We start from the raw sequence: 56,777 nt of genomic DNA, 5'->3' as shown, positions 1-56,777 counted from the left end.
GCGCGAGCATTTCTGGTTTACGACGCAGCCGATTGACGAGCCCGACGAGGCGCGGCATCTGCGTTCGCTGATCGAATGGGTCGGCATCGATCGTCTGCTGTTCTCGTCGGACTATCCGCACTGGGATTTCGACGATCCGCGCTTCGCCTTCAAGACGCCGCTGACGGAGGCCGAGCGGAAGAAGATCTTCAGCACCAATGCCCGTGCGGTCTACAAGTTCTGAGCTAGGAGGTTCTGAACGGATATGGCCCGTCACATCGTCGCGCGCACCTCGGAGATCCCGCCCGGCGGCAACAAGGTCGTCGATATCGCGGGCCGCGACATCGTCGTGTTCCACGTCAATGGCGAGTTCTTCGCGCTCTTGAACCGCTGCCCGCATGAGGGCGCGCCGCTGGAGAAGGCCGCTTGCGTGGCGCGGCTGACCTCGCCCGAGCCCGGAATCTATCAGCGCTCGCGCGTCGGCGAGATGCTGCGCTGTCCCTGGCACGGCTGGGAATTCGACATGCGCAACGGCCAGTCCTGGTTTGATCCGAAACGGGTCAAGATCCGGTCCTATCCGGTCGCGGTGGAACGTGGCGAAGAGTTGCAGAAGGGCCCGTACGTCGCCGAGACGTTTCCGGTGCATGTCGAAGACAGCTATGTGATTGTCGAGGTCTGAGCCGGCATTGCCGATTGAGATTCCAACGCAGGTGCGTTATGGCTCTCGCGCTTTCCAGAGGCGGAGATGAGCTTTGTCGAAACAATCCCTGCGTGAGGAGGCCGAGCGCCTGATCCGCGAATCGATGGAAAAGAAGACCATCGTCGTCAAGCAGGGCTCGACCCGCATCGAGGCCGTCTGCGGCAAGTGCGGCGCGCCGAACCGGGTGCAGGCTGAAAAGGGCCAGAGCCGGGTCAAGTTCGCGTGCAAGAATTGCGGGCATCAGCAGGAAACGCTGTAGCTTTCTTACCCCTCTCCCCTTGTGGGAGAGGGTGGCTTCGCGCCACCTTCTTCCACAAGGGCAGAAGGAAAGGCCGTCACTCCCCCTTCACGAACTTCGCGAACGCGTCGGCATAGTCCGGGTGCCAACGTGACAGCGGCGGGCGGTTCTCGACGATGTCTCCGGCGGCCCACAGCATCCGCTTCTCGTCGAGCGCGCGCGGCACGTCGTTGTCCGGGCAGAGGATGTAGAAGTCGCCGGCCTCCAGCCGCGCCAGCATGAAATCCACGGTCTGCTCAGCCGTCCAGGCCCCGGCCGGCTTCTCGGTGCGGCCCTTTGCGGTCAGGCCGGTGAAGACGAAGCCGGGAATCAGCAGATGTGCGGTGATGCGGCAGTCCTTCGTGTTGCGCAGCTCGTGCTGGAGGGCTTCCGTAAACGCCTTCACGCCGGCCTTGGAGACGTTGTAGGCGGGATCGCCGGGCGGCGTGGTGATGCCCTGCTTCGAGCCGGTGTTGATGATCAGGCCGGGCCTGCCGCGCGCGATCATGCCGGGCGCGAAGATGCGCGAGCCGTTGATGATGCCCCACATGTTGACGCCGATGATGCGCTGCCAGTTGTCGGGCTCGGCGAACAGCGTGCTGCCCGGCTGGATGCCGGCATTGTTCATGAGGATGTCGACGCCGCCGAAGCGCTCGCGCACGCCGCGTTCCAGTTCCGCCACGCTCTCGGCCTTGCTGACATTGACCACGAATGTCATCACATGTGTGGCAGGCATGACGGATGACAGTTTTGTTGCAGCTTCCGCCAGCCGCGCCTGATCCACATCTGCGATGCACACCTTCAAGCCGGCGCGCGCGAAGGCCAGCGCGGCAGCCAATCCGATACCGGATGCGCCGCCCGTGATCACGGCGACATTGTCTTTGACGATGGCGGAATGTGGCATGGTTGGTCTCCGGGGAAGGGGTCGGTCGAGCTATAACATGGCACTCGCGCGACCCTGCACAAGTCGGCATGGGAGGTCTTCGTTCCACGCCGCCTTTACGCGTTTCCGGTGGCGCTGTATTCTATTTGACCTAACGATCCCGCCCAGATCGAACCAATCAATCATTTGACAGGGAGTGCAGCCATGGCTGTGTCGCAGGCTATTCCGATCACGCGCCATCCGTTCGCCAACGGGTCCTACAAGCAGATGCTGATCGACGGGAAGTGGGTCGATGCTGCCTCAGGCAAGCGCTTCGAGACCCACAACCCCGCCACCGGCGAATTGCTGGCGACGGTCGCCGAAGGCGACAAGGAAGACATCGACCATGCCGTCGCCGCCGCTCGCCGTGCCTTCGAAGGCCCCTGGAGCAAAGTAAAGCCGTTCGAGCGGCAGAACCTGCTGCTCAAGCTCGCCGACCTCGTCGAGAAGAATTTCGACGAATTGTCGCAGCTCGACACCCTCGACATGGGCGCGCCGCTCAGCCGCACCCGCGCCTATCGCCTGCGCGCCGTCGGCATGCTGCGCTACTACGCCGGCCAGACCACCGCGATCCACGGCGAGACCATCGAGAACTCGCTGCCCGGCGAAATCTTCTCCTACACGCTGAAGGAGCCGATCGGCGTCGTCGGCGCCATCATTCCCTGGAACGGCCCGCTCACCGCGACGATCTGGAAGATCGGTCCGGCCATCGCGACCGGCTGCACCGTGGTGCTGAAGCCCGCCGAAGAGGCGCCGCTCACCTCGCTGCGCATCGCCGAGCTGGCGATGGAAGCCGGCATTCCGCCCGGCGTCGTCAACGTCGTGCCCGGCTATGGCGAGACCGCGGGCGCCGCGCTTGCTTCGCACCACGACGTCGACAAGGTCGCCTTCACCGGCTCGCACGTCACGGGTCAGTCGATCATCCGCGCCTCCGCCGGCAACCTCAAGCGAGTCTCGCTCGAGCTCGGCGGCAAGTCGCCGGACATCGTGTTCGCGGATGCCGATCTCGATGCCGCAGTCCCGGGTGCTGCGATGGCGGTGTTCGCCAATTCGGGGCAGATCTGCAGCGCCGGCACGCGTCTGTTCGTCGAGCAGTCGGTCTATGAAGAGTTCGTCGGCCGCGTCGCCGAGTTCGGCAAGAAGCTGCAGGTCGGCAACGGCCTCGATCCCAACGTTCAGATCGGTCCGCTCGTGTCCGAGGAACAACTCAAGCGCGTCACCGGCTATCTCGATATCGGCCAGAAGGAGGGCGCGCGGGCACTCGCCGGCGGCGGCCGCGTCACCGAAGGCGCGCTGTCGAAGGGCTTCTTCGTCTCGCCGACGGTGTTCGCGGGCGTGCAGGACAACATGCGCATCGCGCAGGAGGAGATTTTCGGTCCCGTCATCTCCGCGATCGCATTCAAGGACATGGACGAACTAGTCAAGCGCGCCAACAACACGACGTTCGGCCTCGGCTCCGGCCTGTGGACGCGCGACGTCAGCAAGGCCCATGCGGTGGCGAAGAGCCTGCGCGCCGGCTCGGTGTGGGTGAACTGCTACCAGGCGATGGACCCGGCCGTGCCCTTCGGCGGCTACAAGATGAGCGGCTATGGCCGCGAATCCGGCAAGCAGCATGTCGAGGAATATCTCAATGTGAAGGCCGTCTGGATCAAGACGGCGTAGGCCTGCTCTCTCCGGCGTTCCGCGAGAGGGAATATCTGGTTTTAATGGGGCGGCGCCTTTTCCAGGGGCCGCCCTTCGTTATATGGTCCGCATCCTTTCATAGCCGTCTGAGGCCCACATGAAATTCGAGGCGTTGTTCAAACCGTTGCAGGTCGGTCCGTACAAGCTGGCGCATCGCGTCGCGTTGGCGCCGCTGACGCGCATGCGCGCCGAGCGCGAGAGCTTCTCGCCGCGGCCGCTCAACGCCGAATATTACAGCCAGCGCGCCACGCAAGGCGGCTTGATCATCGCTGAAGCCTCGCCCGTGCTCTCGCATGGCCGCGGTAACCCCGCGACGCCCGGCATCTATTCGGAGGCGCAGATCGCCGGCTGGCGCGAGGTGACGGATGCCGTGCACGCCAAGGGCGGCATCATCTTCCTTCAGCTCTGGCATGTCGGCCGCGTCTCGCATTCGTCCTTCCACGGCGGCGAGCCGCCGGTCTCGTCTTCGGCGATTGCGATCAAGGCCGAAGGCATGAAGGCGATGACCGCCGACGGCAAGATTTCTGATTACGAGACCCCGCGCGCGCTGGAGACCGACGAGGTCAAGGGCATCGTCGAGGGCTTCCGGCAGGGCGCCAAGAACGCGCTCGCCGCCGGCTTCGACGGCGTCGAGATCCACGGCGCCAACGGCTATCTGCTCGAGCAGTTTTTGCAGTCGCGCAGCAACCAGCGCACCGATCAGTATGGCGGTTCGATCGAGAACCGCGCGAGGTTGCTACTGGAGGTCACGCAGGCGGCGATCGACGTCTGGGGTGCGAACCGTGTCGGCGTGCGGCTGTCGCCCCACGGCATCGCCAATGATTCCGGTGAGCCCGATCCGATGCCGCTTTACACGCACGTCGTGAAGGCGATCGACAAGCTCGGCCTTGCCTATCTTCACTTCATCGAGCCACGATCCAGCGGCGCCGGCCGTGCCGACGTCCACTGGGAGAACGTGCCCTCCGCAATGGTGCTGTTCCGTCCGCTCTACAGCGGCGTGCTGATGACAGCCGGCGGTTTCACCGGCGAGACCGCGAATGCGGCGATCGCCGACGGCCACGCCGACATCATCGCCTTCGGCCGCATCTTCATCTCCAACCCCGATTTGCCGCGCCGCCTTCGGCACGACTATCCGATCACGCCGTATAACCGCGCGACGTTCTACGGCGGCGAGGAGAAGGGGTATACGGATTACCCGGTGTATGACGAGCTCGCGACGGCGTAGAGACCTTCGTAGCCCGGATGGAGCGCAGCGAAATCCGGGTTTCTCACTTCGCCGATAGACTTCCCCGGATTGCGCTTCGCTCCATCCGGGCTACAGGTCTATATTCGTAGCTCCGACGGGCCCACAAACTCCATCATTGCGAGCGCAGCGAAGCAATCCAGCGTCTTTCCGCAGAGGCAGTCTGGATTGTTTCGCTGCGCTCGCAATGACGACGGAAGGACCTACCATGGCCAAAGCCGCAGTCGCCGCAGGAACCGCCACCGGCCAATGCCTCTGCGGCAAGGTCACCTTCGAGATCGACGTCCCCGCGCGTTGGGCCTGGCATGATCATTCTGCCAGTAGCCGCCGCGCCCACGGCGCAGCCTATGCGACCTATGTCGGAAGCTGGAAGAAGCGCTTTCGCATCACTTCGGGGAAAACCGCGCTCGCCCGCTACGAGGACAAGGCGACCAGGACCGCGCGCAGCTTCTGCGCCCATTGTGGCACGCCGATTGCGTACGAGCGGCCGCGCGGACCGCACATGATCAACATCCCCCGCGCGCTGTTCAACGAGCGCACCGGCCGCCAGCCGCTCTATCACATCGCGATCGAGGAGCTTCAGGAATGGGCCTATACCGGCGAGCCGCTGGTGCCGCTGAAGGGCTTTCCTGGTGTGGTCTGGCAGCGCTCGAAAAAGAAGAAGCGCGCTAGCGGCGAAGACCCTTTCGAGCTCGGCCGCGAGGAGATGCTTTAGCCTTGGCGGCGACCCTGGTCGTCGCCGCCGCAGCCTTCCGCGGCGCCGCTTTGCGTCCCGCGGTATTCGCCGCCACGAAGTCGAGCCCGCGCTTGACCCATTCCTTCAGCTCGGCATCGCTCTGATAGCCGTCCGGCGCGACGCGCACAAAACCGGTCATGATGCGCCCGCGCATTTCCATCGGGCTGGTATGCGGCTTCTGCAGCATGCGGGCATGCGCGTCCGGGCCGACACGGATCAGCATGCCGCCGCGCCCGCTTACGGTGCAGCACATGGTGTTGTTCACCATGAAGCAGAGGCCGCCCATCATCTTCTTTTCCGCGACGTCTCGCTGACCCGCCAGCAATTTGCGCACCCGCGCCGCGGTGTTCTCGTCATAGGCCATCGCGTCTCCCCGTGCAGGTTTACGCCCGAGCATGTTCCCAGCTTGCCCACGCCGACGCAAGTCTGCCATGACGGCGCTTCCTTGCTTGCCTCGGCCAAGTTCGGCCATCATGCCTCACCTTGCGGCAGCGCCCGCGGGTCTGGAGGACACATGAAGAACAAGATCACCGGCCGCTCCGCTTTTCTCGCGCTGCTCAAGGACGAGGGCATCACCCATCTGTTCGGGAATCCCGGCACCACCGAGCTGCCGATCATGCATGCGCTGAAAGACCATCCTGATCTCACCTATGTGATGGCAATGCAGGAGAGCCTGGTGGTCGCGATCGCGGATGGCTACAGCCGCGCCTCCGGCAAGCTCGTCGCCTGCAACGTCCATGTCGCGCCGGGGCTCGGCAACGCGATGGGCTCGCTCTACAACGCCCAGTTCACGGGCACGCCGATGATCCTGACCGCCGGACAGCAGGAGCAGGGCCACGGCCTGATGGAGCCGGTACTCTATGGCCCGCTGGTGCGGATGGCCGAGCCGCTGGTGAAATGGGCGGTCGAGGTGACGCGGCTGGAAGATCTGCCGCGCATCGTCCGCCGCGCCGCCAAGGTCGCGATGACGCCGCCGACCGGGCCGGTGTTCATCTCGCTGCCGGGCGACATCCTCAACAGCGAGGCCGGCATCGATCTCGGCCGCTCCACCCGCATCGATGCTCGCGTAAAGCCGTCGGACGAGGCGCTGAAGGCGTTTGCCGCGCGGCTGCTCAAGGCCGAACGTCCCGTCATCGTCACCATGGACGAGGTGGTCAAGAGCGATGCACTGAAGGAGGCCGCCGAACTCGCCGAGCTTTTGGGCGCGGCAGCCTATCAGTCCTCGACGCCCTATGGCTCGCATTTCCTCTCGGAAAGCCCGAGCTTCGTCGGCACGCTGGCGCGCGTACAGAAGGCCGCGCGCGACACGCTTGCGCCCTACGATCTGCTGATCGCGCTCGGCGGCGATCCCTTGCGGATGTCGGTCTATAGCGAGGTCGACGCGCTGCCTGACGGTCTCGGCATCGTGCAGATCGGCCTGGTCGATTGGGAGATCGCCAAGAACTACGGGGCTGAAATCGCGCTCAAGGCGGATCTGAAGGAAACGCTGCGGGCGCTGATCCCGGTGCTGAAGGAGATGGGCGGCGCTGCGCTGGCAAGCCGTGCCAAGCAGCGCCTCGCCGAGCTCGCGCCGAAGAACTGGACCGCGCGGCGCGCCGCGCTGGTCGAGCAGGTCGGCAGGAGCGCCGGCCGCAGCCCGATCGATCCGGATTTCCTGGTGCTGCAAATGGTCGAGGCCATGCCCGATCATGCGATCCTCGTCGACGAAGGGCTGACCTCGAGCCGCCAGGTCACGGCGCTGCGTCCGCACCGCGACCGCTTCGGCTATCATGGGCTTGCCTCCGGCGGCATCGGCTGGGGCCTGCCGGCCTCCGTCGGCGCCAGCATCGCCAATCCGGATCGGCCCGTGGTGTGCTTCTCCGGTGACGGCAGCGCGATGTATTCGATCCAGTCGCTGTGGACGGCGGCGCATCACAAGCTGCCGCTCAACGTCGTGATCGCCAACAATGGCGGCTACCGCATCATCAAGCAGCGCCTGCTCGCCTTCCATGGCGACGACAATTACGTCGGCATGGATTTTGTCGATCCGCCGGTGGATTTCGCAGGGATTGCGAAGGCGCTCGGCTGCGAGGCGATCAAGGTGAGTGATCCCCATGAGCTGAAGGCGACGTTGTCGTCGGCGTTCAACCGCCCCGGAACGAAGCTGATCGAAGTGATGGTGGACGGGAAGGTGTAGGGGGGCGCTATCGCGTCGGTGCTCGCCACGTTCTCAGCTGTCATCGCCCGACTTGATCGGGCGATCCAGTATTCCAGAGACGGCTGTGATTCCTCGAGAGGCTGCGGCGTACTGGATGCCCCGGTCCCGGCTCCGCCAAGGCTACGCCGGGGCCACAAGGGTGCTCGGCCGCCGAAGCCTTTTGGCGAAGGCGGCAAGTCGGGGCATGACAGCGTACCTGGCGGCTTTTACTCCTTCTTCCCCACCCGATACCCCGCAGCCGGATGCGGCGCACCGAGCCTTGCACGGCCGTCGCCGAACAGCTTCTCCCGCAATGTGCCCTTTGCATATTCCGGCTTGTAGCGGCCGCGCTTGGTCAGCTCCGGCACCAGCATGTCGGCGATATCCTCGAAATCGCCGGGTGAGATCGCAAAGGCAACGTTGAGGCCGTCGACGTCAGTCTTCTCGAACCAATCCTCGATCTTGTCAGCGACGCTCTCGGGCGTGCCGACTACGACCGGGCCGGCGCCGCCGATGCCGACATGCTCGATGACGTCACGCACGGTCCAGACGCGGTCGGGGTCGCCGCGGGTGACGTTGTCGAGCGCGCTGCGGCCGGCATCGTTCTGGACGTGACGCACCTGCTGGTCGAGCTCGTAGCCGGAGAAGTCGATGCCGGTCCACCCCGACATCAGGGCCAGCGCGCCTTCCGGACTGATATGCGACCGGTAGTCGGCATATTTCGCAGCCGCTTCGGCTTCCGTGTTGCCGAGGATGATCGTCATCATGTTGAACATCAGGATTTCCGCCGGGTTGCGGCCGAGCGCGGCGGCTTCCTGGCGGATCGCGGAGACGCGCGGCCCGATGATCTTGGCCGACGGTCCCGACATGAACACGCATTCGGCGTGCTTCGCCGCGAATTGCCGGCCGCGCGGCGAGGTGCCGGCCTGGTACAGCACGGGCGTCCGCTGCGGCGACGGCTCGCTGAGGTGGATGGTGTTGTTGATGCGATAATTCGCGCCCTCGTGGTTGACGCGATGAACTTTTGTGGGATCGGTGAAGATGCCGCGCGCCCGGTCCCGCAGCACGGCATCGTCCTCCCAGCTGCCTTCCCAGAGCTTGTAGACGACCTCCATATATTCGTCGGCGATGTCGTAGCGGTCGTCGTGCCCGGTCTGCTTGTCCTTGCCGGCGCCGCGTGCGGCGCTGTCGAGATAGCCGGTGACGACGTTCCAGCCGATCCGTCCCTCGGTGAGATGGTCGAGCGTCGACATCCGCCGCGCGAACGGGTAGGGCGGCTCGAAGGACAGATTGCTGGTGACGCCGAAGCCGAGATTCTGCGTCACCGCCGCCATCGCCGACAGCAGCAGCAGCGGCTCGTTCGACGGCGTCTGCGCTGCATTGCGCAAGGCAGCGTCAGGGCTGTTGCCATAGACGTCATAGACCCCGAGCACGTCGGCCAGGAACAACCCGTCGAAACGGCCGCGTTCCAGCGTCCTGGCGAGATCGATCCAGTAGGGCAGGCGATTATATTCGGCGGTGCGATCGCGCGGATGGGTCCACAGCCCGGGTGATTGATGCGCGACGCAATTCATCGCAAAGGCGTTGAGCCTGATCTGCTTGGCCATGATGATCCCCCGGCGCCCTGTACCGAGCGCTCTTCGAATGATAGACGTGCGCCTCAACTTGGCGAAGTTCTTGCATATAATTGGCCCTTGGCAAGGGCCAAGAATAGAAAGGCTTGCGCTTGGCAAGGCCAAAATCAGCGGCGCTCCCGCTCTTGGCAAGCCAATCTCAAGAGAGCAAGAACGAAATCCCAAGAGAACTACAAGACCTGTCCAACTCCCCGCCACTTTCGAAGGGCTACCTGTCTCGGGTAAGGTCCTTCGTCCCAACGCCTCGAAAAACCAGCCATGACCAGAGCCGACGCCATCGCCCGCGCCCGGGACGACTTCAAATCCGGTGCGTTCCTCACCGAGCTCGACCGCCGTGTGGCCTTCAAGACCGAGAGCCAGAACCCGTCGCGCGGCGCCGAGCTGCGCGGCTACCTGGAACAGGAGATGATGCCCTCCTTTGCTGCGCTCGACTTTACCAGCCGCATCGTCGAATCCCCGAGCGGCAAGGCGCCGTTCCTGTTCGCCGAGCATCACGAGAGCGCATCAGCGCCGACGGTGCTGATCTACGGCCATGGCGACGTCGTCGACGGTATGGAAGGGGAGTGGCGCGACGGCCGCGATCCCTGGCGCACGACGGTTGCGGGCGCGCGGCTCTATGGCCGTGGCACCGCCGACAACAAGGGCCAGCACAGCATCAACATGGCGGCACTCCGTGCGGTGCGCGAGGCTCGCGGCGGCAAGTTCGGCTTCAACGCAAAATTCATCGTTGAAATGGGCGAGGAGATCGGCTCGCCCGATCTCGGCAAGGTCTGCGACCTCAACCGCGATGCGCTCAAGGCCGATCTGTTCATGGCCTCAGACGGACCGCGCCTGTCGGCCGACCGGCCGACCTTGTTCCTGGGTTGCCGTGGCGGCATCCGCATTCATCTCGACGTCAATCTGCGCGATGGCGGCCATCATTCCGGCAATTGGGGCGGCGTGCTCGCCAACCCCGCGACCATTCTCGTCAACGCGATCTCGACGCTGGTCGACGGCCATGGCCGGCTTCAGCTCGACGCGCTGAAGCCGCCGCGGCTCACCAACCAGATCCGCAGCTATCTTGCCGACGTGCAGGTGGTGCCGACCGAGGACGAGCCGGCGCTCGCGGAGAACTGGGGCGAGGAAGGGCTGTCGGCCGCCGAGCGGCTCTATGCCTGGAACACGCTCGAAGTGCTGGCGATGTCGTCCGGCAATATCGAGAAGCCCGCGAATGCCATCCCCGGCCACGCCAATGCCGTGCTGCAACTGCGTTTCGTGGTCGGCACCAGGGTCGACGGCCTGATCGATGCTGTCCGCGCGCATCTGGTGCAAAAGGGCTTTCCAATGGTCGAGGTGCGGGCCGCCCAGAGCTTTGCGGCGTCGCGCACCGATTTCGACAGCCCGTGGATCACATGGGCGGCGGATTCGGTGAAGGAGACGACCGGCAAGGCGCCGGCCGTTTTGCCGAATTTCGGCGGCTCGCTGCCCAACGACGTGTTTTCCGAGATCCTGGGCCTGCCGACGATCTGGGTCCCGCACTCCTATCCCGGCTGCTCCCAGCATGCGCCCAATGAGCACATCCTGCTGCCATTGACCGAAGAGGCCTTGACGGTGATGGCCGGGCTGTTCTGGGATCTCGGGGAATTGCCCAAGCCATTAAGCTGAGCCATTAAAAGCTGAGCCATTAACCTGAGCCGCAATCCAGCCGAAAGTCACATTCTAATCCGGCCTGATTTGTGCTTGCATCCGGCCGCATCATCCTGAAAGGGGAACAAAAAAGTGAGACATTTCCGTAGCATCGGCCTCGCGCTCGCCGCGACCTTCGCCGTCAGCCAGGCCGGGGCCCAGGAGCTGACCGGCACGCTGAAGAACATCAAGGACACCGGCGCCATTACGCTCGGCTTCCGCGATTCCTCGATCCCGTTCTCCTATCTCGACGACAACCAGAAGCCCGTCGGGTTCGCGATGGACATCTGCTACAAGATCGTCGACGCCGTGAAAAAGGAGCTCAAGCTCGACAAGCTCGAGGTCAAGCTCAATCCGGTGACTTCGGCGACCCGTATTCCGCTGATGGCCAACGGCACAATCGACCTCGAATGCGGCTCGACCACCAACAATGTCGAGCGCCAGAAGCAGGTCGCCTTCACCAACACCCACTTCCTGACGGCCAGCCGCTACGTCTTCAAGAAGTCGAGCGGCCTGAAGTCGATCGACGACCTCAAGGGCAAGGCGGTGGTCTCGACCGCCGGCACCACCAACATTAAGCAGCTCACCGAGGCCAACGTCGAGAAGAAGCTCGGCGCCAACATCATCCCGGCCAAGGACCACGCCGAAGCCTTCCTGATGGTCGAGACCGATCGCGCGGTCGCCTTCGTCATGGACGACATCCTGCTCGCGAGCCTGGTTGCCGGCTCGAAGGCGCCGGACGACTACGTCATCTCCAAGGATGCGTTCTCGAAGCCCGAGCCCTACGGCATCATGCTGCGCAAGGATGACGCCGCCTTCAAGAAGGTGGTCGATTCCGCGACCGCCGCGCTCTACACCTCCGGCGAGGGCCAGAAGATCTACGAGAAGTGGTTCACGCAGAAGATCCCGCCGAAGGGTCTGAACCTCAACACCCCGATTTCGGCCGAGCTGAAGAACGAGTTCGCAAAACCTTCGGACTCGCCGAACCCGGACGACTATAAGTAAGATGCTGTTTCCCTCTCCCCGCAAGCGGGGAGAGGGAAGATAATCCGGCCATTCTGGAGGGAGAGTGGCCGGACATTTGCATAGGCGCCTGCAACTTCCATGATTGGCGCGTTCGCGCGGGGGACACGTGAACTACCACTGGAACTGGGGAATTTTCTTCGAGCCGAACCCGATGGGGACCGGCACCTATCTCGACATGCTGTTGTCGGGCCTGGCGCTGACCCTGAAGACGGGCGTGCTCGCCTGGATCATCGCGCTGATCGCCGGATCGATCGTCGGCGTGATGCGCACGCTGCCGTCGAAGGGAGCGTACTGGTTCGGCTTCTGCTGGGTCGAGTTCTTCCGCAACATGCCGCTGCTGGTGCAGCTCTTCCTGTGGTTCTTCGTGCTGCCGGAATTGCTGCCGAAGGCCGCCGGCCTGTGGCTGAAGCAACTGCCGAATGCGCCGTTCTGGACGGCTGCGATCGGCATCGGCTTCTTCATGTCGGCGCGCGTCGCAGTGCAATTGCAGGCCGGTATCGGCTCGCTGCCGCGCGGGCAGAAGATGGCGGCGACGGCGCTCGGGCTGACCACCGTGCAGGGCTATCGCTACGTGCTGCTGCCGATGGCGTTCCGCATCATCCTGCCGCCGCTGACCTCCGAGTTCCTCAACACCATCAAGAACACGGCCGTGGCCATCACCATCGGTTTGCTCGAACTCACCGGACAGGCGCGCTCGATGCAGGAATTCTCGTTCCAGGTGTTCGAGGCCTTCACCGCCGCGACCCTGCTCTATCTCCTCGTCAACGCCGTCGTGGTGACTGCGATGCGCTTCCTCGAGCGCTGGGTCGCGATCCCCGGCTACATCACGGGGAAATAGCGCCATGTTCAGCAATTTCGATTTCGGCGTCATTATCCGCGCGTTGCCCTATCTGTTCTACGAGGGCATGACGTTCACAGTGACGCTGACGGCACTCGCCGCGCTTGGCGGCCTGATCTTCGGCACGGCACTCGCGCTGATGCGGCTCTCGGGCTTCAAGATCCTGGGCCGCATCGCCGGCATCTATGTCGACTTCATGCGCTCGCTGCCGCTGGTGCTGGTCATCTTCTGGTTCTACTTCCTGGTACCCTATATCGGGCAGTGGCTGACCGGCGCGGCGCGCCCGATCAGCGTCGGCGCGTTCGCATCCTCGCTCATCACGTTCATCATGTTCGAGGCCGCGTACTTCTCCGAGATCATGCGTGCCGGCATCCAGTCGATCTCGCGCGGACAGCCGGCCGCGGCCAGCGCGCTTGGGCTCAACTATGCGCAGACGATGCGCTACGTCGTGCTGCCGCAGGCGTTCCGCAACATGCTGCCGGTCCTGATCACGCAGACCATCGTGCTGTTCCAGGACACCTCGCTGGTCTATGTGCTGTCGATCACGGACTTCCTCGGCGCGGCCAGCAAGGTCGCGCAGCGCGACGGGCGGCTGGTCGAGATGTATCTGTTTGCGGCCGTCGTCTACTTCACCATTTCCTGCATCGCATCCTTCGGCGTTCGTCGCCTCCAGGCGCGCATCGCCATCCTTCGATAGAGCGTATCGGTCATGATCGAAATCAGCCACGTCAACAAATGGTACACCCCGACCTTCCAGGTGCTGACCGACTGCACCACCAGCGTGACCAAGGGCGAGGTCGTCGTGGTCTGCGGCCCCTCGGGCTCGGGCAAGTCGACGCTGATCAAATGCGTCAATGCGCTGGAGCCGTTCCAGGAGGGCGACATCAGCGTCGACGGCACCAAGGTCAATGACCCCAAGACCAATCTGCCGAAACTGCGTTCGCGCGTCGGCATGGTGTTCCAGCATTTCGAGCTGTTTCCGCATCTGAAGATCATCGACAATCTCTGCCTCGCGCAGGAGAAGGTGCTGGGCCGGTCGCACGACAAGTCGGTCACGAAGGGCATGCAGCTGCTGGAGCGTGTCGGCCTGAAGGAGCAGGCGCAGAAGTTTCCGGCGCAGCTCTCCGGCGGCCAGCAGCAGCGCGTCGCGATCGCCCGCGCGCTCGCCATGGACCCGATCGTCATGCTGTTCGACGAGCCGACCTCGGCGCTCGACCCCGAGATGGTGAGCGAGGTGCTCGACGTCATGGTCGATCTCGCCCGCGAAGGCATGACCATGATGGTCGTCACCCACGAGATGGGTTTTGCCCGCAAGGTCGCCAACCGCGTCATCTTCATGGACCGCGGCGAGATCGTCGAGGACGCGGCGAAGGAGGACTTCTTCGGCAAGCCGCGCAGCGACCGCGCGCAGAAGTTCCTGTCGAAGATTCTTTCGCACTGACCCCCCTGTCATTCCGGGATGCGCCTCTTGGCGCGGGCCCGGAATCCATAACCCCGGCTGGTGGTTATGGATTCTCTGATGCGCAATTGCGCATCAAAGCACGTCGCTTCGCGCCGCCCCGGAATGACGAATAGAGGGGTGATCGCCGCCCCCATTTCGCGTATAAGCGCGCCAAATCCCCCATCCCGCCAGGAGACCCGCCTTGGACTCGATCGCCTACGTCAACGGCTCATTCGTCCCGCTCTCGGACGCCAGAATCTCGGTGCTTGATCGCGGCTTCCTGTTCGCCGACGGCATCTACGAGGTTTCGGCCGTGCTCGACGGCAAGCTGGTCGACAACGCTTCGCACCTGACGCGCCTGGAGCGCTCGGTCGGCGAGATCAAGCTGAAGCTGCCGGAGACGGTGGAGCGCATCACCGAGCTCCAGAAGGAGCTGATCGCGCGCAACAAGGTCGAGAACGGCCTCGTCTATCTCCAGGTCACGCGCGGCGCCGACAAGGGCCGCGACTTCGCCTTTCCCAAGGGCGACGTCAAGTCGAGCCTGGTGATGTTCACCTCCGAGAAAGACATCATCAACGCCGCCTCGGCCAAGACCGGCATCAACGTGATCACCGTGCCCGACATCCGCTGGGAACGGCGCGACATCAAGAGCGTGGCACTGCTCGCGCAGGTTCTGGCGAAGCAGGCCGCGGCCGAAGCCGGCGCCGGCGAGGCCTGGATGCTGGAAGACGGCTACGTCACCGAGGGCGGTTCGTCCTCGGCGTTCATCCTGACCAAGGACGACGTCATCGTGACCCGCAAGAACTCCAACGCGATCCTGCCGGGCTGCACCCGCAAGGCCGTGGTGGCGCTCGCCGAAGAGCGTCAGCTTCGCGTCGAGGAACGGTCTTTCACCGTGGAAGAGGCGCTGGCCGCGAAGGAAGCGTTCGCCACTTCAGCCTCGCTGTTCGTGCAGCCGGTGATCGCCATCGACGGCAAGAAGGTCGGTGACGGCAAGCCAGGTCCGATGGCAACGCGCCTGCGCGAGATCTACGTGGAGTTCGCGAAGGCGACGGCGGTTTAGGCCGACCACGCTGCGAGGGGCGCGGCACTGCATCACCAAGCCTAGGTGTCATCGCCCGGCTTGACCGGGCGATCCAGTACTCCGAGGCGGTCGTGGTTCAATCGATAGGCCCCGGCGTACTGGATGCCCCGCGTTCGCCGGGGCATGACAGTTGGATGTGTGGAGGCGGCATTGCGTCCATCACGCCGCCACCAACACCACCTCTACGCCACCGACGCCTTCACCTTCACCGGATGCACCGCGCGGAACGCGATCGCGATCCGGTTCCAGGCATTGATGGCTCCGATCAGCATCGTCAGGTTCACCGTCTCCGCGTCGGAGAATTGCGCGCGGACCTGCTCGTAGACGTCGTCCGGCGCGTGGGTCTCGGAGATCAGCGTCACCGATTCCGTCCAGGCCAGCGCGGCGCGCTCGCGATCGGTATAGAGCGGGGATTCGCGCCAGGCGTTGAGCAGATAGATGCGCTGTTCGGTCTCGCCGCGCTTGCGGGCGTCCTCGGTGTGCATGTTGATGCAGAAGGCGCAGCCGTTGATCTGCGACGCCCGGATCTTGACGAGCTCGATCAGCGATTTCTCGAGGCCCGTGGACTGGATCTGCTCTTCCAGTGCCATCAGCGCCTTCATCGTGTCGGGGGCGGCCTGGTAGAAGTTCATGCGGGGTTTCATGGTCGTTCTCCTTTGCTTGAGTTAGTTTCTTGGGTTGATCTCAGTGAGCTCCACCGGCCGAAGTCTGGCCGGGTTTCTTCAGGAAGAATACGGCGATCAGGGCCACGATCAGTGCCATGCCGAGCAGATAGAAGGTGTCGCTGAAGGCGAAGATGTAAGCCTGCTTCTGCACGATATGGCCGATCGCGACATAGGCACGATGCGCGGCGTCGGCACGGTCGAGAATGCCGTGATTGACGAAATATTGGGTGAGCTGCTCCAGCCGGGTCCGCGTCGCCTGCTCGAACATCGAGACCGACTGCATCAGCACGTTGGAGTGATACTGCTCGCGCTTGGTCAGCACGGTCTGGAGCAGCGCGATGCCGACGGCGCCGCCGAGATTGCGCATCATGTTGAACAGTCCGGAGGCCGAGCCCGCATTCTCCGCTTCGATGCCTGATGTCGCGACCGCCGACAGCGGTGCCATGACCAGCGCCTGGCCGATCGCGCGAACCACGTTGGGCCAGAGCAGCTGATCAGCGGCATAGTTGCTGGTCATGTAGATGTTCATGAAGTTCGAGGCCGCGAACAGGACGAAGCCGACGCCGATGATGATCCGCGCGTCGAACTTCTGCATCAGGCGTGGCACCAGCGGGATCAGCATGAGTTGCGGCAGTCCGGTCCAGGCCAGCACCATGCCGATCTGCTCGGCATTGTAGCCCTGAATGCGCGCCAGATATTGCGGCAGGATGAACACCGAGCCGTAGAGCGCGACACCGAGCAGGAAGTTCGCGAGCATGCCGAAGCCGAAATTGCGGCGCACCAGCAGGCGCAAATTGAGCAGCGGCTTCTTCGCTGTGAGCTCGATGATCAGGAAAGCGGTCAGCGCAGTGGCCGCGATGACCGACAGCTTGACGATGAAAGGCGAGCCGAACCAGTCGTCCTTGTTGCCCTCTTCCAGCACGGTCTGAAGCGCCGACAGGCCGATCGCCATGGTGATGATGCCGGCCCAGTCGCCCTCGCGCAGCAGCGCAAGCTTCATGGGCTTGGCGTCGAGCGCGTACCAAAGCATGCCGACCATGATCGCGCCGGGCGCGAGGTTGACGTAGAAGATGTACTGCCAGCCGAAATTCTCGGTGAGATAGCCCCCTATGGTCGGGCCGATCGCCGGTGCGAACGTCGCCGACAATGCGAACAGTGCAAGGCCGACGGGCTGCTTGGCGCGAGGCAACAGCGTGATGATGAGCGTGAAGGCCATCGGGATCAGCACGCCACCGGTGAAACCCTGCACCGCGCGCAGCACGATCATTTGCGGCAGGTCCTGCGCCAGCGCGCAGGCCGCCGACAGCAGCAGGAACAGGACTGCGTTGGTGAGCAGATAGATGCGGATCGAGAACACCTGCGCAAGCCAGCCGGAGAGCGGGATCACCACGATCTCGGCGATCAGATAGGAGGTCGAGATCCAGCCGCCATCGTCGATGCCGGCGCCGATTGCGCCCTGGATGTCGGCGAGCGAAGCGTTGACGATCTGGATGTTCAGCACCGCCATGAAGGCGCCGAGGGTGGCGCCGATCACCGCGATCCAGGTTTTTGCGGAGACTGCCGGCGTGGCGGGCGCAGCAGGGGCGGGAATGCTGGCAGCGGAGGCGGCGTCGGCGGTCGGTTGGAGCGTGCTCATGGAAGCCTCGTCTCGGTCACGGAGACAGGATGCATTAGGCGGTTGGTTTCGATAATCGAGGAAGCGTGGGAAGGATCGTCCGGCAGGACCTGATAATCCTGCCGGCCTTCCCGGCTTCAGCCGCCGTTCGGGCGGGGGGCGTTGTTGGCGAGGCGCCCAGCCGTCTCGCGCTCGGCCAGCACAGTCGCCTTGGTGTCGATGGTCGGCACCGCCGACATGCCGGGCCTGAGCAGGCCGGTCAGGCTGTGGTCGTCGAGCACGATCTTCACCGGCACGCGTTGCACGATCTTGGTGAAATTTCCGGTGGCGTTGTCGGGCGGCAGCAGCGCGAATTCAAGTCCGCTGGCTGGCGAAAGGCTGTCGACGTGACCGCGAAGCGTGCGATTGCGAAAACTGTCGACCTGCAGCTCGACCGGCTGGCCCGCACGCACATGCGTGAGCTGCGTCTCCTTGAAGTTGGCGACGACATAAACCGCATCGAGCGGCACCACCGCCATCAATTGCGTGCCGGCCTGCACATACTGGCCGACGCGTAACGAGCGTGCGCCGACCGTGCCGTCCACCGGCGCGGTGATCTCGGTATAGGACAGGTTCAGCTCTGCCTGCTGTGCGACCGCGCGGGTGCGGTCGAGCTGTGCAGTTGCTTGGGCGCGCTGGGTGGTGAGCACGTCGACCTTCCGCTGCGCGGCCACCAGGCCTGACTTGGCGTGCTGCAATTGCGCGTTGCTGGCGCGCAGCGCGGCATCGGTCTGCTGCGCACGCTGGATCGTGCCGGAGCCCGACTTCATCAGGTCGTCGTAGCGGGCGCGTTCCTCCTGCGCGAATTTCAGATTGGCGTCGGCCGCGGCCACGTCGGCCGTGCTCTGCTCGATGATGGGCTGCTGCAGTTCGAGCTGGGCGTCGATGTTGCGCACCGAGGCTTCACCGGCGGCGACATCGGCGCGGGCCTGGTCGAGCGCGGCCCTGAAATCGCGGTCGTCGATCTTCGCGAGGAGCTGACCGGCCCGGACCTTCTCGTTGTCGCCCACCAGCACCTTCGCGATGTAGCCGGAAACCTTGGGGGCGACGATGGTGGAATCCGCCTTCACATAGGCGTCGTCGGTGGATTCGAGGTAACGGCCGGTGCTCAGGTAGTCGTAGCCGAAGTCGCCGGCCGCGGCGATTCCGAGGGCCAGCGCCAAGCCGATGGCCGCCCGCTTGACCGCCTGCCGGGACGGGCGAAAGCTGATTTTCTGATTAGTTTCAGTGACATAAGAAGCGTTCGACATGGCATCCTCGGAATTCCCAACCGCCCCGGTCCGAACGGTGCGCCGTTGATGCCGGCAAGATGCGCTGTCTTCCCGCTTGTGATAATCCCGGAAGAAATGGAAGCATTATCCAGCCATAGCGGATAATCCGGAGCCAGACCTATGGACCGCTTCACCAGTCTCACCGCCTTCGTCCGGGTGGTCGAAAATGGCGGCTTCTCCGCCGCCGCCCGCCGGCTCAACATGTCCACGACCATGGTGAGCAACCATGTCCAGGCGCTGGAGGACCGGCTCGGGGTTCGGCTCCTGAACCGCACCACGCGAAAAGTGAGCCTTACCGAAATCGGCAGGGCCTATTACGACCGCTCGATGCAGATCCTCGCCGATCTCGAACAGGCCGATGACATCGCGGGCGCGCTGCAATCGACGCCGCGCGGCACGCTGCGCATTCACACCGCCACGCATATGGTTCCGTTCGTGGCTCCAGTGATGGCTGAATTCCTCGCGACCTATCCGGAGGTGAAGGTCGATCTGCGCATGGGCGAGACCAATGTCGATCTGATCGAGGAGGGCTTCGACCTTGCGCTGCGCATGATCGCGCCGCCGGACTCCAGCCTGATCGTGCGGAGCCTGGCGACCTGGCGGCACGTGCTGTGCTGCTCGCACGGCTATATCGAGGCGCATGGACGCGTGCAGACGCTCGAAGAGCTTGCCGGGCACAATTGCGTGCGCCACATCAACTATCCCTTCGACGAGTGGCGCTTCTTCGATCGCAAGGGTACGCCGGCCTCGGTGCGCGTCTCCGGCAACCTGATCACCAACAGCGGCGAAGCCCTGCGCGAGGCCGCGTTGCAGGGCGCCGGCATCAGTCTTGCGGCCGGCTTTCTGGTGGGGGATGACCTCGATGCGGGCCGGCTGGTGCGCCTCCTGCCGGAGTACCGGCCGGTCGAGATGTCGATGAACGCGGTCTATCCGCATCGGCATCATCTGTCGGCGAAGGTCAGGACCTTCATCGACATGCTCGTGCATCACAGCGCCGAGCAGCAGAAGCTGATCAATCCGTATGCGTGAGTGGCGCGGCGGCAGAGCCGTAGGGTGGCAAAGGCGCGTTAGCGCCGTGCCCACCATCTCTCCATGATTCGAAAAGAGGTGGGCACGCTTCCGCTTTGCCCACCCTACGATTCCGTCAACGCGGCGGCGGCAATCGCCCGAACACGCTCTCAAGCGCCACGCCGATCGCAAGCAGGCGGCGATCGCTTCCCGCAGGGCCGTCCAGTTCAAGCCCGACAGGCAATTTGCTCGTCGCACCAAGCGCGATCGGGATCTGGACGCCGGGAATGCCGGCATTGCTGCCGGGGTCGGTGTTCTGGATGAACAGGCCGAAATTCTCGAGGCTGCTGGACTCTGGATTGGAAGCAATCGCGACGCGCGGCGTGGTCGGGAAGGCGATGGCGTCGAGCCGGTTGTTGGCAAAGGTCTTGGCGTAGAGCGCCTGAAGCGCGGGCCGCGCGGTCTTGATCGCGGCGTCATAGATCGGCTTGGCGTCAACCAAGGTGCCATCAGGGCCGGGCAGTTTTCGCGGGATCACCATGCCATAATAGATGCCTTTCACGTCGGCGCTGGAGATCTTCTCTGCCAGCGCCTCGATGCTGAGGCCGGTCCCGGTGTGCTTGAGATAGGCGACCATGTCGTCATAGGCCTCATACAGCGCGACGGGAAAGCTGGCCTGGCCGTTGAGCTCGGCGAGCCCAGGCATCTCGATCTCGACGATCGTGACGCCCTGCGCCTTCATTTTTGCGATCGCCGCGTGGAATGCGGCTTCCGTATCGGCATCGAGATTGGTCAGCATCGATCTCGCGATGCCGATCCGCACCTGCTTCAGATCAGCCGGCGCAACCGCGTCGCCGCCTGCGATCACGCGATCGAGCAGCGCGACATCCGTCATCGTCGCGGCCATGGGCCCCGCGGTGTCGCGGGTGTGCGAGATCGGCGCAATACCCTCTTGCGGATAGCGCCCGGCCGTCGGGCGCAACGCGGCGCATCCGTTCAGCGCGGCGGGGACCCGGACCGATCCGCCGGTGTCGGTGCCGAGCCCGCCCGCGACGATCCGTGCGCCGAGCGCGGCGCCCGTGCCGGACGAGGAGCCGCCGGCAATCAGCGTGCGGTCATAAGCGTTGCGCACGCCGAACTCCGCGCCGGTCTTGAACGCGGTGTTGTAGCCGGAGACGCCGAAGGCGAGCTCGTGCATGCTGGTCTTGCCGATGATGACGGCGCCTGCAGCCCGCAGCTTCGCGACTACGGGCGCGTCGGCTTTCGGAACGTAGTCCTTCAGTGCCGGTGTGCCGGCGGTACAGGGCAGTCCCGCAACCTCGATATTGTCCTTGATCACGATGGGCACGCCGCCGAGCGGCTTTGTCCTGTCGGCCGTCGCGTCGAATGCGGCGGCGGCTTTCAGGGCGCCGGCCTCGTCCAGCGTGACGAAGGCATTCAGCTCGGCATGGGCCTTGGCGCGGCTCAGTGCTTCTGTCGTGAGTGCGGTGCTCGTGACTTTCCCGGCGCGCAGGTCGGCGACGGCCTGACCCAGGGTCAACTGGTCGAAATCCATGATACGTCATCCGATTGCAGGGGCGCCAACAGGGCGCCACCTAAAGGCCGGAGGCTGAGGCCTCACTGGTGCCGCGTCAACCGTGGGCGTGCATCTTTTGCGTTACCGATGTCGCCAAATTCGTGAGCAGCCGCTCGACCTCGGGCTTCACCTTGGCGATCGCGGTGTCCTTCACGGGTCCGTAGCCGCGGATTTCCATCGGCGCCTTTGCGACGGCAACGAGGTCGGGCAGATGAGCAGCCTCGAGCTGGCCGAGGATGCGTTCGATCAGGCCTTCATACCAGGCGATCAATTCCCGTTCAGTGCGCCGCTCATTCGTGTAGCCGAACGGATCGAACGGCGTCCCGCGCAATCCCTTCAGCCGCGCCAGCATGGCGAGCGGCATCTGGATCCACTGTCCGAAAGCGCGCTTGTGCGGACGGCCGCGTGCGTCAGGTTTTGAGGGCAGGAACGGTGGCGCGAGATGATATTGGATGCGAAAACCGTCCTCGAACTCGCGCTTCAGCTCACCGAGGAAACCGCTCTGCATCTGCAGACGCGCCACCTCGTATTCGTCCTTGTAGGCCATCAGCTTGAACAGGGCGCGCGCGATCGCCTCGGTCAGCGCCTCGCTGTTCAGGTTGGCTTCGGCGCGGCGGACCTTTGCGACCGTCGTCCGGTAACGCGCCGCATAGGCGGCGTCCTGATAGTCGGCGAGGAAATCGGCCCGGCGATCGATGATCTGATCGAGCGTCTCGGCTTCGGGCGCCTCGTCGCCCCCCGGCAAAAACTCCGGATCAGCCGCGGCGATCCGGCCCCAGGCGAAGGCCTGCTTGTTGCGCTCGACCGCGACGCCGTTGAGCTCGATCGCGCGCAGCAGCGCCGGTAGCGATACCGGCACCAGTCCGCGCTGCCAGGCAAAGCCGAGCATGATGATGTTGGCATAGACGGCATCGCCGAGCAGCCGCTCGGCGAGCGCGTTGGCGTTGATGGTGTCGAGATTGTCGTTGCCAGTGACTTGTCGGATCGCGCGTAGGCGGGCAGGCGAGGCGAGATCGGCGTCGCGGAAGCGGACGACGTCGCCGGTCGGCATCTCCGCGGTGTTGACCGCGGCGCGCATGCCGTGCCGATAAGTGCCGGACGCCTTTGCTGAGGAACTGACAACGAGGTCGCAGCCGATCAGCGCGTCGGCCGCGCCCTGGTCGATGCGGACCTGGTGCAGCGCATCCGGACTTGACGCAAGGCGGATGAAGCTCAGCACGGGACCAAATTTCTGTGCAAAGCCCGTGAAATCAAGCACCGAGACGCCGCTTCGTTCCAGATGGGCGGCCATGCCGATCAGCGCGCCGACCGTGATCACGCCGGTGCCGCCGACGCCGGTCACGAGCAAATCGTAGGGACGATCGAGCGTTGCGCGCGCAGGCAGAGGAAGCGTTGCCGCGCGACCGACGGCGTCGGTCTCGCTCGCGATCTTTTTCCGGCGCGTCGCGCCTTCGACGGTGACAAAGCTCGGGCAGAAGCCGTTGAGACAGGAAAAATCCTTGTTGCAGGACGAGAGGTTGATCTGACGCTTGCGACCGAACGGCGTCTCCTTCGGCTCGACACTGAGGCAGTTGGACTCGACCGAGCAGTCGCCGCAGCCTTCGCAGACGAGATCGTTGATATAGGCAAAGCGCTTTGGGTCGGCCATCTGTCCGCGTTTGCGCCGGCGACGCTTCTCGGTGGCGCAGGTCTGCTGATAGATCAGGACGGAGACGCCGGAAATGTCTCGCAGCTCGCGCTGCACGGCGTCCATCTCCTCGCGCGGATGGATGGTGACGCCGATCGGCAGGTCTCCCGGAGAAAACTGCGCGGGATCATCCGATACCAGCGCGATGCGCCCAACGCCTTCGGCGCGAACGCTGTGGGCGATGGCATGCACGCTGACGGGACCGTCGACCGGCTGGCCGCCGGTCATCGCCACGGCATCGTTGAACAGGATCTTGTAGGTGATGTTGGCCCCGGCGGCGATCGCCTGCCGGATCGCCATCGAGCCGGAGTGGTAGTAGGTGCCTTCGCCGAGATTCTGGAACACATGCTTGTGGCCAGTGAAGCGTGACGACGCCGCCCAGTTGACGCCTTCGCCACCCATCTGGATCAGTGAGGAGGTCTCGCGGTCCATCCAGCTCGCCATGAAATGGCAGCCGATGCCGGCCAGTGCCTTGGAGCCTTCCGGCACCTTCGTCGACGTGTTGTGCGGACATCCGGAGCAGAAATACGGCGTGCGCGTCGCACCGCTGACGTTGATCGTGCGCGCGGCCTCGGGCATCAAGCCGGCCGCGCGTGCGGCGAGATTGAGGCCTGGGAACATCGGATCGAGCCGGCGCGCGAGCACGCCGGCGAGCGCGCGCGGCGACAATTCGCCGATCCAGGAGATCAGCCGAGCCCCTCGCTCGTCGTGCTTGCCGACCATGCGTTCGGGCTTTGAGCCTGGATAGTCGTAAAAATATTCCTTGAATTGGCTCTCGATGATGCCGCGCTTTTCCTCGACCACGAGGATCTCGCGCTTGCCCTTCACGAAGTCCATCGCGTCATGCAGCGCCAGCGGCCAGACCATGCCGACCTTGTAGACGTCGATGCCGATGTCGCGGCAGGCCGCTTCATCGAGGCCCATCAGCCGCAGGGCTTCCATCAAGTCGAGATGCGCCTTGCCCGTCGTGACGATGCCGTAGGTGGCGTTGGGAATATCGTAGATGTGGCGATCGATCGGATTGGCTTTTGCAAAAGCGTAAACCGCGTGCTTCTTCGCCTCCAGCCGCTCCTCGATCTGGGGGCCCGGCAGGTCGGGCCAACGATAGTGCAGTCCGCCCGGTGGCGGCGTGAAATCGGGCGTGTTGAAGACGCGTGGCGGGCGCAGCGCGACGGATGCACCTGACTCCACGATTTCCGAGATCGCCTTGAAGCCGACCCACATGCCGGAGAAGCGGCTCAGCGCGTAGCCATATTCGCCGAATTCGAGATATTCGCTGACGCTTGCGGGGTGCAGCGTCGGCATGAACCAGCTCATGAAGGCGACATCGGACTGGTGCGGCATCGAGGAGGAGACGCAGCCATGGTCGTCGCCGGCGACGACCAGCACGCCGCCACGCGGCGAGGAGCCGTAGGCGTTGCCGTGCTTGAGGGCATCGCCGGAGCGATCGACGCCCGGGCCCTTGCCGTACCAGAGCCCGAACACGCCATCGACTTCGCGATCTGCCTGCGTCTCGACCTGCTGCGAGCCGAGCACCGCGGTTGCCGCGAGGTCCTCGTTCACCGCGGGGAGAAATTCGATGCGATCCCGCTTGAGCCGCTCCTGGATGCGCCAGAGCTCGAGATCGACGCCGCCGAGCGGCGAGCCGCGATAGCCGGAGATGAAGCCGGCGGTGTTCAGGCCGGCGGCGCGGTCGCGCCGCGCCTGGTCGAGCGCGATGCGGACGATGGCCTGCGTGCCCGTGAGGAAGACACGGCCCTCTTCGCGGTCGTAGCGGTCTGAGAGTTCGTAGCTGTCGAGTGATGGAACGGCGTCCATGGCGGACCTCGCGCGGCATCCTGCCTGATGACGGAAGGGTATGCCGGGGAGGCTGGTAGGTCTTGCCTATTCACCCTGTCTTGATCGATAATTCGGTAAAATTTTGCGGAAGACGGCAAAATTCGGTAGGAGTTACCGAATCGGGGGGCTCAATGATTGAAGAGCAGGACGCGCGGATTCTCGCCCATCTCCAGACGGACGGCCGCGCCACCAATCAGCAGCTCGCCGACGAGGTCGGCATGTCCACCTCGGCGTGCTGGCGGCGGGTGCGTGCGCTGGAGGAGGCCGGCGTCATCCAGGGCTATGCGGCGCTGATCGCGCGCGAGCAGGCGGGCTTTGCGATGTCGGCCATCCTGCATGTCTCGCTGGAGCGGCACGATGCCAAATTCGTCGACGAGTTCGTCGCGCGGGTGACCACGCGGCGCGAAGTGCTGGAGTGTTTCGCGACCACGGGCGACGCCGACTATCATTTGCGCGTCGTCGTGCAGGACATGGTGGCCTACAACCGCTTCCTCGACGAATTCATGTTCCGCATTCCCGGCATTCGTTACGTCCGCAGCAACGTGGTGCTGAAGGAGATCAAGACGAGTGTGGCGCTGCCGTTTTGAGACGCGGGAAGTGCCGTGGTGCCGTAGGGTGGGCAAAGGCGCGCTTGCGCCGTGCCCACCATCTCGCCCCCATTACGAATGCCGTGGGCACGCTTCGCTTTGCCCACCCTACGGCACCTCTACTACCGCTGTTCCCGCACAAACCTGTTCCGCAACGTCCCCACGCCGGTGATGTCGATCTCCACCACGTCGCCGTGCCCGATGTCGGGCGAGGCGCCGTCCGTGCCCATCCAGATCACGTCGCCAGGCCACAGCGTGAAGTACTTCGTCAGCTCGACCAGGAACGGCACCACGCCGAAGATCATGTCGTTGGTGTAGAAGCGGTTGGTCTCCTTGCCATTGACCCGGACGACGGTTTCCATTTTCGCCAGATTGGCCTCAGTTTCGATCCACGGGCCCATCGGCTTGAACGTGTCCGCGTTCTTCGAGCGCCACAGGCTGCGGTCGGCCTTCTGCCAGCTACGTTCGCTGACGTCGTTGCCGATGGTGTAGCCGAACACGCAATCCATCGCATTTTGTTTGGTGAGGTGCTTCACCTTCTTGCCGATCACGACGACGAGCTCGCCTTCATAGTGGATCTTGTCCGTCGCAAAGGACGGGATCACGACGTCCTCGTCATGCGCGATCAGCGCGTTCTGGGCGCGGTAGCCGATCTCGGGTCTATCAGGGACGGCCGGCACCTCGCCGCGCTTGTCGGCGGCTTCCTTCAGGTGCTTCAGATAGTTCAAGCCGACGCAATAGAACGTGCGCGGAATCAGCGGCAGCTCGATCCGAACCTGCGCCAGCGGATGCGTGCGCGAGGTGCGCTGCCATTCGCCAAAGGGATCGCCGTCGACCGCGATCACCTGGTCGCCCTCGACGAGCCCCCAGGAGGTCTTGTCGGAGGCAGTGAATTTCAGCCAGCGCATGTCGGGTCCTCCGATTATTCCGCGGCATCGCGCGGCCGTACCTTCCAGGCACCGGCAGCGGGCCGCTTCAGCCCGAGATTTTCGCGGAGTGTCTTGCCCCGATACTCCTTCTGGAACAGGCCGCGTCGCTGCAATTCCGGTACGATATGTTGCACGAAATCGGCATAGGAGCCGGGCACATAGGTCGCGGCGATGACAAAGCCGTCGCAACCACGCTCGACGAACATCTCTTCCAGCCTGTCCGCGATCTCCTTGGGACCGCCGACCATGGCGTCGTGGACCTGGCCGCGGCCGGAGAAGGTGACGAAGTCGCGCGCGCTCGGATTGCTCTTGCCGGAATTCTTCAGCACGCCGTCGCGGAGGCCCAGAATGCCCTGCATGCTCTTCAGATCGTCCGTCGTCAACGGCTCGTCGAGGTCCTTGGAGGCGAAGTCGTAGTTGAGCGCTTCGGCCAGCAGCGACAGCGCGTCGATCTCGAGCGGCAGCTTGTTGATCAGCGCCATCTTGTCCTCGGCCTCGGCCCTGGTCGCGGCACAGACCGGCGTCGTCAAATTGCAAAGGCGCATCTGATCGGGATCGCGGCCAGCCTTGGCTGCCTCGTTTCGAACGGCGGCGTAACCTTCCTTGGCTCCGGCGAGATTGCGCGCGGCCGTGAAGATCACCTCGCCCCAATGGCCGGCAAAGCGCTGGCCGCGGCCGGATGCGCCGGCCTGGATGATGACGGGATGGCCCTGGTCCGAGCGCGGTACGGTGAAGGGTCCGCGGGACTTGAAGGCCGCCCCCTTGTGATCGAGCCGCTTCACCTTGGCCGGATCGGCAAAGCGGCCGCTTGTCTTGTCCATGATGAGCGCGCCATCTTCCCAGGTGTCCCAATGCCCGAGCACGACCTCCATGAATTCGTCGGCGCGGTCGTAGCGCGAATCATGTTCGGGATGGGAATCGCGGCCCATGTTGAGCGCCTCGCCGTCATTGAGCGAGGTGACGACGTTCCAGCCCGCGCGCCCGCCGGACATCAAATCGAGGGTTGCGAAACGGCGCGCGACGTCGAACGGCTCGTAATACGTGGTCGAGCAAGTGGCGCCGAGGCCGAGCTTGTCGGTGACCATGCCCATAGTGGTCAGCACGATCAGCGGATCCATCTTCACGCAGCGGATGCCGTATTCGACGGTGTGGGCATGATCGTTGCCGTAGCGGTCCGGCATCGCCAGCCGATCGTCGAAGAACGCCATGTGGAACTTGCCGGCTTCGAGGATCCTGGCGATCTCCTGATAATAGTCCGCCGACATCGAATCGTCGCGCGAGTCCGGATGCCGCCACGAGCTCGGCAAATTCGTGCAGTTCTGCGCCTGGAGGAAGCCGACCAGTACCATCTGCCGCGTCATGCTGTTCTCCTAAATTCCGTCAGGCCAGATCGAGGACCGTATCGAGCCGGTACTCGCCCGCTAGCGCGCGCAGCTTTTCCCAGGTTGCATCCTCGATCTCGATGCCGTCGCGCAGGCGTTGCTGCTCGCGCAACCCCTCGATTTCGCCGGGATAGTACACGCCCTTGCTGCCTTCGGAGGGCGGCGTCGATTTCAGATAGTGCGCGAATTCGGCGACCTCGCGCTTGAAATCCTTCAGCGGGCGGAACGCTGCGACGTTGAACACCGCCATGAAGCAGCCGTCATTGTGACGGCCGGTCGGTTCGACGCCGAAGCCGAGACCGGTGAGCAGGCCGCACAGCACCTCGACCATCGCGGCGAGGCCGCTGCCCTTGTAACCCTCGGTGCCGCCGAGCGGCAGCAGCGCGCCGCCTTTGCGATATTGCGTGGGGTCGGTGGTGTGCCGTCCCTCGGCATCGATGATCCACCCCGTCGGAATCTCCTCGCCGCGGGCGACCGCGAGCTGGATCTTGCCGGCCGCCACCGCCGAGGTCGCCATGTCCAGATAGAACGGCGCATCGAGATCGGACGGCACCGCGATCGAGATCGGGTTGGTGCCGAGCCTAGCCTCCTTGCCCCCGAACGGCGCTACATGCTTCGGCGAGCGGCCGGAATCCGCCGTCGCAATCCCGATCATGCCTTCGCGCATCGCCATCAGAGGATAGGCGGCGAGGCGGCCGACATGGCTTTGCCGGAACACAGTGCAGGCGGCGACATTCGCCGTCTTCGCCTTCTCGATCGTCAGCGCCATCGCCTTGGCGTTGACGTGGAAACCGAACCCCCACTGGCCGTCGATCACGGTCGTGGTCGGCGATTCCTGGACGATGGTCCATTTGGCGCCGGGCACGATGTGGCCGGCCTTGATGCGGTCGATGTAGGTCGGAACCGCGATCACGCCGTGGGAGTCGTGACCGGCGAGGTTGGCGTTGACGCAGCCTGTGGCCACCGCATCAGCCTCGTCGTCGGAAGCTCCGGCGGCCCGCAGCAGTGCGGCGCTGATGAGCGTGAGTCGGTCGGCCTTGACGATGGGCATGGTGTTCCCTCGGCATTGTGCCCTTAGCGGGCTGCTTGTTGGAAGCTATCGTCTCAAAGCGTGGGAGCGATATCAATCTCCCGTAAACCAATACAGGGCTGCAAATTCGCAAAGAGAGCGCGCCTTTGGCCGAAGAATCCTCCCGTGCGGCGGCATTCCCGACAGTTTGGCGCCGGCCGTTCGCAGCTCGTTCACTTTGATCGCGGGTTTGCAGCGCGCAATAACGACCACTTAGGCCGTCGCCGTTCATAAAGTACTCGGGAGAATTAGGCAGAAATGCCCGGGAGCTGAGACCGTGCAGACGACCCTCGCGCGCACCTTTGCAGCGTTGAGTGCCATCAACGAAGCGATCCTCTACGCGAAATCGCCGGACGAGCTGTACCAGAAGGTCTGCGACGCCGGGTTTTCGAGCGGAGACTTTCTGGCCGTTGCCGTGTTTCTGGTGGAGCCGGATGGCCGCCGGCTGCGCTTTGCGGCCGGCTGTGGCGATGACGTTGCGCGGCTGCGCTCCATCGTGATTACGACGGAAGCCGGCACACCCGAAGGGTCGGGCGTCGGCGGCGAAGCCTTTCGCGATCAGAAGCTGAGCATCAGCAACGATTACCTGAATGATCCTCGCTCGCTGGCGTGGCGCGAGGGCGCGGCCAAGGCCCACATCAGCGCGGCCGCGGCGCTGCCGCTGCTCTGCAACGGCAAGAGCGTCGGCGTGCTGTTTGTGACCCGCAGGGAAGCCGGCTCGCTGAACGAGCAGATGGTGTCGCTGTTCGAGCGTATGTCGGCCAACATCTCCTATGCGCTGGACAATTTCGCGCGCGAGACCGCGCGGCAGACCAGCGAGCGGGCGACGCGACGGCTCAATCGCATGTTTGGCGCGCTCAGCGCGACCAACGAAGCGATCCTGCGCGCGAAGACCGAGCATGAATTGTATCAGCTCGTGTGCGACGCTTCCGTACACGGCGGCAAGTCGCTGGCGACATTCGTTCTGCTGAAAGAGCAGGACTCGCATTGGCTGAAGCCGGTCGCCGGCACCGGTGAGAATCTGGAGATCGTGGCCCGGACCTGCTACTCCGTCGATCCCGAGAATCCTTACGGTCGCGGCATCTCCGGCGAGGTGTTTCGCACCCAGAAGCCGTTTGTCGAACGCGATCTCTCGCGTCGCACCAAGGGGACGCCGTGGGAGCAGGCTAATGTCAATACGGGCGTTGCCGCCTGTATCGCGGCTCCCCTGATCCAGCATGGCCAAAGCATCGGCGTCATCCTGTCCTTCCTCAGCCAGTCCTGGGCGAAGGACGAGGAAGTTGTCGCGCTGATGCTGCGCATCGCCGAGAACGTCTGCTTCGCGATCGACAATTTCGACCGTGAGGCCGAGAAGGCACGGATCGCCGAGGAGGAGGACCGCCTGGCGCGCATGTACGCGGCGCTGAGCGCGACCAACGAGGCGATCCTGCGCGCACGCTCGCGGGCCGAGCTCTTCGACCTCGTTTGCGAAGCGACGGCGAAGGGCGCCAAGTTCACCTCGGCCAACATCGCGCTCGTCGATCACGATACCGAGCTGCTTCGCGTCGTTGCTTGCTACGGGCCGAACGCCGATATGGTCCGAAATTTCAAATTCTCCACGTCCGACCAGGTACCTGAAGGCCGAGGGCTGACGGGAACAGCTTTCCGCACGCGCCAGCCTTGCATCAGCAATGATGTGCTGTCCGACGACCGGATCAAGCCCTGGCAGGTCAACGCGCGCCGCAACGGGATCGGATCCTCCGCGGCGCTGCCGCTGTTCAATGGCGACAGGGTCGAAGGCGTCTTCCTCTTCAACTCGCCGGAACGCGGCACGTTCACGCCCGAATTCGTCGAGCTGCTGCAGCGGCTCCAGGCCAATGTCGCCTTCGCGCTCGAGAACTTCGACCGCGCCGACGAGAAGGCGAAGGCCGAGATGCAGCGCAACCGTCTTCGGGGCATGTTGGAAGCGCTGAGCGCGACCAACGAAGCGATCATGCGCGTGAAATCCCGCGCCGAGTTGTTCGAAGCCGTGTGCGAGGCCGCCGTGCTCGGCGGCACGTTCACGTCTGCCACCATCGCCTTGGTCGATCCGACGGGGCGTTATCTCGACATCGCCGTCACCAAGGGCGAGTGCCGTAGTCACGTCGAGAGCTGGCGTTTCGCGACGTCAGCCGATGAACCCGAGGGACGGGGGCTCGCCGGCACCGCATTTCGCACCAGGGCGCCTTGCGTCGCGAACGAGCTCCTCACGGATGTTCGTGCGACGCACTGGCGTCGAATCGCGCGGGATCACGGGACGAAATCCGGCGGCTGCTTCCCGCTGCTGAAGAACGGAACGGATGCCGCCGGCATCCTTCTGTTCCTTTCGCCGGACGAAGGCACCTTCACGCCTGACCTCATCCAGTTGCTGGGGCGCCTCGCGGAGAACGTCTCCTTTGCGCTCGACAATTTCGCCCGGGCCGAGGAGCGGTCACGGGCCGAGGCGCAGAAGGAGCGCCTGACGCGCATGTTCGCCGCGCTGAGCGCCACCAATGAAGCGATCGTGCGGGCCAAGTCGCGCGCCGAGCTGTTCGAGCTGGTGTGTCAGGCCGCGTCCACCGGCGGCAAGTTCACCTCGACGACCATTGCGCTCGCCAAGGCCGACAGCGACCAGCTCGCGATCGTCGCGGCCGCCGGGCCGTCCGCCGAGACCACGAGGAACGTTCGTCTCTCCATCGACGCCGACCGGCCCGAGGGGCGCGGCATGAGCGGCACCGCGTTCCGCACCCGGCAGCCCTGTGTCAGCAACGACTATGTCAACGATAGCCGCGTGAGCGCCTTCCATGCCGTCCTGCAGGGCGACGGCGCGCGCTCGGGTGCGGCGTTCCCGCTGATCACGCACGGCCAGCCCGTCGGCGTCATGATCTACATGTCGACCGAGCAGGAGACCTTCACGGCCGAATTCGTCGAGCTGTTGCAGCGCCTCGCCGACAACGTCTCCTTCGCGATGGAGAATTTCGATCGCGCCGACGAGAAGAACGAGGCCGACGAGCGGATCGAATACCTCGCCTCGCATGACAGCCTGACCGACTTGCCCAACCGCGAGACCTTCAACGGGCTGTTGCGGGAGGCGATCGACCAAGCTCAGCGCCACGATCACCGTTTCGCGGTGTTGTTCATCGATCTCGACCGCTTCAAGGTCATCAACGATTCGCTCGGCCATGAGGCCGGCGACCTGCTCTTGCTCGAGGTGGGGAACCGGCTGCGCGGTGCGCTGCGGGAAACCGACGTGGTCGCACGCCTCGGCGGCGACGAGTTCGTGGTGATCCTCGACCAGTGCGGTGAGATCGACGACGTCCAGCGCATCGCGACCGGGCTGCTCGTGGCGCTCGCCGAGCCCATGGAGCTGGCCGGCCACGAATGCCACACCACGGCCTCGATCGGCATCGCGATGTATCCGGCCAACGGCTCCGACGTTCAGACGCTGACCAAGAACGCCGACATGGCGATGTATCTCGCCAAGGAAGACGGCAAGAACGGCTATCGCTTCTTCTCCAAGGAGGTGAAGACGCAGTCGATCGAGCGGCTGTCGCTCGAGAGCGCGCTGCGCCGCGCGCTGGAGCGCGAGCAGTTCTCGCTGAACTACCAGCCCAAGGTCGACATGGAGACCGGCCAGATCACCGGCGTGGAAGCGCTGCTGCGCTGGACGCACCCGGAGCTCGGCAGCATCTCGCCGGCGCAGTTCATCCCGCTTGCGGAAGAGACCGGGTTGATCGTGCCGATCGGCCGCTGGGTGGTGAAAGAGGCCTGCGCGCAGGCCATGGCCTGGCAGCGCCGCGGCCTGTTGCCGGTGTCGATGGCGGTCAACCTGTCGCCGCGGCAGTTTGTCGACGAACATCTGCTGCAGGACGTCGACGAGGCGCTGGCGGCCTCCGGCATGTCGCCGGTGCTGCTCCAGCTCGAGGTCACCGAGAGCATGATGATGCGCAATGTCGGGCGCGCGCTGAAGGTGCTCGACGCCATCCAGAGCCGCGGCATCCGCCTCGCCATCGATGATTTCGGCACCGGCTATTCGTCGATGTCGCTGATGAAGCATTTCCCGATCGATACCATCAAGATCGACCGCTCCTTCGTGCGCGACCTGCCGCAGGATTCGGAGGATCAGGCGATCGCGCAGGCGATCATCAGCATGGGCAAGGCGCTCGGCATGACCGTGGTCGCCGAAGGCGTCGAGAACGCCGAGCAGGAGGCGTTCCTGCGCGCCCATGGCTGCGACGAGATGCAGGGCTTCCTCATTTCCAAGCCGCTGCCGGCGCGGCAGATGGCCGATCTGTTGCGGCCGATGGAGCTGCCCGTCGCACCGCCGCTCCAGCCGGAGCAGGACCTCGCTGCGACCGAGGCCGCGGCGTTACGGCTGAAACGCGCTGTCATCTGACGGTTGCGGGTGCAGCTCGCGGACGTTGTCTTGCTTGACGTCCGCTTTGCGCGGAAAGTCATCCGGCCAGGGCTGCGAGGTTTGCTCGGCGAACAGCTCGAGGAGGGCATGCGCGCCTTCGGCAAAGCTTGAGCCGTCGCCGAGGCCCAGCTCGCAACACCACACCTGTCGCATCGGCTCGTGCGCGTCGACCACCGCCATCGCGGGTCCCCACCACCAGGCCGGTGCCGGCGAGCGCTCGTCCTCCGGCACGGCGTGCCATAGGACGAGCTCGTCCATCACGCGCTCGAATTGCAGGCTTGCGGCCTGGTGCATTCGCTCCGTGCTCCCTGGGCCGCGCCTGAAAGCAGGCCGATGCCCGGACTCGATCGTGGCCTTCGCTGTGAAGAACAGGCTCGCGCTATCGGCGGAGCCTCACATGCCGCTTCCATTGGCGGTCATAAGAGCAACATGCGGCGGTCGGGACATGCGCCGCCGCCGGCTGTGATCATCTCTTTAGCCGCTCAGGGGCCCGACCGGCAAGTCGCAATACGGGCCCGTCTAGCGCGTCCTGAGCGGATGCGCCGTCTGGTGCCAGGCCCAGGCAGTCCGGATCACCGTCTTTAGATCGGAATGGCGCGGCACGAAGTTCAGCACGTTTCGCGCGGCGGAGGCATCGGCGACCAGATAGGTGGGATCGCCGGCGCGACGCGGCTTCATGGTGTGCGGGACCTCGCGCCCGGTCTCCTGCCTGATGGCGTTCAGGATCTCGCGGACCGAAAAGCCGGAGCCGGTGCCCAGATTGAAGCTGCCGCCGGCGTGTCCGGTTTCCAGGAGCTTCAGTGCTGCGACATGCGCCGCCGCGAGGTCGGTGACGTGGATGTAGTCGCGGATCGCGGTGCCGTCGGGCGTGTCGTAATCGTCGCCGAACACGGCGAAGTCGACATGGCCCTGGAGCGCCATCATGGCGCGCGGAATGAGATGCGTTTCGTTGTCACGCAACTCGCCGATGCCGCCGGCCGGGTCGGCGCCGCTGGCGTTGAAATAGCGCAGGCAGAACGCGCCGAAGCCATAGGCTGCGCGATAATCGGCGAGCATGCGCTCGATCATCCATTTCGACGCGCCGTAGGGATTGATCGGTGCGCAGGGGAAGTCCTCCGGCAGCTCCTTGGAATCGGCGTTGCCGTAGACGGCGCCGGTCGAGGAGAACACGATGCGCTGGCAGCCCGCGTTGCGCATCGCCTGCAGCAGCGACAGCGTGCCCTGGACGTTGTTGATGTAGTATTTCTGCGGGTCGGTCATGGACTCGCCGACCAGGCTTGCCGCTGCGAAATGCATCACCGCCGTGACCTTGTGGTCGGCGAAGGCGCGCGCCAGCGCGGCGCCGTCGAGCAGGTCGCCCGTCACCAGCGGACCGGCGACGAAGCTGCGATGGCCTGTCGAGAGATTGTCATAAACGACGGGCTGATAGCCGGCGGCAGACAGTGCGCGGCAGGCATGCGAGCCAATATAGCCCGCGCCCCCTGTGACGAGGACGGTCGGTCGGTCGGTCATATCGTCTTCTACTCTTCTCTCAGCGATTGGAAGGCCGTTTGCGGCTGAAGAGAAGATAGAGCGCGCGAGGGTTGGTGGTCAAATAGCGCCAGAGCAGGCGACGCGGCTCGAGCCATGTGCGCCAGGCCCATTCGAGTCCGATCTTCTGCATCCATTGCGGCGCGCGGGACCGGCTGCCCGATAAAAAGTTGAACAAGCCGCCGGATGTCTTGATAACGCCAACATTGGTCAGCAGCGGCGTGTATTCCTCGACGAATGCCTGCTCATTGGGCACGCCGAGCGCGACCCAGAGATAATCCGGGGCGAGCGCGTTGATCTCCTCGACTTTCGCGCGCAGGTCCTCGCCGCGCAGATAGCCGTGGCTGTATCCGACGATCTTGAGCTGCGGATAGAGCTTGCGGACGTTCTCGACCGCCGCGGTGTTCTCGGCCTCGCTGGCGCCGAACATGTAGAAGGTACGGCCGAGCGCTTCGGCCTTGCGTGCAACGACGTGGAACAGGTCCGTCGTCGCGACGCGCTCGGGCAGTGGAAACCAATGTTGTAGCCGCGAGGCCGCGACTAGCGGCTGGCCATCGGCATTGATGAGGTCGGCGCCGCGGAACAGGCGCTCGGTCTCTGCCTCGGTCGAGCAGCGCGCCAGCACCTCGCCATTGGCCGAGGTCAGATGCAGCGGACGGCCGATGCGTTTGCCGGGATCTGTGGCCGCGATCATGAAATCGGCGGTTGCTTCCATGTCGAGCGCGGCCATGCGAAGGCCGCCGACGGTGATCCGCGGCACGTCGGCGGTTGCGGCCCTGCCGTCCAGATTGACGCGGCGCTCAAGCATATTGTCTGCCTCGCTGGCGCGCCTGGGTTGCGGGGGTGAGCTCGTCGAGCACGACGCCGACGAGCTTGCGCTCGGCGCGACCGAGCGTGTTCAGGATTTCTTCCAGGCCGTCGTTGATGTCGAGGCTGGTCGGCAGCACCGCCACCAGCGCGTCGGCGTCGTCGAGCAGCTTGCGGCTGGCCGCACCAAGCGGTGTCACGGGGCCATCGAGGATCACGAGATCGTAGCCGCCGGCGGCGCGCGCCTGCTCGATGGCCTTGCGCATGGCCTCAGTCGCCTTGCCGGCATCGCCGTCGGCGGCCGGCAGCACCGAGATGCCGTTGACTGTCTTGATCTCGCGCGCGGCCTTGCTGCCGATCGAGAGCCAGCCGAGCCGGCTGGGCTCGCTCTTGCCGGGGCGGCTCACCTTGTTCGAGAGCGAGTGTGCCTGATGGTCGGCATCGATCATCAGCACGCGGGCGCCGTCGCGCGCGGCTGCGAGCGCGAAATTCAGCGCGGTCACGCTGCGCCCGGTGGTCTCGCCCGCGCCGACGAGCGCGATGACCGGCATGGCCTTGCCGCCGGCACGCCGGGCCACGGCAGTGCGCATGTCGCGCCAGGCGTTGAGCAGCGTCGTCAGCGGAAAGCCAGGGCGCAGCGTCGGCCAGCCCAGCCGGGTCAGATCGACGCCGCCGCCGGTGGCGAGGATGGCGCCGAGCGTGTGAATGACGTCGGCCTCCTGGAGGCGCGCGATCAGCGGCTTTCCGATCAGCGTATTTTCGTCCATCTCCGGCTGCAGCGATGGCGCGGCCAGCTCCGGTAGAGATTGCGCAACCTCCGGAGCTCGCGGAGCCGGTTGCGGCTGGGCTATCTCCGGTGTCCGCGAAACCTCCGGTGCTCGCGGAGCCCGCGGTGCCGGCGTGCGCTCACGACGGGCCGGTGTGGGCGCTGCCGGCGCGGTCGCACCGGCGGACAGCAGCTCGGCCGCGACGAACCAGCTTGCGGCAGCGAGCGCGCCGAAGATGAAGCCGATCATGGCGAACATGCTCATCGCCGGCGGGAACGAGCGCCGCTGCGGCACGGTGGCTTCGCCGATGACGCGGGCCGCCGAGGTGTTCAGGGTCTCCTGCTCCTCGGTCTCGCGCGAGCGCTTGAGGAAGGACTGATAGACGTCGCGGCTGGCATCGGCCTCGCGTTCGAGCTCGCGCAGGCGCACGGCGGCCTGGCTGAGCTGGACGCTCTGCCGCTTCTGCGCTTCCAGCGCCCGGTTGAGCGAGGCTTCAAAGTCGCGGGCGCGCGTCAGATCGTTCTTGGCCGACTGCGCGAAGCGATCGATCTCTTCGTTGATGGTGCGCTTGAGATCCTCGACCTGCTTCTCGGTCTGGCGCAGCGCCGGATGCCGCGGGCCGAGCTCGCCGGCCTGCTCCGCATATTTCTTGCGGGCGTCGGCATATTGGGCGCGCAGGTTCGCGATGGTCGGCGATTGCAGCGCTTCCGAATTCGCGCCGGCATCGGCAGCGGTGCGCCGGCTCGCCTCGATCTGGTCGAGCCGCGCCTGTGCGTCCATCGTCGCCGCGCGGGCCGCGGAAAGCCGCTGGTTGCTGGCAGAGAGCTGCTGGTCGCTGATCAGCGCGTCCTGGGTGCCGACGAAATTGTTCTGGGCCTTGTAGGTGGCGAGCGCGGTCTCGGCGCTGCGCAGCCGCTCGCGCAGCTCCTTGAGGCGGCCGGAGAGATCGTTGGTGGCGCGTCGCGCGGCCGACGCCTGCGAGTTGCGGGATTCGGCGAGGTAGGCGCTGGTCAGCGTGTTGGCGAGCATCGCCGCCTTCGCCGGATCGGTCGACCAGACCTCGATGTCGACGATGAAGCTCTTCTCGGTCTTGCGGACCGTGATGTGCCTGTTCAGCGCATCGAGCGCCGCGAGCTGCACTTCCTTCGTCTCCGCGGCGGAGGGCGCGCGGGGCTGAAGGCCGATCAGGCCGAGCAGCGACGACATCAGGCTCCTGGCGTCACCGCCGCCGCCGAATTCGGGATCCTTGTCCAGATTGGCCTGCTGGATCACCTGGAGCAGCACGCTGTTCGAGGTAATCAGGCGTGCCTGACTCTCCACCACCATGGCCATGCCGGAGACGTCCTGGGCACGCGGCGTGAGCTCGCGATCGACGAGCTGAAGCTCGCGGGGGTCGACGTAGAGCTGGGCGGTGGCGGTGTAACGGGGCGTCACGCTCTTGCCCACGGTGACGGCAAGCGTCGCACCGAGGAGCGCGGCAGCGGCAATCGCGATCTTCCGCCGCCAGAGCAGATTGACGAGCTCCAGCACGTTGAAGCCGGCTTGAGACTTCTGCTGCGGGGCCTCCGGTCCGGCCCGATCTATCGGCTGGTTGTAGTCAAGCATAGTCCCCAGCTTTCATTCCAACGACCGCGGGCTGAGGGGTTACTCTTCGCTTTACGCCACGCACCCGGGATATAGGTGCCCAATCAACGCAACAGGGAAAATTAACCATACTCATTGAGGGACTATTCACCGAAATGGCAAACAAAGCGTTTAAGCGCACGCCACTCTTCGACGCGTCGCGGTGACGCTGAGGTCCCCCAGGGATTAACGGTTCGTTACCGCGCGCAGCGAGGCCGCCAGGCTTCGCTCGTCCTGCGATGGACCGCGTGCGTGCCATGATTGTCAGCGCTTGCGCAGAATGACGTGGTAATCACCGCGGCGGACGTCGATCCCGCCCGGCAGCACGGCGTTCATCACGGCAGCGGCGGCATCGACCAGAGCGGCGAACAGCGGCTTGCGCCGGCGCATCTCGGGATAGCGCGGACTCTCGACCTCGCGGCGGTAGATCATCTCGAGGCCGTTGGCCGCGGCGAATGCTTCGAGCCGCGGCAGCGTCACCAGCGGATGGAAGAAGGTCGGGAACGGCGGCTCTCCGGGCAGGCCGGCATCCTTGATGCCGCGGATATTCCGGTAGAACCAGACATGAAACCAGTGCGGCGAGTATTTGGTGACGACGCCCGATAGCGAGCGCGGATTGGGTGCGCCGATCAGGATCATTCCGCCGCGCTTGAGCGCGTCGCGGAAATTCAGCAACGCGGCATCGACATGGGGCAGATGCTCGATCACGTTGTAGCAGATCACCAGATCGAAGGTTTCGCGTCCAAAGCTGTAAGTCTGCACGTCGCCGAGGATCGCCTCGTCCGCGTAAGTGTTGTTGCGGACCTGGTCTTCGTCGATGTCGACGACGGTGACCTTGCTGCGGTCGAGCAGCTCCGGTGGCAGAACACTGCACGAGCCGCCGCCGGCCTCGTAGGTCGCGAGCTGGCCCTGCGGCAGCTCGCGGCGCAGCACGTCGTGGACGGCGAGCAGGCTGTCGCGGGCTTCGCCGGGGACCAGATCGTGCAGCGCCTGGGTGCGTGCACTGGCCGCCGGGACTTGGATCGCCGTGGCTGTCGCGAAATCGATCGAGGCTGGCTTGTTCATTTTTTCTGACCGCGCTTGTTCGACTCAAATTTACAGGAAAAATCTCGCATGCCCGAAGAGCAAATCCGGTGCCGCGCCGCTTCACCGGTCGCGGTGCTTACGGTCGGGTTAATGCGGGCAGGCGTTAACTACGGCATTGTCCATGTTGCGCTGGTGTGCGCGCGATGGACTGCGAATTGCACTATCACGTATGCAGAAACTTGCAGGAGAAACGCGCAAAAGCGGTTAAGCGTATGGAGGGCGGGAGATCGGCGGCGTTGCGCCGTCGCGAGCCTCGGGCCAGCCGTTCATTTTGGGACTGATCTGCCCGCGGCGATGTGCCGTCGCAGGACAGCGCCGATGCCTGCGCGATCGACGCAGGGCTTTTTCAATACATATCGGACATCTAGGATGCCATGACGCTGATCCCGACAGACCTTTCCGCCAGCCGGATCTCGGATGCCGTGCGCGATCCCAACCGGGAGATCGCGGCGAGCTCGCGCGTCATCGACCTGTCGGTCGGCATCGTCGTCTGCGTTCCCTGCTTCCGTCGCCCGCACCATCTGCGGCTGACGCTGGACTCGCTCGCGAGCCAGCGCACTCCGCGCTCTTTCGCGGTGGTCATGGTCGAGAACGACGCGGTGGGGCGCGAAAGCACGCCGGTTGCCGCAGAGTATCTGGCCGATGGCCGGCTCCAGGGCGTTTGCCTGGTCGAGAAGCGGCAGGGCAATTGCCAGGCGATCAACGCCGCCTTCGAGACGGCGCAGGCGCTGTTTCCCGCCGCGACCCGCTTTCTGATGATCGACGACGACGAGATCGCCTCGCCCGACTGGCTCGAGCTGATGGTTCGCACCGCGGAGGCGACCGGCGCCGACGTGGTCGGCGGGCCGGTGCTGCCGGTCTTCGACGATGACAGCAAGCCGTGGCTGGCACGTCATCCCGCCTTCTGCCCCGCCTATGATTACAGCGGCGCGGTGCCGCTGATCTATGGCTGTGGCAACTGCCTGATCACGCGCGCGGCGTTCGAGCGGTTCGATCGTCCCGCCTTCGACCTGCGCTTCAATTTCCTCGGCGGCGGCGACTGCGATTTCTTCGTGCGGTGCCGCGATGCCGGCATGATCTTCCACTGGACGGCAGAGGCGGTCATCACCGAGACCGTACCGCAAAGCCGCACCAGCCTCGGCTGGATCGCCAAGCGCGGCCTGCGTATTGGCGCTATCAATTATCGCGTGCAGTACAAGGCCGCACCAAGCGCGGGCGCGCGGGCGCGGGTGTTCGCGCAGATGCTCGGACGGCTGCCGCTGTCGCTGGTGCGTTCCGCCCGTCTTCTCGCGACATCGAAGGCCGTCGTCGCCATGCATCCCGCGCTGGTCGCGCTTGGCTCCATGCTCGCGGCGTTCGGCTTCGCACCGAAGCCTTATGAAGCGTCGAAAATCGTATCTTGACGCGGGTCAGATGCCCAAACGGGCGAGGGCGACCCTGACCGCGGCGCGCGGCAGCGCTTTGAGCGAGCGTCGGCCGACCATCCCGAGATAAGCCAAGGCGTCGCGATATCGGCCGAAGCGGACGGCCTGCATCGCCGAATAGGTGACGAGATGGACCTCGGCGGCCTGGCGCAGCCCGGCCGCCGTGCCCTCGGGCAGTCTCGCCAGGATCAGCCCATCGTCGAACACCCGCGCGATCGCGGGGAAGAAGTCCTTCGGCGTCCGCACGGCCGCATTCATGGTGTTGGCGGTGTGCAGGCGATAGTCGAGCAGGAGCTTTGGTGCGAACTCGAACTCGCCGATAGCGGCGAGGCGGCACCAGCAATGCCAGTCCTCGCAATATCTGAGGGACGTGTCGAAGCCGCCGATGGCGCGGAAGGCCTCCGCACGTGCGAGCGCGATGCCGCCATTGACGATGAAGTTGCCGCTGGCGAGCCGCGCCAGCACGTCGCCGGACGGCTTGCGGCGTCCTTTCAGCAGGCCACGCCGGCCGATCTGCCGTCCCTCGCTGTCGATCGTGTTGTAGTCGCCGTAGACGAGAACCGCGCGTGGAGCGGCGCGGGCCGCCGCCAGCAGTGCCGCCACCGCGCCAGGGCGCAGGCGGTCGTCGGCATCGAGGAAGAGCAGCCATTCGCCGCTCGCATATCGTGCGCCGAGATTGCGCGCGGCGGATACGCCGGCGGAGCCGTTGGTCATCAGGCGCAGCCGCGGATCACGAATGGCGCGGACGATGGCCGTGGTGGTGTCGCTCGAGCCGTCGTCGACGACGATCACTTCACTGATCTCGCCTTGCGCCAGTGCGCTGGCGAGGGTTTCGCCGATATAGGCTGCAACGTTCTTGGCGGGAATGACGACGGACACCGACGTGGTCGAGCCGGCCGGCAGCGGGAGACGCGGCGCCGGAACGACGCGCGAGGTAGCCGGCAAATCGAGAACATCTTCGGCGGTGATCAGAGCCACGGCTCGCCTTTAAGGATTTGTTAACCAGGGCGCATCTGCCGACTGGCATTGCGATCAATCGCAACATTGGCCCGCCGCGAATGATACTCGCATTACGACCAAATCGTTGTCGCGAAGGTCTGCACGCCGCTGGTTTCGTCAATTAGCGTTAAGCCGCGGGCATTAAGCCTGTCGCAAATTTGGAAGAGTGCGACAGCCGGTCCCATGCGAGAATGCGGACCTGTTTGCCGCGGATGGATCTAGTGCCCGCAAAGACGTTCGAACAAGACCCCGATGCCATCGTCCTCAACCTCTTCTACGAGGACAAGGACGATCGCTGGTTTCCCGGCGACCGGCATCTGCGGCGCATGGCGCGCCGGATGCTGCTCGGCGAGCCGCGCATGAGCGGGCAGCTTCGCGTGTTCCTCAATCTCTGCGCAGGGCTCGACCGGCTCGGCATCCGCTACCGCGTCAACGATTACGGCTACATCGCGCAGCATCCCGACGAGCTTGCGTGCATCATCGGCCGCACTTTCCTGCTCGACAAGTTCGCGTGGAAGAATCCGATCCTGCTCGGCGTCGCCGCCCACAATCATCCGCTGGACGATCCTGATCTGTTCAAGCGGCTGCCGGTGAAGAAGGTCGTGGTGCCAGGCCCTTGGTATGTCGACATGTACCGGCCGTATTGGCCCGACACCGAGGCGTGGCCGATCGGCATCGACACGGATCTCTGGGCACCGTCGGCGCCGTCGCAAAAGACCGTCGACGTCCTGATCTACGACAAGGTCCATTGGGACCGCGAGCGTTATGCGCCGGAGTTGATCGAGCCGGTCCGCGCCCGCCTTCTCAAGGAAGGACGCTCGTTCACGGAATTGCGCTACGGCAGCTACAAGGAAGAAGACTATCAGGCCGCGCTGGCGCGCTCGCGCGCGATGATCTTCCTGTGCCAGAACGAGAGCCAGGGCATCGCCTATCAGCAGGCTCTGTCCTGCGGCGTGCCGGTGTTCGCCTGGGATCCCGGCGGCCCGTGGCGCGACCCGGATTATTATCCGCACCGCGTCCAGTTCGCGCCGGTGTCGTCGGTGCCGTATTGGGACGACCGCTGCGGTGCCAAGTTCATCGACACCGCAGGGTTCGAGGCGGGCTGGGACAGTTTCTGGGCCGGGTGCACGGCTGATGCGTTCGATCCGCGCGGCTTCGTGCTCGACAATCTCACGCTGGAGCAGCGCGCGCTGCAATATTACGAGATCGCGCACAGCATCGTGCGCCCGCAGGCGGCAACGCAGGCCTCGGGCCTATTGGTTGACGGATGCTTAACAAGGATGGGCTAGACCCAAAGCTTCCCCGGCTTCACCACCTGCCTTGAGCCATGGAACGAAGCATGGATCGCAGCGCCGCTGACATGACCGACGTCGAGACCCGAACGCTGGGCCACATGCTGCACGATGGGCTCGCGGGGCTGAATGCCGCGCAGGCGGCGCGCTGCCTCGTCGCGGTCGCGGCGCTGCTGCTGGTGCTCGTCACGCTCGATCCGTTTCCTGACCTTCGCAACGAGGACGTGACCACTGTCGTCGGCGGGCGCATGGCGCTCACCTATATCTCCTGGGGTCTGCTGGCTGCGGTCGCGATGTTGTTCGTCGCCGCCACCGATGCACCCGCGCTGAAGAGCCTGGTGACGCCGCTGCATCTTTGCCTCGTCGGCTGGCTGTTGATCAACATCGTCTTCTCCGAGAGCCGCGGCGTTTCGATCCAGCGCTTCGTGCTGGCGGTCAGCGTGACGTCGCTCGCCATGCTGTTGCCATTGCTGCCGCCGACGCAGCGGACGTTCAACCTGTGCCTTGGCGGCGCCGCGCTCGTGCTGCTGGTGCTGTGCTATCTCGGCGTCTTCCTCGCGCCGCAATATTCGATGCACACCGCGCTCGACCTCACCGAGCCGCAGCTTGCCGGCGACTGGCGCGGCAGCTTCGGCCACAAGAACATCGCTTCGCCCGTGATGACCATCCTGGTCTATGTCGGAATTTACCTGTCCGCCGTCGGCTCGTTCGTGATGGGACCGGCGATCGCGGCGCTGGCCGGCATCTTCCTGATCTTCACCGGCGGAAAGACATCGACGGTGCTGTGCCTTGCGATCTACGCGCTCGCCTCGCTGGTCTATGTCACGCCAGGCCTGTGGCTGAAGCGGGTCATCTGCTTCGTGCCGTTGATCGTGATGAACCTGCTGACGGTCGGCAGCGTCCTGAACCCGGCGCTCGGGGCGCTGACGCGGCTGCTTCCCCTCGATCCCACCTTCACCGGCCGGTCCGCCATCTGGGAGTTCGCGCTCGCGGCTGTCGCCGAGAAGCCGATCATCGGTCACGGCTATGCGGCGTTCTGGGACGACGTGACCGCGCGGCAGACCGCTCAGGGATCGGAATGGGCGACGTCCGCCGCGCATAGCCACAACAGTTATCTCGACCTCGCGATCACCATCGGCCTGCCGGGGCTGCTGCTCGTGATCCTCGTCTTCGTGCTCGCCCCCCTCGGGAATTTCCAGTCGGCCCAGGCTCACAGCCGTAGCCGCGCGCTGGCAAAACTGTTCCTCACCGTGTGGCTGTTCGGCTTGTATTACGGGGCCACCGAGACCTTCCTGCTCGAACGGCAGAACCCGATCTGGTTCATGTTCGCGCTTGCAGTGGCTGGCCTGCATTTCCTTGCCAGGTTCCAATGCGTCGAACAGACGGAACCGGAGCGCTGACAGCTTGTCGCAGCCGGAGCGATAGTGATGTTGGCTTAACGATAAGCCGCTACGTCACTTGTGGTCTGCGACAAACATAATCTATCTGGAAACATTCAGTAATCGCATGTCCCGCGGATGACGTTTCTCAGCGTCGAGCAATCAGATGGTCTTGTGTCCAGCACGTCGGGAATCGCTGTCGATTTCGTGCGTGACTGGCGGCAGGCCGCATCGCGCCTGAGCGCGGGGCATCGCACCGCGTTCCAGCACGGTTACTGGCTCGGCGCATGGTACGAGGCGTTCCACGACTCTGCACCGCTGATCGCGTTGATCTCCGATGCCGCGACCGGCAAGGACATCGCGGTGGTGCCGATGATCAGCCACATCAGGCGCGGCATCCGCATCGTCGAATTCGCCGACCTCGGCGTCTCCGACAACAACGCGCCGATCCTGGCGCTCGATGCCGCATTGGACACGGCGGCGACGGATGCGATCGGCAGGGCACTGGTCGACGCGGTGCGCGCCTTGCCCGACCGCTTCGATCTGCTGCGGCTGAAGAAGATGCCGGCCCATGTCGGCGGCAAGCCGAACCCGCTGGTGTCGCTTGGACGGATCGGATCCTGCTCGCTCAACGGCAATCTCGTGCTGACGGGCGACGACTATGAGGCCTATCGGGCCTCGATCAAGCGCATGCAGATGCCGCGCTGCTGGCGGGTCTTCAGCCGTCATGCCGGCGCGCGGTTCGAGATCGCCACGGATGTCGCGCGTGCGCGCGAGCTGCTGGACGTGATGGATGTCCAGCAGCAGGCCCGCATGCGAAAGCTCGGCTCGCGCTTCGTCCTCAACGACGACGCTCATGCCCGATTCTATCGCGAGGTCGCCCGCCAGGGTATCGCGGAGGGCTATGCCGTCATCTCGGCGCTGGTCTGCGACGAGGCCGTCGTCGCGACCACGTTCGGCGTCAGGTCTGGTGCGAACTATTTCCTTCTGCGCATCAGCCACGCCGGCGAGTCATGGTCGAGCTGCTCGCCGGGGCTGCTCGTCACCGAGCGTACCATGGCGGAGCTGCATGCAGAGGGCGTCCGCCGTTTCGATCTCAGCATCGGCAACCAGGACTACAAGCGCCGCTTCGGCGCCGAGAAGGTCGCATTGACCGACGTCAGCATCGCGCTGTCCTGGCGCGGCGCTCCCTATGCATGGCGCGACCATGCCGCGCAGAACCTGCGTCGCTATCCCAGGCTCGCCGCCGTCGCCAGCCGGGCGATACGCAAGATGCGGTGACGGAGGCCGTCCGTACCTGCGTCATCGCACTGACACAAACGCGCGACGGCGCTGTGCTTCCGGTTCTCGCGGACGTTGTGCTATCGTCGCCTTCACTTTTCGGAGGCGACATGGAAGATCGTTCGGCAAAATATCGCGCATTCTATGCGCAGTTGATCTGCGCTGCGGCCAAGACGACGGATCCCCGTATCGAGCGGGCCTTTCGCACGGTCAGGCGCGAACCCTTCGCCGGACCCGGACCGTGGTCGATCTCCGTCGGTGGCCATCCCTATGTCGTGACGCCCGACGATGATCCCGCCTTCCTCTATCAGAACACGCTTCTGGCGCTGGAGCCGGCGCGCGGCCTCAATATCGGGATGCCCGGCGCGCACGCCTATTGGCTCAGCGGCTGCGGCGTGCGGGAAGGCGAGACGGTGATCCAGATCGGTGCCGGCAGCGGCTACTACACGGCCATTCTCGCCGAGCTCACGGGACCTTCGGGCCGTGTCCATGCCTATGAGATCGACGAACGCCTGGCGGCACTCGCGCGCGAAAATCTGAAGGACATCCCGCATGTCGAGCTGGAAGATCGCTCGGGCATCGCGTCCGATTTACCGGCCGCGGATGTGATCTATGTCTGTGCGGGCGCGGCACAGCCGGCCACGCAATGGCTCGATGCGCTACGGCCCGGCGGCCGGCTGGTGTTCCCGTTGGCGCCGGAGGGCATGCTCGGTGGCATGTTGATGATCACGCGCCCGGAGGAGGGCGCGGTCTGGCCGGCGAAATTCCTGAGTCGGGCCCAATTCATCGGCTGCGCGGGACTGCAGGACGCGGATGCCGGTCGGCGATTGTCCGAGGCCTTCGCCAAAGGATGGGAGAGCGTGCAGTCGCTGCGCAGAGGCGGCGCTGCGGACGAGACGTGCTGGTTTGCTGGTGAGGGCTGGTGGCTTTCGACCGGTGCGGCACCCGTTCCGACGGTTCCAATCAAGCCCCACGCCGACCTCACGCAGGCGTGACGGATCGCTCACGCCTTACGATTTCGTGCACCCGGCGCATTGCAGCCGGCCGCGTGAGGCGCGGAACAGGCTGCGGCAATACCATCGCCGCGCCAATGCCTGCGCAGGCCTGCGGATCATCTGCGCGATCAACAAGAGTTCGAAAGCCATTCGTATCGCTTTTGGTCAAATATCCTGACCACGTAGATGGGGCGGCATTCCCGAATGAGAACGCCGCCCCCGTCGCATCAGCCATGCAGTCGTTCGTACGCAAAGCCTAACTGCGCTCAGCCGTGAAGTTTAGCCATGAAGTTTCTTGGCGGTCTCCGCGATCTGGCGGCCCTGGTAGCGCGCGCCGGCGAGCTCGTTGGCGCTGGGCTGGCGGCTGCCGTCGCCGCCGGTAATCGTGGTGGCGCCGTAGGGGGCGCCGCCGGTGACTTCGTCGAGCTTCATCTGGCCGGCGAAGCCGTAATTCATGCCGACCACGACCATGCCGAAATGCAGCAAATTGGTGATGATCGAGAACAGCGTCGTCTCCTGGCCGCCATGCTGGGTCGCGCTCGCGGTGAAGGCGCCACCGACCTTGCCGTGCAGCGCGCCCTTGGCCCAGAGCCCGCCGGCCTGGTCCAAAAAGTTTGCCATCTGCGAGGCCATGCGGCCGAAGCGAGTGCCGGTGCCGACGATGATCGCGTCGTAATTGGCGAGGTCCTCGATCTTGGCGACGGCGGCTGCCTGATCGACCTTGTAATAGGACGCTTTGGCGACTTCGGCCGGCACCAGCTCGGGCACGCGCTTGATGTCGACGGTGGCGCCGGCCTCGCGCGCGCCTTCGGCGACGGCGTTGGCCATCGCTTCGATGTGGCCATAGGCGGAATAATAGAGGACGAGAACTTTGGTCATGGTGGTCTCCGTAGGGATATCGTGATGGGGTGAGTCGTCTGGTTCGCTGTCGTTGCGAATGAGATGGGAGCCCGGCCTGAGGCCGGGCATCACGAGTCGGTGTGGGCGCGTCGCTTACGCGGCGTCGACGAGCACGAGCTCGGTGTCTTCGAGTGCCGTGATCTTCAGCCTGGCCTCGTCGCGGATCGCGGCGCCGTCGCGGGCATTGACGCGCACGCCGTTGATCTCGAGGGAACCTGCCGCGGGCACGAGGTACAGATGCCGCGACTTCTGCGGTTCGTATTCCGCGCTCTCACCGGCCTTCAGCGTGGTGGCCAGCACCCGTGCATCGGCGCGGATCGGCAGCGCGTCGGTGTCACCCTCGATGCCGCTCGCAATCGTCACGAGCTTGCCGGAGCGGTCCGCCTTCGGGAACGGCTTCGAGCCCCAGGTCGGTTGTCCGCCGCGCGCCGTCGGCTCGATCCAGATCTGGAAGATGCGCGTTTGCGTCGGCTCCAGATTGTATTCAGAGTGGCGGATGCCGCTGCCGGCGCTCATCACCTGAACGTCGCCCGCTTCGGTGCGGCCCTCGTTGCCGAGGCTGTCCTGATGGGTGATCGCGCCCTCGCGCACATAGGTGATGATTTCCATGTTGGCGTGAGGATGGGCGGGAAAGCCGGTGTTCGGCGCGATCTCGTCGTCGTTCCACACCCGCAAGGCGCCGTGACCCATGTTGTTTGGATCGTAGTGACTCGCGAAGGAGAAATGGTGCTTGGCCTTGAGCCAGCCGTGATCGGCGCCGCCGAGCTTTGCGAAAGGTCTGAGTTCGATCATCTGCGTAATTCCTTTGTGTGATCCCTTGGGCTGAACGGCTGGCGCCTGGATCAGGCGCCGAACCCGCCGTCGACGTTGAGCACCGTGCCAGTGACGAAGGAGGCTTCCGGGCTTGCGAGGAACACGACGCCGGCGGCGACTTCCTCGGGGCGGCCGAAGCGCTGCAGCGCGTGCTGCTTGCGCTGCGTCTCGGCGAACTCGCCGCCATCCTTCGGGTTCATGTCGGTGTCGATCGAGCCGGGCTGCACCACGTTCACGGTGATGCCGCGCGGGCCGAGGTCGCGTGCCGCGCCCTTGGTGTAGCCGACGACGGCCGCCTTGGTGGCGACGTAGTCGGCAAGCCCCGGGAACGAGGCGCGGTCGGCGAGCATGGAGCCGACGGTGACGATGCGGCCGCCTTCGCCCATCAATTGCGAAGCAGCGCGGATCGCCGCGATCACGCCGTGCACGTTGATGGAATCCTGCCGCTCGAGTGCGGCCGTGTCAGCCTTCGCATCGTCGATCGCGCCGCCGGCGGCAACGCCGGCATTGTTGACGAGGATGTCGAGATGGCCGAATTCCCTGGCGACGTCGTTGACGAGCTGTGTCACGTCCTTGGCCGAGGCCTGGTCGGCCTTGAAAGCGCGGGCCTTGACGCCGCGGGCCTTCAGTTCGGTGACGACCGCTTCGGCCTTTTCGGGCGAGGCGACGTAGCTGATGGCGACATCCGCGCCTTCATCGGCGAGAGCGCGAGCCGAGGCCGCGCCGATGCCGCGCGAGCCGCCGGTGACGAGGGCAACCTTGCCTGAGAGCTTCTTGGTCATTGGATTTCTCCATTCCTGAATGTCTGATGACCCTTGGATAAACCTCCGCCTGTGGTATAGAAATAGAAACTGTCGAAACACATTGTTTCCTAAAATACCCCGATTGGACCGGCGCACATGGCAAAACTCCCCGATTTCGAGGCGCTCGCGATTTTCGCAAAAGTCGTGGAGTTACGGTCGTTTGCGGGGGCCGCGAGCGAGCTCGCGATGTCCAAGGCAACGGTGTCGAAGGCGGTCACGCGGCTGGAGGAACGGCTTGGTGCCCGGCTGTTCAACCGCACCTCGCGGCGGCTGGCGCTGACCGACGCCGGGCACAAGCTCGCCGAACGCGCCACGCGCCTGCTCGTCGACGGCGAGGCGGCCGAGAACGAGGCGCTGGCGCAATCGGTGGCGCCGCGCGGCCTGGTCCGGCTCGCCGTGCCCATGACGTTCGGGATCAAGGCGGTGGCGCCGCTGCTGCCGGAGTTCTTCGAAACCTATCCGGAGGTCTCGGTCGATCTGCATCTGAGCGATGCGACCATCGATCTGATCGGCGAGGGTTTTGACATGGCGGTGCGGATCGCGCGGCTGCCGGACTCTTCGCTGATCGCCCGGCGGCTCTTCACCATGCCGCGCTTCACCGTGGCCGCGCCGTCCTACCTCAAGAAACATGGCCGGCCGACGCATCCGATGCATCTCGCCGAACACAAATGCTTCAGTTACGCCTATCTCTCCACGCCCAATGTCTGGAACTACACCAATTCGGCAGGCGAGCAGGCCAGCGTCCGTCCGGGCGGACAGCTTCGCGTCAACAACGGTGAAGCGGTGATGCCGGCGCTGATCGCCGGTCTCGGCATCGCCGAGCTGCCCGAGTTCATCGTCGGCGAGGCGATTTCGTCCGGCGAGGTCGAGGTGATCCTGAAAGACTGGAAGCAGGCCGAAGGCGCCGTCCATCTGGTGACGCCACCCGGCGGCCCGCGCCCCGCGCGCGTCGAGGCGCTCGGCGATTTTCTCGCAGCGAAGCTGCCGGGCACGTGCAAGCGGCGGCCGAAGAAGGGCGGGAAGACGTTATAGCTATCGTTCGTGGGCACGGCGCTTCGCGCCTTGTCCCACCCTACAAGATCTCGCTAGTCTATCGTCCGCGCAAGCTATCGTAGGGTGGGCAAAGCGAAGCGTGCCCACGACTTTGCCTGAGGGAGCGCAAGTGTCTCGATATCGGCGCGCACAGGGCAGCACGTTCTTCTTCACGGTCGTGCTCGCCGACCGTTCCAGCACTCTCCTCGTTGACCAAGTTGATCGCCTGAGGCGAATTTATCGGACCGTCCAGCAGCGCCGCCCGTTCGAGACGGTCGCTATTTGTATCCTGCCCGACCATCTCCATGCCGTTTGGTCGCTTCCGGACCAAGACGTCGATTTTTCGTCGCGCTGGAATCTGATTAAGGGCGGCTTTTCGCGGGGTTTAGAGCGGCAAGAGTGCTCCGCAAGTAAGCTGCTCAAGCGCGAGAAAGGCATTTGGCAGCGCCGCTATTGGGAGCACGCCATTCGCGACGACTCCGATTTGGAGCGCCACGTCGATTACATCCACTTCAATCCAGTGAAGCATGGCCTCGTCACGCGTGTGCGCGATTGGTCCCTCAGCAGCTTCCATCGCTACGTCGACCAAGGCACTCTCCCCGTGGATTGGGGAGGGGATATGCGGGATATCGCGGGACAGTTCGGAGAATGATGGTGGGCACGGCGCGCGAAGAGCGCGCTTTTGCCCACCCTACGAGATCTCGCTCGTCGATCCCTCCCGAACTACTCTCGTAGGGTGGGCAAAGCGAAGCGTGCCCACCACTTCTCACTACGACACCTTCACGCCGTCGATCGCGACAATGCGCAAGGCTGGCTTCAGCGTTCCCTCCAGCTGCGTCTTCAATTCGTGAACGCGTGGGTCGGTCGAGCGTGCCGCGCAGGCGGCGTATTGATGGACCGATTGCGCCAGCGCGCGCCGCGCTTCCGGCGTTCGCGTCAATTCGGGCTTTGAAAGCCGGATGACGATCGCTGCGAGATTCACCAGCATCTCGTCCAGGGCGACGTCGATGGTCGCAAGATTCCGCATCACTCACTCCTTCAGGAGGGCAACAGCGGGTTCACGGATGCGTTCCTGACGGGGCCGGACATGGTCAATGCTTCGTTAATGCCTTGTTCTTGCCGCGCGGCACGCTAGGCTGGCGAAACAAAAGAAAATCGGGGGGTAGGGGACCATGATGGATCGACGCGATCTCTTGCGTGCCGCTGCGGCATTGCCGCTGTTGCGGGCTGCATTGCCTGACAAGGCCTTCGCGCAAGCCTATCCGGTGCGCAACATCACCATGATCGTGCCGTTTCCGGCGGGCGGTCAGGCCGATCTCGCAGCGCGCCCGGTCGCGATGGCGCTGGAGCGGATCCTCGGCAAGCCCGTCATCGTCGACAACCGCGCCGGCGGCGGCGGCGGATCGGTCGGCAATGCCGCGGCGGCGCGCGCAGAGCCCGACGGCTACACGCTGCTGATGACGCTGTCCTCGCTCGCGGTGCTCCCCGAGGCCGACCGTCTGTTCGACCGACCCGTCGCCTACGAGGTCTCGCAGTTCATGCCGATCGCGCGCGTGCTGGCCGATCCCACGCTGCTCGCGGTGCCGGCCTCGGCGCCGTGGAAGACGGCGCAGGATTTCGTCGAGGACGCGAAGAGGCGGCCGGGCCAGATCACTTATGGCTCGTCCGGTCCTTACGGGACGCTGCATGTCGCGATGGAGATGTTCGCGAGCAGCGCCGACATCAAATTGCTGCATGTTCCGTTCCGCGGCGCAGGCCCGGCACTGACCGCGCTGCTCAGCGGCACCGTGCAGGCGATAGCAGCCGCGCCCGGCACGCTGAAGCCGCAGGTCGACGACGGCAAGCTGCGCGTGCTCGGCAATTGCGGCGCGCAGCGCATCGCGAGCTTCCCCGACGTTCCGACCTTCCAGGAGCTCGGCTACAAGGACGTCGAGATGTACATCTGGGCCGGGCTCTTTGCACAGAGTGCTCTTCCTGCGCCGGTCGCGAGCCGCCTGCGCGAAGCGATGGCGCAGGTGATGACGAGCCCGGATGTGCTCAGGAGCTTCGAGGCCTCGGGCAGTCTGGTTGCCTATCAGGACGCGCCGGCATTCTCGCAATTCGTGGCGACGGACAGCGCGCGGCTGATCGCGGCGGTGAAGAAGATCGGCCGGGTGGAATAGGTTCCCGCCGCACCTTCACATTTTTTTGTTGGTTCAGAACCTGACCGCGTCTCATTGATTGAAGACAAATCAAGGGAATCGAGAAGGATCGGGACATGCGAACAGAGCGAATTGCGTTGGGTCTGGCGCTTGCGGTCAGCGGCATCGTCGCGCAGGGCGCGGCGTCAGCCCAGGAATATCGCGGCACAATGGAACAGCAGATGGCGTGCACGCCGGATGTCTGGCGCCTTTGCAGCGACCAGATTCCGGATACGAACCGCATCGTGGCCTGCCTGCAGCAGAACACGCCGCAGCTTTCGAGCGCATGCCGGGCGGTGTTCCAGTCGAACAACCAGGCTCAGCCGCAACAGCCGGTCCCGCGCGGCCGGGCTGCGCCGTCGCCGCGCTACAACAATGCGCCGCCGCCTGTCGCCGCGCCACCACCGCCGCGTCCCTATTATGATGATGACAACGACTAGGGCGTAATCGGGAAAAATGTGATGCGATTGTCCGAAAAGATCGTGCTCAAGCCATAGCCTGAAACGCGATGACGATTCATCGCGAATTCATTGCACCTTGGGCGCGCAGATGCGGTCGCGACCGCCTCACTCCCGACTCGTTCGGCGCTCGCCCTTGCTGTCCGAGTCCGGTCGATGCCCGAGCGCTGTCCGCAAGATGACACCGAAGAGTATTGCTGCGACTGGCCAATGGAACCAGATCTTGTGCATGCCGGTGAAAATGTTGATCAGAATCAGAAAGCCCGAAACCGTGAGGGCCGCGGCAACCGGGCGGGGCAGCTTCGCCAGCCAATCCGAGACGAAGCCGATCCAATTGGATGGCTCGCGCCTGCTGTCAATCCATCGAGCGCCAGTTTCCGAATCTGCAACTGCTCGCCCCCGGGGAGTGAAGCTTTCGTCAACCGGGACGCTCCGTGGCCCAGCGCTTTGGCCGCTCATGGCCACGCGATAGCTGGTCATGGGAGCAACGTTCTTCATTGGTCGCTGGCCGAGACAGTCGAAGCCAACGGACAATTTGTTGTGCACCTGATCGTAGACTGAACTTGAGATCACGACGCCGCCGGGTTCGGCGAGCTCTTGCAGCCGCGACGCGATATTGACCCCGTCGCCATAGATGTCGGACCCGTCCACCATCACGTCGCCGAGGTTGATGCCGATGCGAAACCGCATCGGGTGGGCGTGCGGTGCGTCCGAATCCTGGTTGGAAATTTCCTGCTGAATTTCGACCGCGCATTGCACGGCCTCGACGACGCTGGCGAACTCGGCGATCACGGCATCGCCCCAAGTATTCACGATCCGGCCGTCATGGCGCTCCACCAGTCCCGCAAAGGCAGCGCGGTAGCGGCGCAGCGTCTCCAGCGTTCCGGTCTCGTCTGCTCCCATGAGGCGAGAATAGCCCTGCACGTCAGCGCACAGGACGGTGGTCAATCGTCGTTTCACCTTGTCGTCGGCCATGGTCCATATGCTAGCCTTCCTGACCGGCAATTGCATCAGGCATCGCATCTGGCCCCATCGCGGCTCAACGACCGGTTGTCCAGTCCCGAACCCGTCATAACGGTGCAACGAATTGCGGCCAGCCAGGTGCCAAAACCGACCTGGCGTGAGGTCACCCTCGGCGCCGTGGTTTATGAGTGCAGGCCGGAGCCGCCTTAAGGCCTGCGCTCGCAGACATCGACCCATTCGGCCGCGGTGAGCTCCGCCATCCGCTCGGGCGTGATGCGCACCGCGCTGTGGGTCGACCCTGCGGCCGGCACCACCACGTCGAACGCCTTCAGCGACACATCGCAATAGATCGGCAGCGGCGACTTCAGTCCGAACGGGCAGACGCCGCCGACCTCGTGGCCGGTGATCTCGGCGACCTCTTCCAGCCCCAGCATCTTCGGCTTGCCGCCGAACGCAGCCTTGACCTTCTTGTTGTCCATGCGCGAGGTGCCGGCGGCAACGATCAGGATCACACGCTCGCCGATGCGCAACGACAGGGTCTTGGCGATCCGGCCGGGCTCGACGCCATAGGCTTCGGCCGCCAGCGGCACCGTGGCCGAGCTGATCGGGGATTCGATGACGGAGATGTCGGGGGCTTTCTCGGCGAAGAAGGCGCGAACGGATTGAAGGCTCATTCCAGTCAGCTCATTCCAGACTTATGTGCGGGTGGCGATGCTTAGGCGATCGTTGGCAGCTCCGAGAGCGCGCGGACACGATGATCCGGCGCGAACCCAAGCTCGTCCATCTGGGTCCGGATCGCCTTGAACATCGTCAGCGGTGCCACGAGTTCGTTCTCGACGCAAGCCAGCGCCATCGCCTCGGGCGTCACGCGTTCGATCCAGGCGACGTTCAGCCCGAACGACTTCGCGCCCGCGACGTCCCAGGGGTTGGACGAGACGAACAGAACCTCACCCGGCCTGGTGCCGAACGCCTCGCCGATCAGCGTGTAGGCCTCTGGAGATGGCTTGAAGACCTTCTTCGCATCCACGCTGATGGTGGCATCGAGCAGACGGTCGAGCCCGGAATTGCGCACGAGCGCATTCAGCATGTCCGGACTGCCATTCGAGAGGATGGCGAGTTTTCGCGGCTTCAGCGCCGCAAGCGCGGCGGCTGCATCCGGATAGAGATCGAGATGCAGATATTTCTCGATCACCCGCTCGAACGCTTCGCCTTCATAGGAGAGGCCGAGCAGGCGCAGCGTATAGGCGAGCGAGTCGCGCGTGACGGCGGCAAAATCCTGGTAGCGCTGCATCAGCGAGCGCAACCAGGTGTATTCGAGCTGCTTGATCCGCCAGATTTGCGTGATGATCTCGCCATAGCCCGGAAATGCATCCTCGGTGATCTCCGCGACCGACTGGATGTCGTACAGCGTTCCGTAAGCGTCGAAGACGACGGCCTTGATGCTCATGGCTCGCTCCTCCGGGGTCAAGGTCGATGCTTCTTGATAGGTGGGGAGGTCGCCAGCTCAGTGCAACCTCAATGAAGGAGCACATCAGGAGCAGACTACAGTTCAAGACGGCGGGGATGATGGGGACGCCTCAGTTCAGCGTCTACAACACGAGCAGGGCCGCGATCCGCAATTTGGTGCTCAGAGTGTGAGGGCTTCGGTCAGCCGAAGCCCTCGATGAATCCCGCCTAGATCCCCAGAATCTTTCGCGCGTTGGCCTTCAGCACCTTCGGCCGGATCTCGTCGCGGATCTCGATCTTGGCGAAGTCCGACAGCCAGCGGTCCGGCGTGATCACCGGCCAGTCCGAGCCGAACAGCATCTTGTCCTGAAGGATCGAGTTGATGTAGCGCACCAGGATCGGCGGGAAATACTTTGGCGACCAGCCCGAGAGGTCGATGTAGACGTTGGGCTTGTGGGTTGCGACCGACAGCGCTTCCTCCTGCCAGGGGAAGGAGGGGTGGGCGAGGATGATCTTGAGGTCGGGGAAATCCGCGGCCACGTCGTCCATGTACATCGGGTTGGAATATTTCAGCCGCATGCCCATGCCGCCGGGCATGCCCGAGCCGACGCCGGTCTGGCCGGTGTGAAACAACGCGATCGCGCCGCCATTGTTGATCTCTTCGTAGAGCGGATAGGCCATGCGGTCGTTGGCGTAGAAGCCCTGCATGGTCGGATGGAATTTGAAGCCGCGCACGCCGTATTCCTCGATCAGCTTGCGCGCCTCGCGCACGCCGAGCTTGCCCTTGTGCGGGTCGATCGAGACGAAGGGGATGAGGACGTCGAGATGGTCGGAGGCAATCTCCAGCATCTCCTCATTTTTATAGCGGCGAAAGCCGGTCTCGCGCTCGGCATCGACGGGGAAAATCACCGCGGCGATATTCTTGGAGCGGTAGTAGGCCGCGGTCTCCGGCACGGTCGGCGGATGCTTGTGCGGCGACTTGAAATAGTCCGCCATCTGCGCCTGGAAATCGTCATAGCCGTCGTCGGGATGGGTGCCGCAGGGCTCCTCGGCGTGGGTGTGGATGTCGATGGCGACGACGTCGTCGATGTTGGGCAGCTTCAGCTTCGGCATTGGTTTCCTCCCGACGGGTTGCCGAATTGATTATATGATATAACGAATTTGGCAAGGCGCGTTGTCGGGAGCGAAGTCCCAAGTCGACAAACGCGTAGATCGGGCCGATCCGGCCGTTTCTACCTTGCTTTCTACTTTGCATGGGGTTGTTTTCCAGAATTTGCTGGTCCGGAACCGGGCAGTTAACATTGACATCCGGTCCTCCCATGCCTTAAGAACCGCCCCGTCCCGGGCGGCCGGTCCGCCAGCGGGAAAGATCTCATTTTGCCACATTCGCGCGTGCCGAAACGGTAGTGCCGAACACGGCCTTTCGAACGTTCAGGATTCTGCCATGAAGGTCCGTAACTCGCTGAAATCGCTGCGCGGTCGCCATCGCGCCAACCGCCTGGTCCGCCGCAAGG

At 64.6% G+C, this 56,777-nt stretch carries 51 protein-coding genes (2 of these 51 running past the window's edge); 26 read left to right on the top strand and 25 right to left on the bottom strand.

Going from position 1 to position 56,777, the window contains the following annotated elements:
* The 3 genes from AB7008_RS44565 to AB7008_RS44555 form a co-directional block, all read left to right on the top strand.
* Positions 1-223, top strand: partial view of an amidohydrolase family protein gene (locus AB7008_RS44565; RefSeq protein ID WP_248880157.1) — the end only. 890 nt of this gene lie to the left of the window's left edge; only the last 223 of its 1,113 coding nucleotides appear in the window; its start codon lies beyond the left edge, outside the window; the stop codon is at positions 221-223.
* A gap of 21 nt (positions 224-244) precedes the next feature.
* A complete protein-coding gene (locus AB7008_RS44560) occupies positions 245-658 on the top strand; it encodes a Rieske (2Fe-2S) protein (RefSeq protein ID WP_028147928.1) in 414 nt (137 codons plus the stop codon).
* 73 nt (positions 659-731) lie between these two features.
* Positions 732-938, top strand: a complete 207-nt coding sequence (locus AB7008_RS44555) for a hypothetical protein (protein WP_014491844.1) — start codon at positions 732-734, stop codon at positions 936-938.
* A gap of 76 nt (positions 939-1,014) precedes the next feature.
* On the opposite strand, the gene AB7008_RS44550 is transcribed toward AB7008_RS44555, so the two are convergent.
* The gene (locus AB7008_RS44550; RefSeq protein ID WP_304491631.1) at positions 1,015-1,860 is read right to left on the bottom strand and encodes an SDR family NAD(P)-dependent oxidoreductase; all 846 of its coding nucleotides are present in this window, start codon (positions 1,858-1,860) and stop codon (positions 1,015-1,017) included.
* Between the two features lie 183 nt (positions 1,861-2,043).
* Between AB7008_RS44550 and AB7008_RS44545 the strand changes: the two genes are divergently transcribed.
* The 3 genes from AB7008_RS44545 (at position 2,044) to AB7008_RS44535 (ending at position 5,519) form a co-directional block, all read left to right on the top strand.
* Positions 2,044-3,540, top strand: coding sequence for an aldehyde dehydrogenase family protein (locus AB7008_RS44545; protein WP_441260923.1), 1,497 nt, complete (start codon positions 2,044-2,046; stop codon positions 3,538-3,540).
* Positions 3,541-3,658: 118 nt separating this feature from the next.
* Positions 3,659-4,786, top strand: coding sequence for an alkene reductase (locus tag AB7008_RS44540; protein WP_304491630.1), 1,128 nt, complete (start codon positions 3,659-3,661; stop codon positions 4,784-4,786).
* Between the two features lie 226 nt (positions 4,787-5,012).
* Entirely contained in the window at positions 5,013-5,519 is a 507-nt protein-coding gene (locus tag AB7008_RS44535; protein WP_441260922.1) for a GFA family protein, read from the top strand.
* Here AB7008_RS44535 and AB7008_RS44530 read toward each other — a convergent pair.
* Positions 5,473-6,015 (bottom strand): TfoX/Sxy family protein, encoded by a 543-nt coding sequence (locus tag AB7008_RS44530; protein WP_245285704.1) that lies wholly within the window; start codon positions 6,013-6,015, stop codon positions 5,473-5,475. The two genes, AB7008_RS44535 and AB7008_RS44530, sit on opposite strands and share 47 nt — an antisense overlap.
* 39 nt (positions 6,016-6,054) lie before the next feature.
* On the opposite strand from AB7008_RS44530, the gene AB7008_RS44525 reads away from it, so the two are divergent.
* A complete protein-coding gene (locus AB7008_RS44525; RefSeq protein WP_304491627.1) occupies positions 6,055-7,716 on the top strand; it encodes a thiamine pyrophosphate-binding protein in 1,662 nt (553 codons plus the stop codon).
* Between the two features lie 227 nt (positions 7,717-7,943).
* Here AB7008_RS44525 and AB7008_RS44520 read toward each other — a convergent pair whose 3' ends face one another.
* Entirely contained in the window at positions 7,944-9,323 is a 1,380-nt protein-coding gene (locus AB7008_RS44520; protein WP_304491626.1) for an LLM class flavin-dependent oxidoreductase, read from the bottom strand.
* Positions 9,324-9,608: 285 nt separating this feature from the next.
* On the opposite strand from AB7008_RS44520, the gene AB7008_RS44515 reads away from it, so the two are divergent.
* The 6 genes from AB7008_RS44515 (at position 9,609) to AB7008_RS44490 (ending at position 15,383) form a co-directional block, all read left to right on the top strand.
* Positions 9,609-10,994 carry a M20 family metallopeptidase gene (locus AB7008_RS44515; RefSeq protein WP_028157867.1) on the top strand — a complete coding sequence of 462 codons (1,386 nt, stop codon included), beginning with the start codon at positions 9,609-9,611 and terminating at the stop codon, positions 10,992-10,994.
* A gap of 114 nt (positions 10,995-11,108) precedes the next feature.
* Positions 11,109-12,020 carry an amino acid ABC transporter substrate-binding protein gene (locus AB7008_RS44510; RefSeq protein WP_028157868.1) on the top strand — a complete coding sequence of 304 codons (912 nt, stop codon included), beginning with the start codon at positions 11,109-11,111 and terminating at the stop codon, positions 12,018-12,020.
* 127 nt (positions 12,021-12,147) lie between these two features.
* A complete protein-coding gene (locus AB7008_RS44505) occupies positions 12,148-12,879 on the top strand; it encodes an amino acid ABC transporter permease (protein WP_028157869.1) in 732 nt (243 codons plus the stop codon).
* A gap of 4 nt (positions 12,880-12,883) precedes the next feature.
* Entirely contained in the window at positions 12,884-13,576 is a 693-nt protein-coding gene (locus AB7008_RS44500) for an amino acid ABC transporter permease (protein WP_028157870.1), read from the top strand.
* Positions 13,577-13,588: 12 nt separating this feature from the next.
* On the top strand, positions 13,589-14,320 hold the full coding sequence (locus AB7008_RS44495) for an amino acid ABC transporter ATP-binding protein (protein ID WP_028157871.1): 732 nt from the start codon (positions 13,589-13,591) through the stop codon (positions 14,318-14,320).
* Positions 14,321-14,522: 202 nt separating this feature from the next.
* Positions 14,523-15,383: a D-amino-acid transaminase gene (locus tag AB7008_RS44490; protein ID WP_441260921.1), complete on the top strand. Its 861-nt coding sequence runs from the start codon at positions 14,523-14,525 to the stop codon at positions 15,381-15,383.
* Positions 15,384-15,586: 203 nt separating this feature from the next.
* On the opposite strand, the gene AB7008_RS44485 is transcribed toward AB7008_RS44490, so the two are convergent.
* From AB7008_RS44485 to AB7008_RS44475, 3 genes are all read right to left on the bottom strand, one after another.
* Complete coding sequence (locus tag AB7008_RS44485) at positions 15,587-16,048, bottom strand: carboxymuconolactone decarboxylase family protein (RefSeq protein ID WP_007615070.1); 462 nt, start codon at positions 16,046-16,048, stop codon at positions 15,587-15,589.
* A 40-nt stretch (positions 16,049-16,088) separates the two neighbouring features.
* The gene (locus AB7008_RS44480; protein ID WP_441260920.1) at positions 16,089-17,705 is read right to left on the bottom strand and encodes an MDR family MFS transporter; all 1,617 of its coding nucleotides are present in this window, start codon (positions 17,703-17,705) and stop codon (positions 16,089-16,091) included.
* A gap of 116 nt (positions 17,706-17,821) precedes the next feature.
* Positions 17,822-18,973: an HlyD family secretion protein gene (locus tag AB7008_RS44475; protein ID WP_212109486.1), complete on the bottom strand. Its 1,152-nt coding sequence runs from the start codon at positions 18,971-18,973 to the stop codon at positions 17,822-17,824.
* Between the two features lie 141 nt (positions 18,974-19,114).
* On the opposite strand from AB7008_RS44475, the gene AB7008_RS44470 reads away from it, so the two are divergent.
* Positions 19,115-20,023 (top strand): LysR family transcriptional regulator, encoded by a 909-nt coding sequence (locus AB7008_RS44470; RefSeq protein ID WP_014491861.1) that lies wholly within the window; start codon positions 19,115-19,117, stop codon positions 20,021-20,023.
* Between the two features lie 115 nt (positions 20,024-20,138).
* Here AB7008_RS44470 and iaaH read toward each other — a convergent pair whose 3' ends face one another.
* Positions 20,139-21,557, bottom strand: a complete 1,419-nt coding sequence (iaaH, locus tag AB7008_RS44465) for an indoleacetamide hydrolase (protein WP_441260919.1) — start codon at positions 21,555-21,557, stop codon at positions 20,139-20,141.
* A 76-nt stretch (positions 21,558-21,633) separates the two neighbouring features.
* On the bottom strand, positions 21,634-25,083 hold the full coding sequence (locus AB7008_RS44460) for an indolepyruvate ferredoxin oxidoreductase family protein (protein ID WP_441260918.1): 3,450 nt from the start codon (positions 25,081-25,083) through the stop codon (positions 21,634-21,636).
* Positions 25,084-25,235: 152 nt separating this feature from the next.
* On the opposite strand from AB7008_RS44460, the gene AB7008_RS44455 reads away from it, so the two are divergent.
* Positions 25,236-25,691 carry an Lrp/AsnC family transcriptional regulator gene (locus tag AB7008_RS44455; protein WP_247315615.1) on the top strand — a complete coding sequence of 152 codons (456 nt, stop codon included), beginning with the start codon at positions 25,236-25,238 and terminating at the stop codon, positions 25,689-25,691.
* Between the two features lie 122 nt (positions 25,692-25,813).
* Here the strand turns inward: AB7008_RS44455 and AB7008_RS44450 are convergent, their stop codons facing one another.
* From AB7008_RS44450 to AB7008_RS44440, 3 genes are read right to left on the bottom strand one after another with little or no spacing between them, the layout of a single operon-like run.
* A complete protein-coding gene (locus AB7008_RS44450) occupies positions 25,814-26,599 on the bottom strand; it encodes a fumarylacetoacetate hydrolase family protein (RefSeq protein ID WP_041954108.1) in 786 nt (261 codons plus the stop codon).
* A gap of 14 nt (positions 26,600-26,613) precedes the next feature.
* The gene (locus AB7008_RS44445) at positions 26,614-27,981 is read right to left on the bottom strand and encodes an LLM class flavin-dependent oxidoreductase (RefSeq protein WP_441260917.1); all 1,368 of its coding nucleotides are present in this window, start codon (positions 27,979-27,981) and stop codon (positions 26,614-26,616) included.
* Between the two features lie 19 nt (positions 27,982-28,000).
* Positions 28,001-29,053 (bottom strand): Ldh family oxidoreductase, encoded by a 1,053-nt coding sequence (locus AB7008_RS44440; RefSeq protein WP_304491619.1) that lies wholly within the window; start codon positions 29,051-29,053, stop codon positions 28,001-28,003.
* 295 nt (positions 29,054-29,348) lie between these two features.
* Here AB7008_RS44440 and AB7008_RS44435 point away from each other — a divergent pair, with 295 nt between their 5' ends.
* Entirely contained in the window at positions 29,349-33,464 is a 4,116-nt protein-coding gene (locus tag AB7008_RS44435; protein WP_304491618.1) for a bifunctional diguanylate cyclase/phosphodiesterase, read from the top strand.
* Here AB7008_RS44435 and AB7008_RS44430 read toward each other — a convergent pair.
* The 5 genes from AB7008_RS44430 to AB7008_RS44410 all read right to left on the bottom strand — a co-directional run bounded on the left by AB7008_RS44430 (position 33,438) and on the right by AB7008_RS44410 (position 39,277).
* Positions 33,438-33,779, bottom strand: a complete 342-nt coding sequence (locus AB7008_RS44430) for a hypothetical protein (RefSeq protein WP_247315607.1) — start codon at positions 33,777-33,779, stop codon at positions 33,438-33,440. The two genes, AB7008_RS44435 and AB7008_RS44430, sit on opposite strands and share 27 nt — an antisense overlap.
* A 225-nt stretch (positions 33,780-34,004) precedes the next feature.
* The gene (gene galE, locus AB7008_RS44425; RefSeq protein WP_071909477.1) at positions 34,005-34,997 is read right to left on the bottom strand and encodes a UDP-glucose 4-epimerase GalE; all 993 of its coding nucleotides are present in this window, start codon (positions 34,995-34,997) and stop codon (positions 34,005-34,007) included.
* A gap of 19 nt (positions 34,998-35,016) precedes the next feature.
* Positions 35,017-35,823 (bottom strand): WecB/TagA/CpsF family glycosyltransferase, encoded by an 807-nt coding sequence (locus tag AB7008_RS44420; RefSeq protein WP_304491617.1) that lies wholly within the window; start codon positions 35,821-35,823, stop codon positions 35,017-35,019.
* Entirely contained in the window at positions 35,816-38,194 is a 2,379-nt protein-coding gene (locus AB7008_RS44415) for an exopolysaccharide transport family protein (RefSeq protein ID WP_304491616.1), read from the bottom strand. Before AB7008_RS44415 ends, AB7008_RS44420 begins: the two co-directional genes overlap by 8 nt.
* 282 nt (positions 38,195-38,476) lie before the next feature.
* The gene (locus AB7008_RS44410) at positions 38,477-39,277 is read right to left on the bottom strand and encodes a class I SAM-dependent methyltransferase (RefSeq protein WP_304491615.1); all 801 of its coding nucleotides are present in this window, start codon (positions 39,275-39,277) and stop codon (positions 38,477-38,479) included.
* A 395-nt stretch (positions 39,278-39,672) separates the two neighbouring features.
* On the opposite strand from AB7008_RS44410, the gene AB7008_RS44405 reads away from it, so the two are divergent.
* Positions 39,673-40,701, top strand: a complete 1,029-nt coding sequence (locus tag AB7008_RS44405) for a glycosyltransferase family 2 protein (protein WP_304491614.1) — start codon at positions 39,673-39,675, stop codon at positions 40,699-40,701.
* 6 nt (positions 40,702-40,707) lie between these two features.
* On the opposite strand, the gene AB7008_RS44400 is transcribed toward AB7008_RS44405, so the two are convergent.
* Positions 40,708-41,694, bottom strand: a complete 987-nt coding sequence (locus AB7008_RS44400; RefSeq protein ID WP_441261286.1) for a glycosyltransferase — start codon at positions 41,692-41,694, stop codon at positions 40,708-40,710.
* Positions 41,695-41,942: 248 nt separating this feature from the next.
* Here AB7008_RS44400 and AB7008_RS44395 point away from each other — a divergent pair, with 248 nt between their 5' ends.
* The 4 genes from AB7008_RS44395 (at position 41,943) to AB7008_RS44380 (ending at position 46,668) form a co-directional block, all read left to right on the top strand.
* Positions 41,943-43,010, top strand: coding sequence for a glycosyltransferase (locus AB7008_RS44395; protein WP_304491613.1), 1,068 nt, complete (start codon positions 41,943-41,945; stop codon positions 43,008-43,010).
* Positions 43,011-43,060: 50 nt separating this feature from the next.
* Positions 43,061-44,413, top strand: a complete 1,353-nt coding sequence (locus AB7008_RS44390; protein ID WP_304491612.1) for an O-antigen ligase family protein — start codon at positions 43,061-43,063, stop codon at positions 44,411-44,413.
* Between the two features lie 117 nt (positions 44,414-44,530).
* Entirely contained in the window at positions 44,531-45,673 is a 1,143-nt protein-coding gene (locus AB7008_RS44385; protein WP_304491611.1) for a GNAT family N-acetyltransferase, read from the top strand.
* 110 nt (positions 45,674-45,783) lie between these two features.
* Positions 45,784-46,668: a protein-L-isoaspartate O-methyltransferase family protein gene (locus tag AB7008_RS44380; RefSeq protein ID WP_441260916.1), complete on the top strand. Its 885-nt coding sequence runs from the start codon at positions 45,784-45,786 to the stop codon at positions 46,666-46,668.
* A 279-nt stretch (positions 46,669-46,947) separates the two neighbouring features.
* On the opposite strand, the gene wrbA is transcribed toward AB7008_RS44380, so the two are convergent.
* From wrbA to AB7008_RS44365, 3 genes are all read right to left on the bottom strand, one after another.
* Entirely contained in the window at positions 46,948-47,547 is a 600-nt protein-coding gene (gene wrbA / locus AB7008_RS44375) for an NAD(P)H:quinone oxidoreductase (protein WP_441260915.1), read from the bottom strand.
* A gap of 114 nt (positions 47,548-47,661) precedes the next feature.
* Positions 47,662-48,360 carry a pirin family protein gene (locus tag AB7008_RS44370; protein ID WP_441260914.1) on the bottom strand — a complete coding sequence of 233 codons (699 nt, stop codon included), beginning with the start codon at positions 48,358-48,360 and terminating at the stop codon, positions 47,662-47,664.
* A gap of 50 nt (positions 48,361-48,410) precedes the next feature.
* Positions 48,411-49,163 (bottom strand): SDR family NAD(P)-dependent oxidoreductase, encoded by a 753-nt coding sequence (locus AB7008_RS44365; protein ID WP_028147961.1) that lies wholly within the window; start codon positions 49,161-49,163, stop codon positions 48,411-48,413.
* A 117-nt stretch (positions 49,164-49,280) separates the two neighbouring features.
* On the opposite strand from AB7008_RS44365, the gene AB7008_RS44360 reads away from it, so the two are divergent.
* Both AB7008_RS44360 and AB7008_RS44355 read left to right on the top strand, forming a co-directional pair.
* The gene (locus AB7008_RS44360; RefSeq protein ID WP_041954098.1) at positions 49,281-50,216 is read left to right on the top strand and encodes a LysR family transcriptional regulator; all 936 of its coding nucleotides are present in this window, start codon (positions 49,281-49,283) and stop codon (positions 50,214-50,216) included.
* Between the two features lie 130 nt (positions 50,217-50,346).
* The gene (locus AB7008_RS44355; RefSeq protein ID WP_441260913.1) at positions 50,347-50,868 is read left to right on the top strand and encodes an REP-associated tyrosine transposase; all 522 of its coding nucleotides are present in this window, start codon (positions 50,347-50,349) and stop codon (positions 50,866-50,868) included.
* A gap of 117 nt (positions 50,869-50,985) precedes the next feature.
* Here the strand turns inward: AB7008_RS44355 and AB7008_RS44350 are convergent, their stop codons facing one another.
* Entirely contained in the window at positions 50,986-51,243 is a 258-nt protein-coding gene (locus AB7008_RS44350; RefSeq protein ID WP_441260912.1) for a hypothetical protein, read from the bottom strand.
* Positions 51,244-51,391: 148 nt separating this feature from the next.
* Between AB7008_RS44350 and AB7008_RS44345 the strand changes: the two genes are divergently transcribed.
* Complete coding sequence (locus AB7008_RS44345; RefSeq protein ID WP_028157899.1) at positions 51,392-52,378, top strand: tripartite tricarboxylate transporter substrate binding protein; 987 nt, start codon at positions 51,392-51,394, stop codon at positions 52,376-52,378.
* Positions 52,379-52,473: 95 nt separating this feature from the next.
* Positions 52,474-52,836: a hypothetical protein gene (locus AB7008_RS44340; protein WP_028157900.1), complete on the top strand. Its 363-nt coding sequence runs from the start codon at positions 52,474-52,476 to the stop codon at positions 52,834-52,836.
* A gap of 126 nt (positions 52,837-52,962) precedes the next feature.
* Here the strand turns inward: AB7008_RS44340 and AB7008_RS44335 are convergent, their stop codons facing one another.
* The 4 genes from AB7008_RS44335 to AB7008_RS44320 form a co-directional block, all read right to left on the bottom strand.
* Entirely contained in the window at positions 52,963-53,829 is an 867-nt protein-coding gene (locus AB7008_RS44335; RefSeq protein WP_441260911.1) for an adenylate/guanylate cyclase domain-containing protein, read from the bottom strand.
* 194 nt (positions 53,830-54,023) lie between these two features.
* Entirely contained in the window at positions 54,024-54,491 is a 468-nt protein-coding gene (locus AB7008_RS44330; RefSeq protein ID WP_441260910.1) for a YbaK/EbsC family protein, read from the bottom strand.
* Positions 54,492-54,532: 41 nt separating this feature from the next.
* On the bottom strand, positions 54,533-55,264 hold the full coding sequence (locus tag AB7008_RS44325; protein WP_441260909.1) for a haloacid dehalogenase type II: 732 nt from the start codon (positions 55,262-55,264) through the stop codon (positions 54,533-54,535).
* Between the two features lie 227 nt (positions 55,265-55,491).
* On the bottom strand, positions 55,492-56,376 hold the full coding sequence (locus tag AB7008_RS44320; protein WP_028157903.1) for an amidohydrolase family protein: 885 nt from the start codon (positions 56,374-56,376) through the stop codon (positions 55,492-55,494).
* A 331-nt stretch (positions 56,377-56,707) separates the two neighbouring features.
* Between AB7008_RS44320 and ykgO the strand changes: the two genes are divergently transcribed.
* Positions 56,708-56,777 carry the 5' portion of a type B 50S ribosomal protein L36 gene (gene ykgO / locus AB7008_RS44315; RefSeq protein ID WP_006611362.1) on the top strand. The gene runs 56 nt beyond the window's last position, so the window shows 70 of its 126 coding nt (coding positions 1-70); it begins with the start codon at positions 56,708-56,710; its stop codon lies beyond the right edge, outside the window.

The organism is Bradyrhizobium sp. 521_C7_N1_3 (assembly GCF_052075975.1).
Taxonomy (GTDB): domain Bacteria; phylum Pseudomonadota; class Alphaproteobacteria; order Rhizobiales; family Xanthobacteraceae; genus Bradyrhizobium; species Bradyrhizobium japonicum.
The sequence above is the reverse complement of the archived record's forward strand: the minus strand, read 5'-3'. Positions and strand labels throughout refer to the sequence as shown.

Excerpts from the sequence above, each read along its gene's own strand:
- AB7008_RS44330 (WP_441260910.1), bottom strand. The coding sequence starts at position 54,491 with ATGAGCCTTCAATCCGTTCGCGCCTTCTTCGCCGAGAAAGCCCCCGAC.
- AB7008_RS44430 (WP_247315607.1), bottom strand. The coding sequence starts at position 33,779 with ATGCACCAGGCCGCAAGCCTGCAATTCGAGCGCGTGATGGACGAGCTC.
- AB7008_RS44380 (WP_441260916.1), top strand. The coding sequence starts at position 45,784 with ATGGAAGATCGTTCGGCAAAATATCGCGCATTCTATGCGCAGTTGATC.
- AB7008_RS44450 (WP_041954108.1), bottom strand. The coding sequence starts at position 26,599 with ATGCGCTGGCTGAAATTCACTGCCTCCGACAAGACCTCCTGGGGGCTC.
- AB7008_RS44390 (WP_304491612.1), top strand. The coding sequence starts at position 43,061 with ATGGATCGCAGCGCCGCTGACATGACCGACGTCGAGACCCGAACGCTG.
- AB7008_RS44365 (WP_028147961.1), bottom strand. The coding sequence starts at position 49,163 with ATGACCAAGAAGCTCTCAGGCAAGGTTGCCCTCGTCACCGGCGGCTCG.
- wrbA (WP_441260915.1), bottom strand. The coding sequence starts at position 47,547 with ATGACCAAAGTTCTCGTCCTCTATTATTCCGCCTATGGCCACATCGAA.
- AB7008_RS44475 (WP_212109486.1), bottom strand. The coding sequence starts at position 18,973 with ATGTCGAACGCTTCTTATGTCACTGAAACTAATCAGAAAATCAGCTTT.
- AB7008_RS44410 (WP_304491615.1), bottom strand. The coding sequence starts at position 39,277 with ATGAACAAGCCAGCCTCGATCGATTTCGCGACAGCCACGGCGATCCAA.
- AB7008_RS44370 (WP_441260914.1), bottom strand. The coding sequence starts at position 48,360 with ATGATCGAACTCAGACCTTTCGCAAAGCTCGGCGGCGCCGATCACGGC.
- AB7008_RS44520 (WP_304491626.1), bottom strand. The coding sequence starts at position 9,323 with ATGGCCAAGCAGATCAGGCTCAACGCCTTTGCGATGAATTGCGTCGCG.
- AB7008_RS44485 (WP_007615070.1), bottom strand. The coding sequence starts at position 16,048 with ATGAAACCCCGCATGAACTTCTACCAGGCCGCCCCCGACACGATGAAG.
- AB7008_RS44470 (WP_014491861.1), top strand. The coding sequence starts at position 19,115 with ATGGACCGCTTCACCAGTCTCACCGCCTTCGTCCGGGTGGTCGAAAAT.
- AB7008_RS44405 (WP_304491614.1), top strand. The coding sequence starts at position 39,673 with ATGACGCTGATCCCGACAGACCTTTCCGCCAGCCGGATCTCGGATGCC.
- AB7008_RS44385 (WP_304491611.1), top strand. The coding sequence starts at position 44,531 with ATGACGTTTCTCAGCGTCGAGCAATCAGATGGTCTTGTGTCCAGCACG.
- AB7008_RS44420 (WP_304491617.1), bottom strand. The coding sequence starts at position 35,823 with ATGCTTGAGCGCCGCGTCAATCTGGACGGCAGGGCCGCAACCGCCGAC.
- iaaH (WP_441260919.1), bottom strand. The coding sequence starts at position 21,557 with ATGGATTTCGACCAGTTGACCCTGGGTCAGGCCGTCGCCGACCTGCGC.
- AB7008_RS44340 (WP_028157900.1), top strand. The coding sequence starts at position 52,474 with ATGCGAACAGAGCGAATTGCGTTGGGTCTGGCGCTTGCGGTCAGCGGC.
- AB7008_RS44360 (WP_041954098.1), top strand. The coding sequence starts at position 49,281 with ATGGCAAAACTCCCCGATTTCGAGGCGCTCGCGATTTTCGCAAAAGTC.
- AB7008_RS44455 (WP_247315615.1), top strand. The coding sequence starts at position 25,236 with ATGATTGAAGAGCAGGACGCGCGGATTCTCGCCCATCTCCAGACGGAC.
- AB7008_RS44335 (WP_441260911.1), bottom strand. The coding sequence starts at position 53,829 with ATGGCCGACGACAAGGTGAAACGACGATTGACCACCGTCCTGTGCGCT.
- AB7008_RS44545 (WP_441260923.1), top strand. The coding sequence starts at position 2,044 with ATGGCTGTGTCGCAGGCTATTCCGATCACGCGCCATCCGTTCGCCAAC.
- AB7008_RS44320 (WP_028157903.1), bottom strand. The coding sequence starts at position 56,376 with ATGCCGAAGCTGAAGCTGCCCAACATCGACGACGTCGTCGCCATCGAC.
- AB7008_RS44325 (WP_441260909.1), bottom strand. The coding sequence starts at position 55,264 with ATGAGCATCAAGGCCGTCGTCTTCGACGCTTACGGAACGCTGTACGAC.
- AB7008_RS44560 (WP_028147928.1), top strand. The coding sequence starts at position 245 with ATGGCCCGTCACATCGTCGCGCGCACCTCGGAGATCCCGCCCGGCGGC.
- AB7008_RS44535 (WP_441260922.1), top strand. The coding sequence starts at position 5,013 with ATGGCCAAAGCCGCAGTCGCCGCAGGAACCGCCACCGGCCAATGCCTC.
- AB7008_RS44415 (WP_304491616.1), bottom strand. The coding sequence starts at position 38,194 with ATGCTTGACTACAACCAGCCGATAGATCGGGCCGGACCGGAGGCCCCG.
- AB7008_RS44500 (WP_028157870.1), top strand. The coding sequence starts at position 12,884 with ATGTTCAGCAATTTCGATTTCGGCGTCATTATCCGCGCGTTGCCCTAT.
- AB7008_RS44515 (WP_028157867.1), top strand. The coding sequence starts at position 9,609 with ATGACCAGAGCCGACGCCATCGCCCGCGCCCGGGACGACTTCAAATCC.
- AB7008_RS44345 (WP_028157899.1), top strand. The coding sequence starts at position 51,392 with ATGGATCGACGCGATCTCTTGCGTGCCGCTGCGGCATTGCCGCTGTTG.
- AB7008_RS44445 (WP_441260917.1), bottom strand. The coding sequence starts at position 27,981 with ATGACGCGGCAGATGGTACTGGTCGGCTTCCTCCAGGCGCAGAACTGC.
- AB7008_RS44530 (WP_245285704.1), bottom strand. The coding sequence starts at position 6,015 with ATGATGGCCGAACTTGGCCGAGGCAAGCAAGGAAGCGCCGTCATGGCA.
- AB7008_RS44525 (WP_304491627.1), top strand. The coding sequence starts at position 6,055 with ATGAAGAACAAGATCACCGGCCGCTCCGCTTTTCTCGCGCTGCTCAAG.
- AB7008_RS44350 (WP_441260912.1), bottom strand. The coding sequence starts at position 51,243 with ATGCGGAATCTTGCGACCATCGACGTCGCCCTGGACGAGATGCTGGTG.
- AB7008_RS44495 (WP_028157871.1), top strand. The coding sequence starts at position 13,589 with ATGATCGAAATCAGCCACGTCAACAAATGGTACACCCCGACCTTCCAG.
- AB7008_RS44460 (WP_441260918.1), bottom strand. The coding sequence starts at position 25,083 with ATGGACGCCGTTCCATCACTCGACAGCTACGAACTCTCAGACCGCTAC.
- AB7008_RS44440 (WP_304491619.1), bottom strand. The coding sequence starts at position 29,053 with ATGCCCATCGTCAAGGCCGACCGACTCACGCTCATCAGCGCCGCACTG.
- galE (WP_071909477.1), bottom strand. The coding sequence starts at position 34,997 with ATGACCGACCGACCGACCGTCCTCGTCACAGGGGGCGCGGGCTATATT.
- AB7008_RS44550 (WP_304491631.1), bottom strand. The coding sequence starts at position 1,860 with ATGCCACATTCCGCCATCGTCAAAGACAATGTCGCCGTGATCACGGGC.
- AB7008_RS44540 (WP_304491630.1), top strand. The coding sequence starts at position 3,659 with ATGAAATTCGAGGCGTTGTTCAAACCGTTGCAGGTCGGTCCGTACAAG.
- AB7008_RS44480 (WP_441260920.1), bottom strand. The coding sequence starts at position 17,705 with ATGAGCACGCTCCAACCGACCGCCGACGCCGCCTCCGCTGCCAGCATT.